At 59.9% G+C, this 57671-nt stretch carries 50 protein-coding genes; 25 read left to right on the plus strand and 25 right to left on the minus strand.

The window, feature by feature from the left end:
- Positions 1-17: 17 nt before the first annotated feature.
- The 6 genes from N5D22_RS22655 to N5D22_RS22680 all read right to left on the minus strand — a co-directional run bounded on the left by N5D22_RS22655 (position 18) and on the right by N5D22_RS22680 (position 6665).
- Complete coding sequence (locus tag N5D22_RS22655; protein WP_279658099.1) at positions 18-1205, minus strand: Gfo/Idh/MocA family oxidoreductase; 1188 nt, start codon at positions 1203-1205, stop codon at positions 18-20.
- Positions 1206-1226: 21 nt separating this feature from the next.
- Complete coding sequence (locus N5D22_RS22660) at positions 1227-2279, minus strand: sugar phosphate isomerase/epimerase (protein ID WP_279658100.1); 1053 nt, start codon at positions 2277-2279, stop codon at positions 1227-1229.
- Positions 2280-2422: 143 nt separating this feature from the next.
- Positions 2423-3496 (minus strand): sn-glycerol-3-phosphate ABC transporter ATP-binding protein UgpC, encoded by a 1074-nt coding sequence (gene ugpC, locus N5D22_RS22665; protein WP_279658101.1) that lies wholly within the window; start codon positions 3494-3496, stop codon positions 2423-2425.
- A gap of 17 nt (positions 3497-3513) precedes the next feature.
- Positions 3514-4362 (minus strand): carbohydrate ABC transporter permease, encoded by an 849-nt coding sequence (locus N5D22_RS22670; protein WP_020809465.1) that lies wholly within the window; start codon positions 4360-4362, stop codon positions 3514-3516.
- Positions 4355-5293, minus strand: coding sequence for a sugar ABC transporter permease (locus N5D22_RS22675; RefSeq protein WP_279658102.1), 939 nt, complete (start codon positions 5291-5293; stop codon positions 4355-4357). The genes N5D22_RS22670 and N5D22_RS22675 overlap by 8 nt, the downstream gene beginning before the upstream one ends.
- 70 nt (positions 5294-5363) lie before the next feature.
- Positions 5364-6665, minus strand: coding sequence for an extracellular solute-binding protein (locus tag N5D22_RS22680; protein ID WP_279658103.1), 1302 nt, complete (start codon positions 6663-6665; stop codon positions 5364-5366).
- Between the two features lie 195 nt (positions 6666-6860).
- Between N5D22_RS22680 and N5D22_RS22685 the strand changes: the two genes are divergently transcribed.
- From N5D22_RS22685 to N5D22_RS22695, 3 genes are read left to right on the plus strand one after another with little or no spacing between them, the layout of a single operon-like run.
- Positions 6861-8060: an ROK family transcriptional regulator gene (locus N5D22_RS22685; RefSeq protein WP_279658104.1), complete on the plus strand. Its 1200-nt coding sequence runs from the start codon at positions 6861-6863 to the stop codon at positions 8058-8060.
- Between the two features lie 52 nt (positions 8061-8112).
- The gene (locus tag N5D22_RS22690; protein WP_279658105.1) at positions 8113-9213 is read left to right on the plus strand and encodes a Gfo/Idh/MocA family oxidoreductase; all 1101 of its coding nucleotides are present in this window, start codon (positions 8113-8115) and stop codon (positions 9211-9213) included.
- 17 nt (positions 9214-9230) lie between these two features.
- The gene (locus N5D22_RS22695) at positions 9231-9872 is read left to right on the plus strand and encodes a ThuA domain-containing protein (protein WP_279658106.1); all 642 of its coding nucleotides are present in this window, start codon (positions 9231-9233) and stop codon (positions 9870-9872) included.
- Positions 9873-10075: 203 nt separating this feature from the next.
- On the opposite strand, the gene N5D22_RS22700 is transcribed toward N5D22_RS22695, so the two are convergent.
- Positions 10076-11434: an amidase gene (locus N5D22_RS22700; RefSeq protein ID WP_279658107.1), complete on the minus strand. Its 1359-nt coding sequence runs from the start codon at positions 11432-11434 to the stop codon at positions 10076-10078.
- A 343-nt stretch (positions 11435-11777) separates the two neighbouring features.
- Between N5D22_RS22700 and N5D22_RS22705 the strand changes: the two genes are divergently transcribed.
- From N5D22_RS22705 to N5D22_RS22715, 3 genes are all read left to right on the plus strand, one after another.
- Positions 11778-14096 carry an EAL domain-containing protein gene (locus tag N5D22_RS22705; protein ID WP_279658108.1) on the plus strand — a complete coding sequence of 773 codons (2319 nt, stop codon included), beginning with the start codon at positions 11778-11780 and terminating at the stop codon, positions 14094-14096.
- A 30-nt stretch (positions 14097-14126) separates the two neighbouring features.
- Complete coding sequence (locus tag N5D22_RS22710; protein ID WP_279658109.1) at positions 14127-15020, plus strand: amino acid ABC transporter substrate-binding protein; 894 nt, start codon at positions 14127-14129, stop codon at positions 15018-15020.
- A 72-nt stretch (positions 15021-15092) separates the two neighbouring features.
- Positions 15093-15995, plus strand: a complete 903-nt coding sequence (locus tag N5D22_RS22715) for an amino acid ABC transporter substrate-binding protein (protein WP_279658110.1) — start codon at positions 15093-15095, stop codon at positions 15993-15995.
- A 40-nt stretch (positions 15996-16035) separates the two neighbouring features.
- Here N5D22_RS22715 and minE read toward each other — a convergent pair whose 3' ends face one another.
- The 3 genes from minE to minC are packed head-to-tail and all read right to left on the minus strand — an operon-like array spanning position 16036 to position 17871.
- Positions 16036-16296, minus strand: a complete 261-nt coding sequence (gene minE, locus N5D22_RS22720; protein WP_020809474.1) for a cell division topological specificity factor MinE — start codon at positions 16294-16296, stop codon at positions 16036-16038.
- Positions 16293-17108: a septum site-determining protein MinD gene (gene minD, locus N5D22_RS22725; protein ID WP_279658111.1), complete on the minus strand. Its 816-nt coding sequence runs from the start codon at positions 17106-17108 to the stop codon at positions 16293-16295. The genes minE and minD overlap by 4 nt, the downstream gene beginning before the upstream one ends.
- Positions 17109-17142: 34 nt before the next feature.
- A complete protein-coding gene (minC, locus tag N5D22_RS22730) occupies positions 17143-17871 on the minus strand; it encodes a septum site-determining protein MinC (RefSeq protein WP_279658112.1) in 729 nt (242 codons plus the stop codon).
- A gap of 411 nt (positions 17872-18282) precedes the next feature.
- Between minC and N5D22_RS22735 the strand changes: the two genes are divergently transcribed.
- The 7 genes from N5D22_RS22735 to uxuA all read left to right on the plus strand — a co-directional run bounded on the left by N5D22_RS22735 (position 18283) and on the right by uxuA (position 25505).
- Positions 18283-18969 (plus strand): HAD family hydrolase, encoded by a 687-nt coding sequence (locus N5D22_RS22735; protein ID WP_279658113.1) that lies wholly within the window; start codon positions 18283-18285, stop codon positions 18967-18969.
- Between the two features lie 382 nt (positions 18970-19351).
- Complete coding sequence (locus N5D22_RS22740; protein ID WP_279658114.1) at positions 19352-20068, plus strand: FadR/GntR family transcriptional regulator; 717 nt, start codon at positions 19352-19354, stop codon at positions 20066-20068.
- Positions 20069-20129: 61 nt separating this feature from the next.
- On the plus strand, positions 20130-21104 hold the full coding sequence (locus N5D22_RS22745) for a sialic acid TRAP transporter substrate-binding protein SiaP (protein WP_279658115.1): 975 nt from the start codon (positions 20130-20132) through the stop codon (positions 21102-21104).
- A 73-nt stretch (positions 21105-21177) separates the two neighbouring features.
- Positions 21178-21753 (plus strand): TRAP transporter small permease, encoded by a 576-nt coding sequence (locus N5D22_RS22750; RefSeq protein ID WP_279658116.1) that lies wholly within the window; start codon positions 21178-21180, stop codon positions 21751-21753.
- Positions 21754-21756: 3 nt separating this feature from the next.
- Positions 21757-23163: a TRAP transporter large permease gene (locus N5D22_RS22755; protein WP_279658117.1), complete on the plus strand. Its 1407-nt coding sequence runs from the start codon at positions 21757-21759 to the stop codon at positions 23161-23163.
- A gap of 70 nt (positions 23164-23233) precedes the next feature.
- A complete protein-coding gene (locus N5D22_RS22760; RefSeq protein WP_279658118.1) occupies positions 23234-24280 on the plus strand; it encodes an L-idonate 5-dehydrogenase in 1047 nt (348 codons plus the stop codon).
- Positions 24281-24296: 16 nt separating this feature from the next.
- Entirely contained in the window at positions 24297-25505 is a 1209-nt protein-coding gene (uxuA, locus tag N5D22_RS22765) for a mannonate dehydratase (RefSeq protein ID WP_279658119.1), read from the plus strand.
- Between the two features lie 26 nt (positions 25506-25531).
- Here uxuA and N5D22_RS22770 read toward each other — a convergent pair whose 3' ends face one another.
- A complete protein-coding gene (locus N5D22_RS22770) occupies positions 25532-25885 on the minus strand; it encodes an antibiotic resistance protein VanZ (RefSeq protein WP_279658120.1) in 354 nt (117 codons plus the stop codon).
- Positions 25886-26127: 242 nt separating this feature from the next.
- Between N5D22_RS22770 and N5D22_RS22775 the strand changes: the two genes are divergently transcribed.
- Entirely contained in the window at positions 26128-27639 is a 1512-nt protein-coding gene (locus N5D22_RS22775) for an aldehyde dehydrogenase (NADP(+)) (protein WP_279658121.1), read from the plus strand.
- A gap of 354 nt (positions 27640-27993) precedes the next feature.
- Positions 27994-29244, plus strand: a complete 1251-nt coding sequence (gene aztD, locus N5D22_RS22780) for a zinc metallochaperone AztD (RefSeq protein WP_279658122.1) — start codon at positions 27994-27996, stop codon at positions 29242-29244.
- Between the two features lie 68 nt (positions 29245-29312).
- On the opposite strand, the gene N5D22_RS22785 is transcribed toward aztD, so the two are convergent.
- From N5D22_RS22785 to N5D22_RS22800, 4 genes are read right to left on the minus strand one after another with little or no spacing between them, the layout of a single operon-like run.
- Complete coding sequence (locus N5D22_RS22785; RefSeq protein ID WP_279658123.1) at positions 29313-30311, minus strand: TRAP transporter substrate-binding protein; 999 nt, start codon at positions 30309-30311, stop codon at positions 29313-29315.
- A 16-nt stretch (positions 30312-30327) separates the two neighbouring features.
- Entirely contained in the window at positions 30328-32160 is a 1833-nt protein-coding gene (locus N5D22_RS22790; RefSeq protein WP_279658124.1) for a TRAP transporter large permease subunit, read from the minus strand.
- 43 nt (positions 32161-32203) lie between these two features.
- A complete protein-coding gene (locus N5D22_RS22795) occupies positions 32204-33331 on the minus strand; it encodes an LLM class flavin-dependent oxidoreductase (protein ID WP_279658125.1) in 1128 nt (375 codons plus the stop codon).
- A complete protein-coding gene (locus N5D22_RS22800; RefSeq protein WP_279658126.1) occupies positions 33328-34179 on the minus strand; it encodes an ABC transporter substrate-binding protein in 852 nt (283 codons plus the stop codon). The genes N5D22_RS22795 and N5D22_RS22800 overlap by 4 nt, the downstream gene beginning before the upstream one ends.
- A 210-nt stretch (positions 34180-34389) precedes the next feature.
- On the opposite strand from N5D22_RS22800, the gene N5D22_RS22805 reads away from it, so the two are divergent.
- Together N5D22_RS22805 and N5D22_RS22810 are read left to right on the plus strand one after the other, a co-directional pair.
- Complete coding sequence (locus tag N5D22_RS22805) at positions 34390-34755, plus strand: metalloregulator ArsR/SmtB family transcription factor (protein ID WP_279658127.1); 366 nt, start codon at positions 34390-34392, stop codon at positions 34753-34755.
- A 1-nt stretch (position 34756) separates the two neighbouring features.
- Entirely contained in the window at positions 34757-35386 is a 630-nt protein-coding gene (locus tag N5D22_RS22810; protein ID WP_279658128.1) for a glutathione S-transferase N-terminal domain-containing protein, read from the plus strand.
- Here N5D22_RS22810 and N5D22_RS22815 read toward each other — a convergent pair.
- Together N5D22_RS22815 and N5D22_RS22820 are read right to left on the minus strand one after the other, a co-directional pair.
- A complete protein-coding gene (locus N5D22_RS22815) occupies positions 35383-37218 on the minus strand; it encodes an ABC transporter ATP-binding protein (RefSeq protein WP_279658129.1) in 1836 nt (611 codons plus the stop codon). The genes N5D22_RS22810 and N5D22_RS22815 overlap by 4 nt on opposite strands.
- 196 nt (positions 37219-37414) lie before the next feature.
- Entirely contained in the window at positions 37415-38611 is a 1197-nt protein-coding gene (locus N5D22_RS22820; RefSeq protein ID WP_279658130.1) for an aminotransferase class V-fold PLP-dependent enzyme, read from the minus strand.
- Between the two features lie 88 nt (positions 38612-38699).
- Between N5D22_RS22820 and N5D22_RS22825 the strand changes: the two genes are divergently transcribed.
- On the plus strand, positions 38700-39536 hold the full coding sequence (locus N5D22_RS22825; RefSeq protein WP_279658131.1) for an IclR family transcriptional regulator: 837 nt from the start codon (positions 38700-38702) through the stop codon (positions 39534-39536).
- Positions 39537-39542: 6 nt separating this feature from the next.
- Here the strand turns inward: N5D22_RS22825 and N5D22_RS22830 are convergent, their stop codons facing one another.
- From N5D22_RS22830 to N5D22_RS22850, 5 genes are all read right to left on the minus strand, one after another.
- On the minus strand, positions 39543-40037 hold the full coding sequence (locus N5D22_RS22830; RefSeq protein ID WP_080796007.1) for a RidA family protein: 495 nt from the start codon (positions 40035-40037) through the stop codon (positions 39543-39545).
- Between the two features lie 82 nt (positions 40038-40119).
- Complete coding sequence (locus tag N5D22_RS22835) at positions 40120-41343, minus strand: amidohydrolase/deacetylase family metallohydrolase (RefSeq protein WP_279658132.1); 1224 nt, start codon at positions 41341-41343, stop codon at positions 40120-40122.
- Position 41344: 1 nt separating this feature from the next.
- Positions 41345-42220: an ABC transporter permease gene (locus tag N5D22_RS22840; RefSeq protein ID WP_279658133.1), complete on the minus strand. Its 876-nt coding sequence runs from the start codon at positions 42218-42220 to the stop codon at positions 41345-41347.
- Positions 42220-43161 carry an ABC transporter permease gene (locus N5D22_RS22845; RefSeq protein ID WP_279658134.1) on the minus strand — a complete coding sequence of 314 codons (942 nt, stop codon included), beginning with the start codon at positions 43159-43161 and terminating at the stop codon, positions 42220-42222. The genes N5D22_RS22840 and N5D22_RS22845 overlap by 1 nt, the downstream gene beginning before the upstream one ends.
- A 208-nt stretch (positions 43162-43369) precedes the next feature.
- Positions 43370-44896: an ABC transporter substrate-binding protein gene (locus N5D22_RS22850; RefSeq protein ID WP_279658135.1), complete on the minus strand. Its 1527-nt coding sequence runs from the start codon at positions 44894-44896 to the stop codon at positions 43370-43372.
- 123 nt (positions 44897-45019) lie between these two features.
- On the opposite strand from N5D22_RS22850, the gene N5D22_RS22855 reads away from it, so the two are divergent.
- From N5D22_RS22855 to N5D22_RS22880, 6 genes are all read left to right on the plus strand, one after another.
- Complete coding sequence (locus N5D22_RS22855; protein WP_279658136.1) at positions 45020-45151, plus strand: hypothetical protein; 132 nt, start codon at positions 45020-45022, stop codon at positions 45149-45151.
- 258 nt (positions 45152-45409) lie between these two features.
- On the plus strand, positions 45410-46534 hold the full coding sequence (locus N5D22_RS22860; RefSeq protein ID WP_279658137.1) for a glycosyltransferase family 4 protein: 1125 nt from the start codon (positions 45410-45412) through the stop codon (positions 46532-46534).
- A gap of 54 nt (positions 46535-46588) precedes the next feature.
- Positions 46589-47653, plus strand: coding sequence for an acyltransferase (locus tag N5D22_RS22865; RefSeq protein WP_279658138.1), 1065 nt, complete (start codon positions 46589-46591; stop codon positions 47651-47653).
- 466 nt (positions 47654-48119) lie between these two features.
- A complete protein-coding gene (locus N5D22_RS22870) occupies positions 48120-49316 on the plus strand; it encodes a polysaccharide biosynthesis/export family protein (RefSeq protein ID WP_279658139.1) in 1197 nt (398 codons plus the stop codon).
- Positions 49317-49608: 292 nt separating this feature from the next.
- On the plus strand, positions 49609-50886 hold the full coding sequence (locus N5D22_RS22875) for an efflux RND transporter periplasmic adaptor subunit (protein ID WP_279658140.1): 1278 nt from the start codon (positions 49609-49611) through the stop codon (positions 50884-50886).
- Positions 50883-54023, plus strand: a complete 3141-nt coding sequence (locus N5D22_RS22880; protein ID WP_279658141.1) for an efflux RND transporter permease subunit — start codon at positions 50883-50885, stop codon at positions 54021-54023. Before N5D22_RS22875 ends, N5D22_RS22880 begins: the two co-directional genes overlap by 4 nt.
- 106 nt (positions 54024-54129) lie before the next feature.
- Here the strand turns inward: N5D22_RS22880 and N5D22_RS22885 are convergent, their stop codons facing one another.
- From N5D22_RS22885 to N5D22_RS22895, 3 genes are read right to left on the minus strand one after another with little or no spacing between them, the layout of a single operon-like run.
- The gene (locus tag N5D22_RS22885; RefSeq protein WP_279658168.1) at positions 54130-54654 is read right to left on the minus strand and encodes a flavin reductase family protein; all 525 of its coding nucleotides are present in this window, start codon (positions 54652-54654) and stop codon (positions 54130-54132) included.
- On the minus strand, positions 54654-55547 hold the full coding sequence (locus N5D22_RS22890; protein WP_279658142.1) for an aldo/keto reductase family oxidoreductase: 894 nt from the start codon (positions 55545-55547) through the stop codon (positions 54654-54656). The genes N5D22_RS22885 and N5D22_RS22890 overlap by 1 nt, the downstream gene beginning before the upstream one ends.
- Positions 55547-56704, minus strand: a complete 1158-nt coding sequence (locus N5D22_RS22895) for an LLM class flavin-dependent oxidoreductase (protein WP_003500750.1) — start codon at positions 56702-56704, stop codon at positions 55547-55549. The genes N5D22_RS22890 and N5D22_RS22895 overlap by 1 nt, the downstream gene beginning before the upstream one ends.
- A gap of 100 nt (positions 56705-56804) precedes the next feature.
- On the opposite strand from N5D22_RS22895, the gene N5D22_RS22900 reads away from it, so the two are divergent.
- Positions 56805-57509 (plus strand): GntR family transcriptional regulator, encoded by a 705-nt coding sequence (locus tag N5D22_RS22900; RefSeq protein WP_279658143.1) that lies wholly within the window; start codon positions 56805-56807, stop codon positions 57507-57509.
- Positions 57510-57671 lie beyond the last annotated feature (162 nt).

Genomic DNA, 57671 nt, shown 5'->3' on the forward strand with positions numbered 1-57671 from the left:
TACGCGGCAACCTCGTCTTACAGCTTCACCCAGCCGCCATTCTTCCTGCCGGACTCGACGCAGGCCGTGACGAAAGCGACACCTTTAACCCCGTCATCCACGGTCGGGTAAATCACCGCCTTGTCGAGCGCCGAGCCGGTGCGGCGGGCTTCAATGGCATGCGCCGCCTCGGTATAGATGGTGGCGAAGGCTTCGAGATAACCTTCAGGGTGGCCGGAGGGAATGCGGGTGACGCGTGCCGCCGCAGCCCCCGCCCCGGCGCCGCCGCGGGTGATAAGCTGCTTCGGCTCGCCAAGCTTCGTGAACCAGAGATAGTTCGGGTCGGCCTGTGTCCACTCGATGCCGGCCTTGTCGCCATAAACACGCACCTTCAGCCCGTTTTCGTGACCGACCGCAACCTGGCTGCACCAAAGCAGCCCCTTGGCGGCCTGCTTGCCGCCCTTCGGCTTGAAGCGCAGCATCACATGCGCATTGTCGTCGAGACGGCGGCCTTCGACAAAGGTGTGCACATCCGCCGCCAGCTCATCCGCTTCCAGACCGGAAATGAAGCAGCCGAGATTATAGGCATGAGTACCGATATCGCCGGTGGAGCCGCCGACGCCCGATTGCGCCGGATCGGTGCGCCAGACAGCCTGTTTCGCACCGGTCTGCTCCACCGCTTCCGTCAGCCAGTCCTGCGGATATTCCATCTGCACCAGACGGATATTGCCGAGTTCACCAGCCTCCACCAGTTCCCGCGCATGCCGCACCATGGGATAGCCGGTATAATTATGCGTCAGGATGAACAGCGCATCGGCCTTGTCGGCCACCTGCTTCAGCTTCTTGGCGTCTTCCAGGTTGGAGGTCAGCGGCTTGTCGCAGATGACATGGATGCCGCGCTCCAGAAACGCCTTAGCGGCCGGATAATGCACATGGTTGGGGGTGACGATCGCCACCGCCTCTATGCCATCCTCACGCAGCGCTTCCTTTTCGGCCATTTCCTCGAACGAACCGTAGCAACGCTCGGGATCGAGCCCCAGCTCACGGCCGGAGGCGAGGGATTTTTCCGGCGTCGAGGACAGGGCCCCCGCCACGAGATCGAAGCGATTGTCGAGCCGCGCGGCCATGCGGTGAACGCCGCCGATAAATGCACCCGAACCGCCGCCCACCATGCCAAGGCGAATCCGCCTGTTCGCCTTGTCGGTTGTCTTTCCTTCAATAGCCATAATATCTCCCCTGAAATGCTCTCAAAGCCCAAGCATACGGCGGTTGGCCGCATCGTCGGTGCCACCGGATGCGAAATCGTCAAAGGCTTTCTCCGTGACGCGGATGATATGCGCCTTGACGAATTCGGCACCTTCGAGGGCACCGTCTTCAGGATGCTTCAGCGCGCATTCCCATTCGACCACGGCCCAGCCGTCGAAATCATTGGCCGCCATTTTCGAGAAGACCGCACCGAAATCCACCTGCCCGTCACCCAATGAACGGAAGCGGCCGGCGCGGTTGACCCAGCTCTGATAACCGCCATAGACGCCCTGCCGGCCGGTCGGGTTGAACTCCGCATCCTTGACGTGGAACATCTTGATGCGGTCCTTGTAGATGTCGATATTGTCGAGATAATCGAGGCATTGCAGCACGTAATGTGAGGGATCGTAGAGCATGTTGGCACGGCTGTGGTTCTTCACCCGTTCGAGGAACATCTCGAAGGTCACGCCGTCATGCAGGTCTTCGCCCGGGTGGATTTCGTAGCAGACATCCACACCCTGCTCATCGGCATAATCGAGGATCGGCGTCCAGCGTTTCGCCAGCTCGTCAAAGGCCGTTTCCACCAGACCGGCCGGGCGCTGCGGCCATGGGTAGGCAAACGGCCAGGCGAGCGCACCGGAAAAGGTCGCATGCGCCTTGATGCCGAGATTTTTAGACGCTTTCAGCGCCAGCTTCACCTGCTCCACCGCCCATTGCTGCCGCGCCTTGGGATTGCCGCGCACTTCCGGTGCGGCAAAACCGTCGAAAGCCTCGTCATAGGCCGGGTGAACGGCAACCAGCTGGCCCTGCAGATGGGTGGAAAGCTCGGTCACCTCGACACCGTTCTGGCGCGCAATCCCGGCAAATTCGTCGCAATAATCCTTCGATTCCGCCGCTTTTCTGAGATCGATCAGCTGTCCGGCCCAGGTCGGCACCTGCACGCCGAGATAACCCTTTTCCGCCGCCCATTTGGTAATGCTGTCCCAGCTGTCGAAAGGGGCGACATCGCCGGCGAACTGGCCGAGAAAAAGACCCGGCCCCTTGATCGTTCTCATAAAATCTCCTCCCTGTATCGATACAGTTGGCGGTAAAACCGCTTTGGCTCCCAGCGCCAAGCTAACCGGTCGTAATTTTCAAACAAGCCCCAAAAGACGAGGGGCAAGAGAATTTCCGCATTTCGTTGAAAACGAGGAAGACGTTAAAGCGCGAGCCCGCTCGCCCTGTCGAACACGTGCACACGCTCGTGATGCACCGTGGCGGCAAACGGCGTATTGACCTTGACCGGCTGCTCGCCATCCACCACCGCCGTCACCTGATCGCCTGCCAGTTCGAAGACCACATGGGTCTGCGCCCCGGTCGGCTCCACCAGCAGCGTCCGGCCGGAGAGCGAGATATCGCCGCCGATGGTCGAGCCGATATGTTCCGGTCTCAAACCAATCGTCACGGGCTGGCCGCGTTTGACCTTTCGGGAGGCGGCAATGCGGATCGCAGTTCCGTCCTTCAACCGGGCGGCCGGCTGGTCGCCCTCGCCATCGACCACGCATTCGATGAGGTTCATGGCCGGTGAGCCGATGAAGGCGGCGACGAAGAGATTGGCGGGAGTCTTGTAGAGCTCGAGCGGCGTGCCCTGCTGTTCGATGCGACCGTGATTGAGCACCACGACCCGGTCCGCCAATGTCATCGCCTCGATCTGGTCATGGGTGACATAGATGGACGTCGTGCCAACTTTCTGGTGCAAAGTCTTGATTTCGCTGCGCATCTGCACGCGCAGCTTGGCATCGAGATTGGAGAGCGGCTCATCGAACAGGAAAACGGCCGGATTGCGCACCACGGCACGGCCCATGGCGACACGCTGGCGCTGGCCGCCGGAAAGCTGCGAGGGCTTGCGGTCGAGAAGCTTGCCGAGATCGAGCATGCGGGCGGCTTCCGCCACGCGCTCCTCGATGACGTTTTTCGGCTGGCCGGCAAGCTTCAGGTTGAAGCCCATGTTTTCGGCCACCGTCATATGCGGATAGAGCGCATAGGACTGGAACACCATGGCGATGTTGCGCTCGCGCGGGGTCATGCCGTTGACCACCTTGTCGCCGATGAGGATATCCCCATCGGTGATTTCCTCCAGCCCGGCGATCATGCGCAAAAGCGTGGACTTGCCGCAACCGGAAGGGCCGACCAGCGCGATGAATTCACCATCCGCTATATCAAGCGAGATGCCGTGGATGACATCGAGCGAGGCATAGGATTTGGCGATATTCTTAAGTTCGACGGAAGCCATGTTTTGCTCCTTTCAGGTCACGATTTGACGGCACCGGCCGTCAGGCCCGCGATGATGTGTTTTTGTGCGAGGAAGAAGACGATGACGGTCGGCAGGATCGTCAGCGTGATGAAGGCGAGAACGAGCTGCCATTCCGTGCCGAATTCGCCGCGATAGACCATGATGCCGAGCGGCCAGGGATATTTCGATTCCGAATTCAGCATGATCAGCGGCAGGATATAGCTGTTCCAGCTGCCAACGAAGGAAACGATGCCGACGGTCGCCACAATCGGCCGCGAAAGCGGCATGGAAATGTGCCAGAAGAACCGCAGATAACCGCAGCCATCCACGAAGGCGGCCTGAAACAGTTCCTCCGGCAGATTGCGAAAATAATTGCGGAACAGGAGAATGCTCATGCCTAGCCCGAAGGCCACCTGCGGCAGCACCACACCCCAATAGGTATCGAGCAGGCCGAGATCGCGAATGCGGATGAACAGCGGCAGGATGGCGGTGGCCGCCGGGAACATCAGCCCTAGCAGGAAATAATTCAGCAGGAAGGACGAACCGAAGAATTTCACATGCGCGAAGGTGAAGGCCGCCATGGCCGAGACGGTCAGCGTCAGGAACACCGTCAACAGCGCGATGACAAGCGAATTGAAGATTTGCAGCCAGTAACGTTTGCCGAAGAGGATATCGCCATAATTGGCCCATTGCCATTCGGCAGGAATGCCGAACGGGTTGACGCGCAGGTCTCCCAGCGTCTTGAAGCCGCCAAGTGCGGTGGTGAGCAACGGGATGAGCACGATGGCCGCAATCAGGCTCAGCGATATATAAAGATAAAGCTTGGTTTGCAGCGGCATGCGGACGGAGGTGGATGTGTCAGTCATGGCGCATGAAAATCCTTTTGTAACCGAAGGCGAGCGTCACGCAGATGATGAAAAGAACGACGCCGACCGCGCTGCCAAGCCCCACCTGCATGCGCATGACGCCGTAAGTGTAGAGGAAGGTAACCATGGTCTGCGTGGAGTTGGACGGCCCGCCGCCGGTCAGCGGCATGATCATGTCGAAAAGCTGCAATGAGCCGATAACCGCGAAGAAGACGGACAGGCGAACCGTGGAGCCGAGCATCGGCAGCGTGACATAACGGAACTTCTGCCAGCCGGACGCGCCGTCGATTTCGGCGGCTTCCAGCACATTCTTGTCGACGGACTGAAGGCCGGCGATGAACAGCATCATGTGAAAGCCGAAATATTTCCAGACGATGACGCCGAGCACGGCATAGATCGCCACATCCTTGTCTGCCAGCACGTAAGGATTGGCGAAGCCGAAGAAATTGGAAATGGCGGCGAAGAGGCCGTAATCACCGTCATAAACGAAACGCCAAATGAGACCAGCTGCGACATCCGCCAGCACATAGGGCAGGAAGAAAACCAGCCGGAAGGCAACGACGCCGGGAATGCGGTGCGCCAGCATCATCGCAAGCCAGATCGCCAGCGGGATCTGGATCAATACGGAAATCAGGATGATGAGGCCGTTATTGATCAAGGCCTGCGAGAAGGCGGCATTGCCGAACAGGACCTGAAAATTCCGCAGGCCCACAAAATCGGTCGGCGTGCCATAGCCGTTCCAGCGGTAAAGGCTGTACCATGCCGCCTCGCCCATGGGCAGGATGACGAACAGGGTAAAGAGCAGCAGGGCGGGCGGCAGGAAGACCAGAAGGGTCAGCGCCCGGTCATGCGCAACCGAACTTTGCTTGCGCTTGACCTTTGTCGCGCCGCGCGCCGGTATGGACGCAGAAGTCATGGAAATATCTGTCATCTCTATCCGCTTTCATTGAGGCAGATAAGCAGCGCCGCACATTCGCGACGCTGCCATGGAAACCGTCAGATCAGCGCAATTCGAATGCATCCTGAATCTGCTGGGCGCCCTCTTCCGCGCTCATCTGGCCGGAAACGATCTCGACGGAAACGTCATTGACGACGCGGCCGACGGCGGCGCCCAGCGTCTGGTCGAAGAAGTTCTGGTGCCAGGTGGAGCCGGCAAGCTGTTTTGCCGAATCCGCCAGCAGCGGGTTCTTGACCGCGCCGTCCGCCCCGCTCGCAACCGGCAGGATCATGCCGGCTGCCGCCATTTTCTCTTCGCTTTCCTTGCTGGTCAGGAATGTCGCGAAATCGATTGCTTCCTTGGACGCGTTTTTCGTGACCGCCCAACCATTCAGGCCGCCCAGCGTATCGGTGGCCTTGCCCGCGCCGCCCTCGACGACGGGGAAGGCGAAGCGGCCGATATTGTCGGCGGCCAGCCCCTTGCCGTCACCGGCATTTTTGCGCTGGTTGGCTTCCGTATTGTCGAAACCGAGGATCATCGCTGCCTTGCCGTCGCCGAAGACACCGAGCGCCTGTGGCCAGGTGGAGCCGAGATAACCGGGCTGGAAGGGTTCGAGCTTGCCGAACTCGGCCAGCTGCTCACCAGCCTTGATGATCGCCGGATCCATGAAACCTTCACCCTCGCCCTTGCGGGCGGCATCGAACACGGCCTGCCCGCCATTGCGCATGACGAGATAGCTCCAGTAGAAATGGATCGGCCATTTCTCACCGCCGCCGCCGGCAATCGGGACGATGCCCGCTTCCTTGATCTTCTTGACCGTGGCGCTGAAATCGTCCCAGGTCTTGATGTCCTCGGCCTTCACGCCGGCCTTGGCAAACAGCTCCTTGTTGTAAAAGAAGCTGACGAGGCTGACCTTGTAAGGCACGGCCCAGACCTTGCCATCGAAAGACAGGCCGTCGATTGCGGATGTATTATAGGCTTGGCGCAGCTTGCCGCCATCGGCGTCGAAAACCTCGGTCAAGTCCTTCAGCGCACCGGTCTTGGACTGTTCCTCAAGGACGCCGCCGCCCCAGCTGTAAAAGAAGTCAGGCACGTCGTTGGATTGCAGCAGCGTCGGCAATTTTGCCTTGAAGGCCTCATTTTCGAGGAACTGCAGCTGAACATCGACATCGGGATGCTTGGCCTCGTATTCCTTGGCAATTTCCTCCCAGACGGCCACGGCTTTCGGGTCCAGTTCCACATGCATCCATTTAACGACGGTCGCCGCCGAGGCGCTGGCCGCGCCGAACATCAGGGCTATGCTTGTCGTTGCGGCAAAGGCGATCCGCCTGCCGCTCAGGCTTGCGCCTGCGTGCCAATAGGTCATGTTCGTGATCCTCCCTGGGGTTCCTCACCATTTATTCCCCAATGCGGATTAATTCACCCCACACCCTGCCCAATGTCAAGGCGGGTTGCTGATTTTTTACCCTGATGGCTTGACACACCCCTCCCGGCAGACGTTATTTAATCCGCAATCCGATATAAATTCGTTTTAGATCGAACCCGATCGCAGCAGGACCCCATGAAGACCGCAGACCCAGAACTGATGCGCGCGATCAACAGGCTGAGCGTACTTGATAGCATCCGCCGCCACGGGCCGATCTCGCGGGTGGAAATCAGCGAAAGAACTGAGCTTTCCACCACCACCGTCTCGGCGATTACCGCCTCGCTGCTCGATGACGGGCTTATCCTCACCCGCCATATCGGCGATATCCGCACTGAAGGCGCGCGCGGCAGGCCGCGCGTGATGCTGGAGTTGAACCCGGATGCGGCCCGCGTGGTGGGCGCCAAGATCGCCGCAAGCCGCATGGTCTTCGTCGTCACCGATTTCTGCGGCAACGTGCTTTCGACGCTTGCCCTACCGATCCGTGTCGACCGTCAGCCCATCGGCGTCATCGCCGATCTGGTGGAAGACGGTGTGCGGCGCTGCGTGGTCGATGCCGGGCTGTCGCTGGAAGATGTGGACATGGTCTGCCTCGGCCTGCCCGGCGTTATCGAGCATCGCACCGGGAGAATTCGCAGCAGCCCTATATTGCGGGAGGTGAATGTCAATTTCGCCGAGGAAATGACGGCGCGGCTGAATTCGCCGACCATAATCGAAAGCGACGCCCACGCCATCACGCTCGCCCACCACTGGTTCGGCCATGCGCGTGATCTCGAAGACATGGTGCTGATTTCGCTGGAACAGACGCTCGGGCTTGGCGTGCTGCACCAGAACCAGCTTTTTCGCGGCGCCGGCGGCCTCAGCCACAATCTTGGCGACCTTGTCATCGGCCTTGCCAATGAGGGCACGGTGCGGCTGGCGAGCCAGGCGGGTGAAAACGCCATTCTGGGTTCCCGCCCGGCGGATGGGCGCTTTGCCGAGGCCATCAGGCTTGGCCGTGGCATGCAGCATGCCCATGCGCTGATTGCGGCTGAAGACCACGATCTCATCACGGCCGCCTTGCGCGCCGGCGCAGCCCTCGGCCTGACGCTTGCCAACATCGTCACGCTGTTTGCGCCGCCACGTGTCATCATTACCGGCTCCAGTCTCGAACTCGGCGAACCCTTCATCGCCAGCATCCGCGACAGCTACAACGCCGCCGTGCCGCCCTCGCTGGCCGGTGTCGCCGAGCTGGTTTTCGACGTTGCGAGCGATGAATTGTGGGCGCAGGGGGCTGCGGCCGTCGCGCTTTACGAGCTTTACGAATCGCCATGGAACACCACCGGGCCGGCGCTCTAGCCGGCAGGCTCACACCGGGGATTCGGCATTTCTGATTTACGGGAGGAATCATATGAAAAAAGTCGGTATCGGCATCATCGGCTGCGGCAATATTTCCAGCGCCTACCTCAAGGCAATGGCCTCGTTTCCCATTCTCGACATTCGTGGTCTTGCGGATATGAACGAGGAGGTCGCAAAGGCCCGCGCGGCGGAATTTGGCCTGCAGGCAAAAAGCGTCGACGCGCTTCTCTCCGACCCCTCGGTGGAGATCATCGTCAACCTGACGATCCCCAAGGCGCATGTGGAAGTGGGCCTGCGCGCGCTGGATGCCGGAAAACACGCCTATTCCGAAAAACCGCTCGGCATCAATTTCACCGAAGGCAAACGTCTTGCGGATACGGCAAAGGCAAAGGGCCTGCGCATCGGCTCGGCCCCCGACACTTTCCTCGGCGGCGGACACCAGACCGCACGCCGGCTGATCGATGAGGGCGTACTGGGCCAGCCGGTTGGCGGAACGGCCACCTTCATGTGCCCCGGCCATGAGCGCTGGCACCCCAACCCGGCCTTTTATTACGAGGTTGGCGGCGGACCGATGCTGGACATGGGTCCTTATTACATCACCGATCTCGTCAACCTGTTCGGCCCGGTCACCAAAGTAGCGGGTTTTGCCATTGCGCCGCGTAACGAGCGTCTCATCACCAGCGAGCCGAAGAACGGCGAAAAAATCCCCGTCCATGTCGCCACCCATGTCTCCGGCCTGCTGGGTTTTGAGAATGGCGCCGTGGTGCAGGTGGGCATGAGCTTCGATGTGGCGGGCCACAAACATGTGCCGCTGGAACTCTATGGCACTGAAGGCACGCTGATCGTCCCCGATCCCAACCATTTCGGCGGCGAGGTGCAATTACTGAAAAAGGGCGGCCAGTTCGAACCGCAGGCGCTGTCATCCCCCTATGCCGACGGCAATTACCGCTCGATAGGCGTCGCCGACATGGCCCATGCAATCCGCGAGAACCGCCCGCATCGCGCCAATGGCGATCTTGCCCTGCATGTGCTGGAGGTGATGGAAGCCTTCCAGACGGCATCGGACAGCGGCACCGCCGTTTCCATCACCACCAAGGCGGAGCGCCCTGCTCCACTCGAAACATCGCTGGTCGAAGGCCAGCTCGGCAAATAATCCGGAGGAGAAAATAAATGCGCGAAGCACTCATCGTCTGGGGCGGCTGGAGCGGCCATGAGCCACAGGAATGCGCCACCATCGTCAAGGACATGCTGGAGGAGGACGGTTTCAAGGTCTATGTGGAGCACTCAACCGAGGCCTTCGCCGATCCTTCGGTACATGATCTGAGCCTCGTCGTGCCCATCGTCACCATGTCGAAGATCGAGAAGGAAGAGATCAAGAACCTTACGGCCGCGGTCGAAAACGGTGTCGGCATTGCCGGTTTCCATGGCGGCGCAGCCGATAGTTTCCGCGAATGCGTCGAATACCAGTTCATGATCGGCGGTCAATGGGTTGCCCATCCCGGCAATATCATCGACTATCACGTCAACATCACCCGTCCCGACGACCCGCTGATGGAGGGGATTTCTGATTTCCCCTATACGTCGGAGCAATATTACATGCATGTCGACCCTTCGAACGAAGTACTGGCGACAACGAAATTCACCGGCGACCATGCCTGGTGGATCGACGGCGTGGTGATGCCGGTCGTCTGGAAACGCAAATACGGCAAGGGCCGCGTCTTTTATTCGGCGCTCGGCCATCAGGCCAAGGAATTTTCCGTGCCGCAGATGAAGACCATGTTCCGCCGCGGCGCCAATTGGGCGGCGCGGTGAGGCTACAGGTCGAGACGGCCAACTTCCTAACGCTTCAGAATGTCGAGGCAGCTCCCGGCCCACTCGACCTCATCCTCGGGCTTGACCCGAGGATCGACTGGCCTGCACAGGTCATGGATCCTCGAGTCAAGCCCGAGGATGACGGAGGGTGGGTTTGAAACGCTTTCACCAAACACCGAGGGCGACCAGATGTCGCCCTCTCCTCAGCCGCGAACGATCTCTTCCGCTGCCATCGCAACACCGAGAACATGGTCATCCGTGCCGTGCAGGCCAGAAAGCAGCAGGCCAACAGGCATTCCCGCCTCGCCTGTTCCGCACGAAATGGAAACGCCGCAGAGATCGAAAAAATTACCGATCTGGGTGTTGCGCAGGGTCTTCGCATTCATGGCGAAAAAGGCTTCGTCATCATCGATGAGCGGCGCGACCTTTGCGGCCACATGCGGCAATGTCGGTGACACAAGCAGCTCGTCCTTGCCGATCATGCCCATAAACGCAGCCGTCATGCGTTCGCGCGCTTCTACAATGCCAATGTAATCCGGCATGGAGATATTCGCGCCCAACCTCGTTCTTGCCACCACCCGCGGGTCCATCCGCGCGGCATCCACACCTTCCAGCCGCGCCTTGTGCAGGGCAAATGCTTCCGCCGTCACCAGCGCGCCCTTTTCCCTGATAAGATCGAACAATTGCGAAAAGATCGGGAATGCCTGCCGCCGCACTGAGGCGCCGGCATGGGAGAGCCGCTCCACCGCCTGTTCGAAAGCAGCTGCGACACCCTCCTCGATACCATCGAAAAACACCGTTTCCGGCACGACGAGCGACAGGCCGGCAAGAGGCTTACGTGCCAGATCGGCAGCAGCCCTGCCACGCATGGCGGCATCCACCCAAACGGCATCCTGCACGGTGCGGGTAAGCGGCCCGAGCGAATCGAGGCTTTTCGCCAATGGATAGACGCCGCGCATCGAATAACGGCCGCGGCTGGCCTTATACCCCACCACACCGTTGAAGGCGGCGGGAATGCGCACCGATCCGCCAGTATCCGTGCCGATTGCCACCGGCACCAGACCGGCAGCCACAACAACGCCCGCGCCGGAAGAGGAGCCGCCGGGCAAACGGTGGCCGTCCCGCGAGACTGGATTGCGCGGCGTGTCGAAATGCGGATTGATGCCGAGACCGGAAAAGGCGAACTCGCTCATATTGGTGCGGCCGACGCAGATCATGCCCGCCTGTTTCAGCGCCGTCACCACATCCGCATCGCGGGATGCGGGCGCATCATCCGACAGCACCGTCGATCCGGCCGTCGTTACCATGCCCTCGAGATCAAAGAGATCTTTCCAGGCCACCGGAATGCCGTCGAGAGCGCCGCAGGAGCGGCCGTCACGAATGCGTTTCGATGCCGCTTCCGCCTCCGCCATGGCCCGCTCTTCCGTCAATCCGACAAAAATAGCCTGATCCTCTTCCCCACGGATCGCATCCAGTGTCTCTTCCGCCAGTACACGCGGATCGAGTTGGCCGCTCTGGATGAGAATGGAAAGCTGCGCGACGTTTTTGCCCCTGTGAGCCATGATGATATTCCCTGAAATCCGACAGTGAGCACAACATGCCGTTTATCGGCTGCTTGGCAAGGCCGGTCGGGGCCCAGCGCCGCAGAGAAGTCGACTTGAGAAACGCGCAAAGGTTGTCATACTGAATTGGCGGTTTTGTTCCGGCGCATGACCGTAAGTCGGCGATTTTTTCAATCTGCGGTGCAGGAACACCGGGCTTGCACAAGCGGCGACTATAAAAAGACGGATTAATTCTTAATCGCATCTAAACTTTGTTGAATTATTTAGCAGACACCGTTGAAATGCATGTCCTATAAAATTCCATAAAACAATTATAACGCGACATCGCGGGGGACTATCGCGAATGGAAGAGACTGCCTATCGGGGGATAGATAGACAGACTGAACCCGGCCACACGCTTCGCTCAACGACGCAGCCGGAAACGGGCCGCCTTTCGCGGCGACGTTCGCTCGCCAGCAAGATAACCCTGATATTTCTGGGCGGCGTGATTTTTTCCTACAGCATCGGCGCGCTGGTCGGCTGGTATATGTTCGTTGCCGCCGCCAGCGAGCAATGGCTCAACCAGGCACGCGTCAATTCGCAGATCGCCAGCGCCACACTGCGCAGCATCTACACCTATGTCAGCGTCACCGCCGATACGGACGGGCAGGTCAACGGCATATTGACCGACAAGCCGATCGGCAACGATGAATCCATTCTCGTTACCGGATTCAATCCCAGTGACGTTCTCGCCCTCATCGGCGCGCAAACCAAAAACGCCGTCTGGCTTTTCAGGTACGACGAGGACGATTCCGGCTTCCGGCAGATCGCGGCCGCCTTCGACAACGCCACCGACGATGACGAAAAACCGCTCGCCACCGATCCCATCTTCTCAAGAGATGCCGTGGCCGCCCGTTTCGCCACCGGCTTTGCGACCATTGGCGAGTCGAACCACTATATCGGCCTGTTGCCAATCATCAGCATTGAAACGAAAAAACCGATCGGGGCGGTCGCCGTCAGCATAGGCGGTTCGGATGAGCTGTATGGTGCGCAACGCAAGCTGATCTACAATTCGCTCATTGCACTGATCGTGGTGCTGACCGTGACCGGTGTCCTTGTAACGGTGATTGCGCGGCACTTTCTGAAACCCGTTCCGGCTCTGGTGCAGGCGACGCTCCGCATCGCCCGCGAGGAAACGGATGTCGTCACACCGTTTCAGACGCGCAGGGATGAAATCGGCGATATGGCCACGGCCATCGAAACGCTGCGTGAGGCGGTTCTGGAACGCGGGCGCCTGCGGCAGATACGCGACATGGCGCAGCAACTGGAGCACATGGCTCATCACGATGCGCTGACCGGACTGCCCAACCGTGTGCTGCTTATGAAGACGCTGGAAAACCGTCTCGAACAGCTTTCCGCATCCGGCCAGCCATTTAATGTCATGCTGCTCGATCTCGACCGCTTCAAGGCCGTCAATGACACGCTGGGCCATGCCGCCGGCGATGCCTTGCTGGTGGCGGTGGCATCGCGGATTTCTTCCGTGCTCGGTGAAAACGACATGGTGAGCCGCCTCGGCGGCGACGAATTCGCGATCATACAATCGGCAAGCACTGACTGCGAGAGCAGCGCGGCGATGCTGGCCGCGCGGGTGGTGCATGCGGTCTCACGCAGCTTCAACCTCGAAGGCAGCAAAATCAGCATCGACACCAGTATCGGCATCGCCTGCGCGCCGGGCCACGGCACATCCGCCACCCAGCTTCTGCAACATGCCGATCTCGGCCTTTATCGCGCGAAATCCATGGGCTGCGGTTATTTCGTGTTTTACGAACCCGGCATGGACATGGCGGTGCAGCACAAGCATGCGCTGGAAATAGACATGAAATCCGCGCTCGAAAACCAGGAATTCGAGTTGCATTACCAGCCCGTGGTCAATCTGCAGAGCGGTCGCATCGTCGCTTATGAAGCGCTGGCCCGCTGGCGGCATAGCAAGCTCGGCCTCATCGCCCCGGACCGTTTCATCACGCTTGCCGAAGAAAACAACTTCATCAAACCCTTGGGCGAATGGGTTCTGGGGCAGGCCTGCATGGATGCCATGACCTGGCCGAAGGATATCCGGCTCGCCGTCAATCTGTCCGCCGTTCAGCTCTCCAATGACGATATCGTCCCTGTCGTTGACCGGGCGCTTGAGACGTCCGGTTTCCCGGCGGAACGGCTTGAGCTGGAGGTGACGGAAACAGCCATGCTGGAGCGTGACAGCAGCGCCCGAGCGCTGAAGCTGCTGAAGGAAAGGGGCGTGCGCCTCGCGCTTGACGATTTCGGCACCGGTTATGCCGGGCTCAGCACGCTGACCCATGTCGCCTTCGACAAGATCAAGATCGACCGGGAATTCGTCTCCGGCCTGCCGACCAATCCCATGTGTTCGGCCATCGTCAACACCGTCATCGACATGGCCGAACAGATCGGCCTGAAGGTAACCGCCGAGGGTGTTGAAAACAGGGATCAGCTCGAGGCGCTCAAGCTTTCCGGATGCGATGAAGCACAGGGCTATTATTTTGCCGAGCCCGCCCCACTGGCCCGCATCCTCAGGAATCGCACCGTTATCGCGCCGCTCGCAAAGGACGAGCCCGGCGATGCCGGCCGCTCGTCACTGGAAACCTATTGCCCACCGCAAAAAGCCATTTGAGAAACCGGCCGCCAGCCAAGAGGATATAAAATGCGCCTTTCAGTATTTTGCCTTTTCCTCACATGCTTTGCTCCCATCACGCCCCTCCAGGCCGCCGACGAAGGCGACACGCTTCAGCAGATCGCCAGAACCGCAAAAATCCGCATCGGCTACCGCGAGGCCGAACCGCCTTTTTCCTATCAATTGCCGAACGGGGAAATCACCGGCTTCTCGACCGATCTCTGTCGGGCGATCAGTGAAGATATTCGCAGGAAGCTGAAGCTCGACAGGATCGAGCTCGAATATGTCAAGGCCACGCCCGCCACCCGCTTCATCCTTGTCCGCGGCGGCCAGATCGATATCGAATGCGCAGCCACGACCAATAATAGCGAGCGCCGCAAGATCGTCGATTTCTCCTACCCCAATTTCATGACCGCGACGCAATTTCTCTCCCGCAGGCAGGACAATCTGAAAAGCCTTGCCGATCTCGCGGGACGGTCCGTCACATCCGCCTCCGGCACCGTCAATATCGAGCAGCTCAACGCCATAAACCGGGCGAAGAACCTCAATATCTCGGTGATGCCGACCAAAACCAATGAGGAGGCCTTCGAACTCGTTGTTTCCGGCAAGGCCTCGGCCTTCGTCATGGATGGCATATTGCTCGCGGCGCTGGCGGCGACATCGGAAAATCCGGACCTCTATGCACTCTCTGAGGAAACGCTGAGCGCACCCGAGCCCTATGGCCTGGTTTTCCGGCGTGACGACCCGGCGTTCAAGGCCGCTGTCAATGAAAGCCTCAGGCATATTTTCACCGGGCCGGCCATTCACGGCCTTTATGAAAAATGGTTCACCATGCCCATTCCGCCCAACGGCATGAACCTGAACCTGCCGATGGCCGCCGCCTTGAAACAAGCCTACGAACATCCGCGCGAATACCAGGACTGAAAGCGCCAAGCGTCAACCCGTATCGATTTTCATGAAAATGTTTTGATGGATTATTTTGGCTGGAGATGCGCGATGCAGAGATCGACATTATGGCTCATGCTGGTTTTTTCAAGTCTCCTGCCCGCGCATGCGGCCAGTGAAGATGCCCAACCGCCGACGCTTGAAACCATCGCCAAGACCGGCGCGATCCGGCTCGGTTATGCCGACCGCAACATCCCCTTTTCCTATCTGGGCGCCGGCCCCGAGCCTATCGGTTACAGTATCGAGCTGTGTTTGAGGGTGGCGGATTCCATCAAGAAGAAACTCGGCCTGCCGGCATTGAAGATCGATTTCGTCAAGCGCACCCCCAGCAACCGGATCATGCTTCTCAATGACGGCACGATCGACATGGAATGCGTGGCGAGCACGAATACCGAGGAGAGACGCAAGGCGGTGTGGTTTTCCTACAGCCACTTCATCACCGGCACACGTTATGTGGCGCTGAAGTCGAGCGGTCTGAACACGGTTGCCGATCTTGCCGGGCGAACGGTGGTCGTGACGACGGGGACCATCAACATCACCCAACTCAACGTCATCAATCGCAAATTGGGACTGAACATCGCCGTGCTGCAAAATGACAGCACCGAGGGTAGTTTCGACATGGTCACGGAAAACCGCGCCTCGGCCTTCGTCATGGACGATATTCTCCTGCGGTCCTTCGTGGCCGAAACCGGCAGGCCGCAGGATTATTCCATATCCAGTGAATATCTTGCTCCGCCGCAACCCTATGGCCTGATGCTCCGGCATGGCGACAGCGGCTTCCGGGATGCGGTCAACGAGGCGCTGGGACAAATCTACGCCAGCGGAGAAATCGAGAAAATCTACGACAAATGGTTCAACGCACCGATCCCGCCGAACGGCATCAACCTGAAACGCCCGCTGCCCGGTGATCTGGCCGAGGTATTTCGAAGGCCCGTCGATACGACCGCGGAATAAAAACGCCGCCGTTGGCTGGCGGCGTTTTCATGGCATGATTTTAGGCGGCGCGCAGGTCAGCACCCAATGGTATCTCGACATCGATCTCCAATATGGAGACATGCTCGTCGCGATCCATCTTCACATGCACCCGGTCATTGTCGATCTGCACATGCTTGGCGATGACGCCGAGAATTTCTTCCCTGAGGATGGCGACGAGATCGGAGCCCGAGGATGCCCTTTCGTGGGCGAGCAGCACCTGCAGGCGTTCGCGCGCAAGCGGTGCCGACTTCTGTTTGCGGAAAAGACTGAAGATGCTCATGCAGCCCTCCTTGCGAAGATCTTTGAGAAGATGCCGCGCTTCTCACCCGGGACAACCACAGGAATATCCTCGCCGGACAGGCGGCGGGCGGCGTCGAAATAGGCCATGGCAGGCGCGCAGCGGGCGTCCGCCAGCGTGACAGGCGCACCGACGTTCGAAGCCCGCAGCACATCCGTGCTTTCGGGAATGATGCCGAGCAGCGGGATGGAGAGGATTTCCAGAACGTCATCGACCTTCAGCATGTCGCCGCGCTCGGCGCGGGACGCATCGTAACGCGTCAGAAGCAGGTGCTTCTCCATGCGCTCGCCGCGTTCGGCCTTCAGCGTCTTGGAATCCAGCAGGCCGATGATGCGGTCGCTGTCGCGCACCGACGAGACTTCCGGATTGGTGACGACGACGGCCACATCCGCATGGCGCATCGCCAGCGTCGCGCCGCGCTCGATGCCGGCCGGGCTGTCGCAGATCACCCAGTCGAAATGTTTCTTCAGTTCGTTGATGACCCATTCGACGCCTTCCGGCGTCAGATTGTCCTTGTCGCGCGTCTGCGAGGCAGGCAGGAGGAACAGCGTCTCGAGACGCTTGTCGCGGATCAGCGCCTGCGTCAGCTTGGCATCGCCCTGGATGACGTTGACGAGGTCGTAAACCACCCGGCGCTCGGCACCCATGACGAGATCGAGGTTGCGCAGGCCGACATCGAAATCGACGACCACGACCTTTTCCTTGTTCTGCGCCAGCGCGGCGCCAAGCGCTGCGGTCGAGGTGGTCTTGCCGACCCCGCCCTTGCCGGAAGTTACAACGACTACCTTCCCCATATGGCTCTCCTGTTCCTGTGTTGTTTCTCTGTTATCAGCCGAGTTTTGCGGCCTTGATCGTATCGTTTTCCAGCCAGAGCTGGACGGGCTGGCCACGCAGCTTGTCATCGATGTCCTCGGCCACCTTGTAGACGCCGTCGATGGCCAGAAGCTCCGCCTCCAGCTTGCGGCAGAAGATGCGCGCCGAGACGTTGCCGAGCGAACCGGCCATGGCGCGTCCACGCAGGGCGCCGTAAATATGCACAGAACCGCCGGCGATGATTTCCGCTCCCGAGGCGACCGAACCAATGACGGTGACATCACCCTCGGGAAACATGATCGACTGGCCGGAACGCACCGGCTCATTGATGACCAGCGACTGCACAACGGCGCGAACCTCGCCCGAAATGCGCGGTTTTTCCTCCGGCAACTCGGCGGCGGCAACGACCGGCTCCACCTCGACATCGGAAGCGGGTTTACCGCCCTTCAGCGACGGCGGCATGCCCGGCTCGATCATCGAAGGGCGAACGCCCTCGATACCCATAATGCCGACATTACGTTCCGTCAGCGCCGCCAGCAGTTCCTTAAGACCCGCCTTGTCGAGCGACAGCTCCGACACATCCAGAACCACCGGCCGCGACAGGAAGAAGCCCGCCGAACGGGCGGCGAGATCATCGAGCCTTTCCAGCCATTGATCGACCGGAGCCTCAGGGGACAGGACGACTGCGAGAAAGGAGCGGCCTTTGATACGGATGGAACGCTGGTCTGTTAGCACTTTGGTCATCTTGGTAAACAAATCGTTGACAATTAGGTACCTCGAATATGGTTAACAAATGGTTAACGAAGCCCTTGAAGCGGCGGTTTCGTTAAGAAAATTCGGCCCTGAAAATTCTCATGCAAAACATCCGGAAACTGCCATTACCTGCTGATTTTGCGTATTTTCATAGCTCGTAAAAACTCATGATAGCGACCTATCCTTGCTGCAACCTGACCTTCCGCATCGCCAGATAGCGCACCGCCTCCCTGCCCGCCCTCACCCGAGTCGCCGGCAGTCTGAAGCGTCCGATTCTGGAACAGTCATCACCGCTGCTGGCCGAAAGATCGTCATTTGACCTCCCGGCGGAAAAGCGATTCCGTTATCTCCGCCGATGTTGTAGACACGAGGGCAACTCCACACGTCCAACGGAAGAATGACATGCACAGCAAAGTCCCGCCGGCCAGCCAGATGTTTTCGCGTGAATATGACGCCTTCCTGTTCGACATGGACGGAACGCTGCTCAATTCGATCGCGGTGGTGGAACGTGTCTGGCGCGAATGGGCCGTGGACAATGGCATAGAACCGAACGCCTTCCTGCAACGCATCCACGGCATGCGCGCATCGGAAGTGGTGCGCCGCGAGGCCATTCCCGGCCTCGATATCCAGGAACAGGCGGACATGCTGCTGCAAAAGGAAATGGAGGATGTCGAGGGCATTCTCCAGATTCCGCAGGCGGCGGCCTTTCTCGAAAAATTGCCGGCCGGCAAATGGGCCATCGTCACCTCCGCCGCCCGCGCGCTTGCCGAACTGCGCCTGGCGGCAGCGGGGCTCACACCGCCCCCGGTCATGATCTGCGCCGAGGATGTGGTAAACGGCAAACCGGATCCGGAAGGTTACAGGAAGGCGGCGGAAAAGCTTGGCGTCGCACCTGAAAACTGCGTCGTCTTCGAGGACGCCCCTGCCGGTATTCAGGCGGGGGAAAGCATGGGCGCAACGGTGGTGGTGATCAATGCCACCCATTCGCATCCCATCGAAACGCCGCATCATTCGATTGGTGGGTATGGTGAGCTGGATGTCGTCATTGGTGAGAATGGCGCTCTGAGGCTCGCGGGCAATAGAGGCTGAAGAAGGCTGCTTGCGTTTAAGGCCTCGGCACTATTTTCAACCTTACAGCGATAAGTCAGTCGCTTCAGACTGTCCGGCGCAACCTTTCCCCGTCATTCCAGCCTTGAGCCGGAATTCAGCCGACGCGCGTCTGCGCGGCGCGAAGAGTCTTTTTATCCCAAGGACTTGGGCTGACTGGATACCGGCTCAAGGTCGGCATGACGGAAGTGCTCAAAGCCCCGAAATAAGACAACGCCCCACCTGCTGAACCGCCTCGAACTCCTCCCCACACTTTTCCACCACCGGCCGATTGACAGTACCGCACAAATACGCCCTAATAAAATTGGTAAGACCATCTTACCGCTTGCGCGATCGGAGGAGACTTTCGCGCTGGGAGGATATCATGTTTGTGGCTCTGGAGCCGCGCCGCCTTTACCGGCTGGTCGCGGAACAAATTCGCTTGCTCATCGAAAGCGGAGAACTGACGGAAGGTCAGCGCCTGCCGGCGGAACGCGACCTTGCGGAACGTTTCGGCGTTTCCCGCCCGACGGTGCGTGAGGCGCTGATCGTCCTGGAAGTGGAAGGCCATATCCATATCCGCATGGGTTCGGGCGTCTATGTGAGCGCGGCCGGCAAGCAGGCCCAAAAAAAGTCGGCGGTGCCGGATGCGCACGGGCCGTTCGAAATCCTGCAGGCGCGCTGCATCATCGAGAGCGCGATTGCCGAAGAGGCGGCGCGGCTTGCCACGCCGGAATGCATCGCCAAGCTTGATGACATCATCGAACGCATGGCCGGCGCGCTCGACAATTCACCGCAGGCGCTCAATCTCGACCGCGCCTTCCACACCGCCATCGCCGATATCATCGGCAATTCGGCGCTGAACCGCTTTACCGGCCTGATCTATGACGAGCGCAGCCTGTCGCCCTTTTTCGAAAAGCTCGCCAGCTATTTCGAGGGTCCGCATACCTGGAACCTCGCCGTTCAGGAACACCGGGTGATCCGCGACGCCATTGCCGCCAACGACCCGGAAGGGGCCCGCGAGGCGATGCGAGAGCATCTGACGCTGTCGCAGAAGAGATTTTCCGAAAGTTTCGGGGAGGAAACGATCGGAGAAGACTAGCCGCCGCCGGAACCGGCGGCGGAAAAATGAAAATCTGGCTTTAATTCGGGAGGAGTTAAGAATGAAAATCAGATTGTCGACTTTGATGGGCGCAACGGCGGCCATCCTGCTTTCCGCCCTGGCGGCGCAGGCACAGACCACGCTGAAATGGGCGCATGTCTACGAAACCTCCGAGCCGTTCCACACGGATTCGGTCTGGGCGGCGGAAGAAATCGGCAAGCGCACCGACGGCCGCTACAAGATCGATGTCTTCCCGGCCTCGCAGCTCGGCAAGGAAGCCGATATCAACCAGGGCCTGAAGCTCGGCACGGTGGATATCATCATTTCCGGATCGAGCTTCGCGGCGCGCGACCACAAGCCGATCGGCGTCACCTATTTCCCTTATATCTTCCGCGATCCGAGCCACCTGATCGCCTATACCAAGAGCGATGTCTTCAAGAAGCTCGCCAAAGGTTACGAGGACAAGACCGGCAACCACATCGTCGCCGTCAGCTATTACGGCACCCGCCACACCACCTCGAACAAGCCGATTGAAAAATGCGCCGACATGGCCGGGCTGAAAATGCGCGTTCCCGATGTGCCGGCCTATCTGGCCATGCCGCGCGCCTGCGGCGCCAATACGACGCCGATCGCCTTTGCGGAAGTCTATCTGGCGCTTCAGAACGGCACCGTCGAGGCCCAGGAAAATCCGCTGACGACAATCGAGGCGAAGAAATTCTACGAGGTTCAGAAGAACATCGTCCTCACCGGCCACATTGTCGATCATCTCAACACGCTCGTTTCCAAAACCCGCTGGGCGAGCCTTTCGGACGAGGACAAGAAAATCTTCACCGAGGTGATGCAGGAGGCGGCGGCCCGCACGACGAAGACGATCGAAGCCCGTGAAAAGGCCCTCGTCGACGAGTTCAAGTCGAAGGGCATCACAGTTGCGGAGGTCGACAAGGCCGACTTCGAGGAAAACGTCATCGACAAGGTGAAGCTTGAGGACTTCGGCTACGAGAAAGCCGACTGGGAAGCCATCCGCGCCATCAAGTAAAGCGCGCGCCTATCCCTGCGCCAATTTCGCGGGGATAGGCTTTACCGAGACCTTCGCACTGGAGCTCCCGTCAATGACCGATCATCAGAACACGCCTATCAGCGTGGAAGAAATGGCGCATGCCTTTGAAGAGGATACCGGCCCCGTCGATCTTTCGCCCTATGCTGTGGAAGACTGGATAACGCTTGCCGTGTTCTGGGGCATGGGTCTTTGCGTCTTCCTGCAATTCTTCACCCGTTACGTGCTGAACGACAGCTTCGCCTGGACGGAGGAAATCGCCGCCAATTGCCTCGTTGTCGTCGTCTTCCTCGGTTCGGTCATGTGCGTGCGCATGTTCCGCCATATTCACGTCGACCTGATCTACCGCTTCGTGCCGAAATCCGTCGGGCGGATTCTCGAGCTGATCGTCGATCTCATCACCATCGGTTTTTTCGCCTACATCACCTGGCTGATGTGGCGTTATCTGGAAATCGTCGGCGATGAGCGCATGGTCACCGTCGACCTGCCGCGCGGTATCGTCTTCTACACCGTTTTCGCCGCTTTCGCGCTGATGTTCCTGCGTGCCCTGCACAACTTCATCAAGGACATCACCGGCAAGCAAACCGTGCGTGAAAAGGCTCAGGAAGCCGTAAGCACACAGGGAATCTAAACCATGCTTCTGCTCATCGGCTCATTTCTTCTGCTTCTCATCATCGGCACGCCGGTGGCCGTTTCCATGGCCGTCAGTTCGCTGCTCTATCTCGTCATCTACGGCGTGGCGCCCGATATCATCGCGGCCCAGCGCATGATCGCCGGCGTCGAGAGCTTTCCGCTCATCGCCGTTCCGTTCTTCATCCTTGCCGGCAATCTGATGAACATCGCCGGGGTGACAAGTCGCATCTACCGTTTTGCACTTTCGCTTGTGGGCTGGATGAAGGGTGGTTTGGCGCAGGTCAACATCATCGGCTCGGTGGTTTTTTCCGGCATGTCGGGCACGGCGCTCGCGGATGCCGCCGGCATCGGCACCATCGAGATCAAGGCCATGAAGGATCATGGCTATCCGGTTGATGCGGCCGTCGGCGTTACCGCCGCATCGGCCACGCTCGGCCCGATCTTCCCGCCGTCACTGCCCTTCGTCATCTACGGCATGATGGCCAACGCCTCGATCGGCGCCCTGTTCATGGCCGGCATCATTCCCGGCGTCGTGATGACCGTGCTGATGATGCTGACGGTCTACATTTTCGCAAAACGCAAAGGCTGGGGTTCGGACACGCCGTTTGAACTGAAGCAGCTTCTTTCCGCTTCCATGGAAGTGGTGATCGTGCTCAGCTTCCCGGTGGCGGTCTATCTGATGATCCTTGCCGGCATGTCGCTCAATGTTGCGGTCCTTATCGGCCTCGCCGTACTTGTCGCACTGGACTGGTATTACGATTTCTCCGCCGTCATGGCGCTGATGACGCCGGTGCTGCTGATCGGCGGCATGACAATGGGCTGGTTCACTCCGACCGAAGCCGCGGTCGCGGCGGTTCTCTGGTCGCTCTTCCTCGGGCTGGTGCGTTATCGCACCATGACGTTCAGGACATTGGCAAAGGCAAGCTTCGATACGATAGAGACGACCGCTTCGGTCCTCTTCATCGTCACGGCCGCCTCGATCTTCGCATGGCTGCTGACGGTCAGCCAGGCGGCCCAGCTCTTTTCCGATTTCATGTTCGCCATGACGGACAATTGGTGGACCTTCCTCATCATCGTCAACATCCTGCTCCTGGTCGTCGGCGCCTTTCTCGACACCATCGCCGCCATCAGCATTCTGGTGCCGATCCTGATGCCGGTCGCCGCCCGTTACGGCATAGATCCCGTCCATCTCGGGCTGATCGTGACGCTCAACCTGATGATCGGTCTTCTGACCCCTCCGGTCGGCATGGTGCTGTTCGTCCTGTCACGTATTTCGAAAATGTCGGTGGAGCGGACCACGCTCGCCATCCTGCCATGGATGATCCCGCTTTTCGTGGCGCTGGCGCTGATCACTTTCATACCGGCGATCACGCTGTGGCTGCCGACCCAGCTCGGCCTTATCCGCTGAAGGAACAGAGGCTGCGCGGTCAGCGCCGCGCAGCCTTTTCGATAATCCATGCATTCGAAAGGACCCAGTCATGCAGACACGCGTGGCACGCCTGTACGGCGAGAAGGACATTCGCGTCGAAACGCGGGACATGCGGGCACCGGGCCCCGGCGAAGTGCTGCTTGGCATGGCGGCGGGCGGCATCTGCGGCTCCGATCTTCATTATTATCAGGATGGCGGCTTCGGCCCGGTGCGGGTGCGCGAGCCGATCATCTGCGGACATGAGGCGTCCGGCCATGTGCGGGCGCTGGGAGAAGGCGTCAGCGGGCTTGCCATCGGCCAGCTCGTCGCTGTCAATCCGTCCCAGCCCTGCGGTCATTGTCATTTCTGCCTGAAGGGCCAGCCGATCCATTGCCTCGACATGCGCTTCATGGGCAGCGCCATGCGCCTGCCGCATGAACAGGGCATGTTCCGCGACCGGCTGGTGGTTCCCGCCAAACAATGCGCGACATTTTCAGACGCCACATCGCCCGCCGAAGCCGCCTGCACCGAGCCGCTCGCCGTCTGCCTGCATGCGGTGGCCCAGGCCGGCGACCTGAAAGGTGCAAACGTACTCGTGACGGGAGCGGGGCCCATCGGCCTGTTGACGATCGCCGCCGCCCGCCATGCCGGTGCGGCGACCATCGTCGCGACCGACCTGACCGACGCGGCGCTGGAACGCGCACCCGCCATGGGCGCGGACAGCACGATCAATGTAACAAAGAATGCCGAGGCGCTTTTGCCCTATCAGGATAATAAGGGGTATTTCGACGTCATTTTCGATTGCTCCGCCGCAGCACCCGCGCTTCGCACGGCCTTTGCCTGCGTGCGCCCACGCGGCGCCATCGTGCAGGTGGGCGTCACCGGCGACATCACCATTCCGCTCAACGCGCTGGTGGGCAAGGAAATCCTCTGGCGCGGCTCGCAACGCTTCCACGACGAATTCGCCATCGCCGCCGGGCTCATCTCCACCCGCGAGATCGATGTACGGCCGATCATTTCCCACAGCTTCCCGCTCGGCGAGGCGAAAGCCGCTTTCGAACAGGCCGGAGACCGCTCCGCCGCCTGCAAGGTGCAGCTGACATTTTCCGCAGAATGATATTTGAGGATTTGAGATGAGACATACATGGCGCTGGTTCGGCCCAGTCGACAAGGTCACGGTTCAGGATGCGGCTCAGGCGGGTGCGGAAGGCATCGTCAGCGCGCTGCATCACATCGCCACCGGCGATGTCTGGCCGGTGGATGAAATCGCCAAACGGCATGAGGCGATCAAGGCCGGCGGACTTTATTGGGATGTCGTCGAAAGCGTGCCCGTTTCCGAGGATATCAAGACCCAGACCGGTGATTGGAAAACCCATATAGCCAACTGGCAGGAAACGCTGCGCCGCCTCTCCGCATCCGGCATCCGCACCGTCTGCTATAATTTCATGCCCGTGCTGGACTGGACCCGCACCGACCTGCGCTGGGAAACAAGGCACGGCGCCAAGGCGATGCGTTTCGACCTTACCGATTTCGCCGCCTTCGACATCCACATCCTGAAACGCCCCGGGGCAAAGGCGGATTATCCCGACTGGCTGGCGGAGGAAGCGGCAAAACGCTTCGCCGGCATGCCGGACACGAAAATCGCCGCCCTCGGGCGCAACATCGGTGCGGGCCTGCCGGGCTCGGCGGATGGTTATACGCTCGCCCAGCTTCTGGAAAAGCTGCGTTCCTATCAAGGTATAAACCGCGAAAGGCTGCAGCAGAACCTGGTCGATTTTCTCTCCGAGGTGACGCCGGTTGCCGAAGCGGTCGGCATCAACATCTGCGGCCATGGCGACGACCCGCCATGGCCGCTGCTCGGCCTGCCGCGAATTCTCTCCACCGAAGCCGACTACGCCCATATGCTCTCAAAGGTCGACAGCCGCGCCAACGGCGTGACGCTGTGCACAGGTTCTCTCGGCGCGCGGGCGGATAACGACCTGCCCTTGATCGCCAGCCGTTTTGCCGATCGCATCCATTTTGTGCATCTGCGCAACGTGACGCGCGACACCGACACCGTGCCCTGCTCCTTCTTCGAGGATGAGCATCTGGAAGGCGCAACCGATATGGTCGCCGTCATCGCCGCGCTGCTTGCCGAAGAGGCGCGCCGCCGGGCGGAGGGCCGTGAAGACCATACCATTCCGATGCGACCCGATCACGGACAGGAAATCCTTGATGACCTGACGCGTGGAGCACAGCCCGGGTACCCCGCGATTGGCCGGCTGAAAGGGCTGGCTGAGCTGCGCGGCATCGAGCGCACGCTGTCGCACAGCCATTTCGGCCTCACGGGCGGGACGCGCTGAACAAGTTCTCGATTGCGGGCGTTCCGTCAGCCTGCGACGAACCGCGCCCTGAAAAGAAGGCAGGAAAGGGTGGCAAGCCCGCCGGCAATAGCCCCGGCGGCTTTCACGGCCGCATCCATCAGATGAGGATGGCGGGTGGGCGACAGGAATTGCAGCGCCTCAATGCCGAAAGCCGCCGCAATGCCCGCCACGATGATCGCCAGCCAGTAACGCGGATAGGCAAGCACAAAGGCGGCCGAGCAAAAGGCAAAGGCGGCGGCGCGGTCCAAACCCACCGTCGTCAGCGTCTGCGGACGAAAACCGATCGGGCAGATTGTAACGATCACGATCAGCAGAAGAACCGACCAGGCGACATATTTCGGAAGTCTGTTTGTCATCATGGCGTCACAATAAAGCGCCGTGCGCGTAAACGGAAGTACGTCTTTTTCGCCCCTCGCCCAATTAATCACACTTTTTGGTCAAATAGTTGAGAAACCGGCTTTCGCTCAGGCCCCACACGGGCTAAGGCAGAGGGCAACCGGGGGAGGTTCGCGGCTGATGGCCTTGGCTGTCGCCCATTGCTCCGGTGTTACGGTATCGGGTGGATTTTCCACACAGGATCAGATTTTCAGGGAAGAGCACAATGAGTTTCAAGCCGCACGGCAAACATCTGGTTGCAGGAGAATGGGTCGCAACGGAAGCGAAATTCCGCAGCGAGCCTGCACATGGCGAAGCTTTCGATTTTTCGGTCGGCACCGTCGATCTGGTGAATGCAGCCTGTGAAGCAGCCGAAGAAGCCTTCTGGAGCTACGGTTACACCACCCGCGAAGAGCGCGCCGCATTCCTCGACACCATCGCCGATGAGATCGAAGCACGCGCTGACGCCATCACCGAAATCGGCTCGTCCGAGACCGGCCTGCCCGCAGGACGCCTGCAAGGCGAACGCGGCCGCACCGTTGGCCAGCTGCGCCTCTTTGCATCGCATATCCGCAAGGGCGACTATCTCGATCGCCGGCACGACGAAGCGCTGCCGGATCGCCAGCCGCTGCCGCGCCCGGATATCCGCCTGATGCAGCGCCCGATCGGCCCCGTCGCGGTCTTCGGCGCGTCGAACTTCCCGCTCGCCTTCTCCACGGCCGGTGGTGACACCGCAGCGGCTCTGGCCGCCGGCTGCCCCGTCGTCGTCAAGGGCCATTCCGCCCATCCCGGCACCGGCGAAATCGTTGCCGAAGCCGTTCTCGCCGCCGTCAAGAAGCACAATCTGCATCCCGGCGTCTTCTCGCTGATCCAGGGCGGCCGCCGCGATGTCGGTTCCGCTCTCGTGCAGCATCCGCGCATCAAGGCGGTCGGTTTTACCGGTTCGCTCGCCGGCGGCCGCGCGCTGTTCGATCTCTGCGCCCAGCGCCCCGAGCCGATCCCCTTCTTCGGCGAACTCGGCTCGGTCAACCCGATGTTCCTGCTGCCGGAAGCCGTTTCCGCTCGCGGTGAGGCCATCGCTAAGGGCTGGGCCGGCTCGCTGACCATGGGTGCGGGCCAGTTCTGCACCAATCCCGGCATCGCCGTCATTCTCGCTTCGCAGGCGGATGCGGTTGCTGAAACTGCGCGCGCAGCACTTTCCGAAGTCGGCCCGCAGGTCATGCTGACCGACGGTATCGCCGCCGCCTATCGCGACGGCCGTGACCGTATCGCCGCCGGCAACGGCGTGCGCGACGTGCTGACCACCACCTGCGATCTGCGCAATGCAACGCCTTATCTTTACCGGGTTTCCGGCAAGGACTGGGTTGCCAACCACGCGCTTGCCGAAGAAGTCTTCGGACCGCTCGGCCTGATCGTGACGGTCGACAGCACGGAGGAAATGCTGGAAGTCGCCAAGAGCTTCGAAGGCCAGCTGACCGCGACCCTGCATCTCGACGCCGGCGATGCCGAACTCGGCCGCAAGCTGCTGCCGATCCTGGAGCGCAAGGCCGGCCGCGTTCTCGCCAACGGTTTCCCGACCGGCGTGGAAGTCTCCGAAGCCATGGTTCATGGCGGCCCTTACCCGGCTTCGACGAATTTCGGCGCAACCTCTGTTGGCACCATGTCGATCCGCCGCTTCATGCGCCCGGTTTCCTACCAGAACATCCCTTCAGACGTTCTGCCTGAGGATATCCGCTAAAAACTTGATAAAGGCAGGCGCAGCGATGCGCCTGCCTTTAGCGTCGGAACCTCCGCTTCCGTCATCCTCGGGCTTGACCCGAGGATTCGTAACTGTCGAGATGAATAGATCCTCGGGTCAAGCCCGAGGATGACCTTGCGTGTGTGGCCTGACACAGAAGCCCCCAAACTCTTCCACGCGTCAACGATACATAGTTTCCAGATTTTCAGCAGCACGACGTCCACGTCGGTTGACATGGACCCCGCGGGTAATGCTAATACGTCAATCGTAACGTAATAACATTACAAAACATCCTCGATGGCCTCGATATCGGCCCTGATCAGCATGAGGATGACAACGTCTGGAAGGAACACCATGAGATTCTCCCTTCACCAGCAATTTGGCGTGGGCGCGCTCGCCACGTGCCTGGCACTCGCCACGTCGATTGCCTCCGGCATGGCGCAGGCGGAAGAAAGCAAGGACGGCGTCAAGGAATGGCGGCTGTTCGTCGCCGATCACACCCAGCCGGTGGTGCGCGCGATCAATTTCCAAACCGGCAAGGAACTCGGACGCTACGACCTCAAAGGCTATGCGGCGCTGACTGCCAGCGCCTCCGGCAAGACTGTTTTCGCCACACAGTCAGATTCGGATATCGTGCATGTGATCAAGACCGGCATCGTCTTCTCCGACCACGGCGAGCATCGTGATCTGGAAGTGGAAGATGCGGCGCTGCTGCCCGTTACTTTCGAAGGCAAACGCCCGTTCCACGTCGTGCCGCATGATGACCATGCCATCCTGTTCTACGACCGTGGCGGCAAGGCTGAAATCATCGATGAGGCTGCCCTGCTAGACGGCAAGGCAAAGGTCCGCACCGTCGATACGACCGCCCCGCATCACGGCGTGGCAGTGACGATAGGCCGTTACGTTCTGGTGTCCGTACCCAACACGCAGATCGAAACCAAACCGGACACGCTGCCGCCCCGCATCGGGTTGCGCGTTCTTGACAGGGACGGCAAGCAGATTGGTGAACAGGCGACATGCACCGATCTGCACGGTGAGGCGACATCCGCACGGCTTGCGGCCTTTGGCTGCAAGGAAGGCATTCTCGTTGCCCGGCCGGGCGGCACGGATGGCCCGAAGCTCGAAATGCTGGCCTATCCGGAAGATTTCCCGAAAGCCTATACCGGCACGCTGCTCGGCGGCAAATCCATGCAGTTTTTCCTTGGAAACTACGGTGAGGACAAGGTCGTCCTGATCGATCCTGACAGCAAGGACGCCTTCCGCCTTGTCGAACTGCCGACCCGGCGCGTCGATTTCATCCTCGACCCCGCCAATCCGCGCAATGCCTACATTCTGACGGAAGATGGCGACCTGCATGTGCTTGACGTGCTGGAAGGCGTTATCACCCGCACGGCGAAGGTCACCGAACCCTACAGCAAGGATGGCCATTGGCGCGATCCGCGTCCGCGTCTCGCCGTTGCCGACGGGCAGGTCGTAATTTCCGATCCGCGCCATTCGCTGGTGCGCGTGGTGGATGCGGAAAGCCTTAAGGAAACCCGCACGCTTGCGGTGGAAGGCCAGCCCTATTCCATCGTTGCCGTTGGCGGCTCCGGCGCTTCGCACTGATACCGAACAAAGAAACCCCGTGCGCTCTAAGGACACACGGGGTTTCCTGATTTTGAAGGGTCGTATTATCAGGCCGACTGCACAGCCTCTATCTTCTCGATGCCGCCAACAATGCCGGCGAAATCCTGCCAGACGCCCTGCGCACCCTTGCGCCATTCGTCCAGCGCTTCCGGCTGCAGCACCTTGCCGCCCTTGGAGAGCGCAAGCTCGACGGACTTTACTTCGTCCTCGACGATCAGCTGGTTGAAATATTGCGCGCCTTCACTTGATGCTTCCAGGAGAACCTTCTTCTCTTCGTCGTCCAGCTGGTTCCAGAAGGTCGCACCGTAATAGACGACGCCTGAAGCCCAGATGTGGCCGGTTTCCGTCAGATAGGGCACGACCTCGTAAAGCTTGAAGCCGGCATAAGCGGACTTGGTGAGATCCATGGCATCAGCCACGCCGGTTGCCAGCGCATTATAGGTCTCGGTAATCGGGATACCGACCGGGGTGGTGCCGAAGGCGCTCCACAGCTTGGTATGCAGCGGGCTCTGGATGACGCGAATTTTCTTGCCTTCCAGCTGCTCCGGCCGGGTTACTGGCTCCTTGGTCAGAAGATGGCGTGCGCCGTAATTGATGAAATCGGCGGCGATGAATTGCTGGGCGGCGAGCTTCGTCTTCAGATCAGTGCCAGTCTCACCCGTCACCACCTTGCGCACGTGCTCGGCATCGCGAAACAGAAAGGGCAGATCGAGGATCTGCAGTTCCGGCACCCAGCCCGAAAGCGACGAGACTGTCGAAAGGCTCGCCTGAACCGAACCCAGACGGATATTTTCCGCCACTTCCTTTTCACCGCCCAGCGCACCGCTCTTGACGATGTTGAAACGGAAACGGCCGGGCAGCTTCGCCTCCACCAGCTCGCTGATCTTCACCCAGATTTTCGTCTCCGGCTTGTCATCGGCAAACAGCGAGGCAACCGTGAGGCTGCGGGTTCTGGCATTTGCCGTGCGCACGAAGGCAGGCGCGGCGAGTGTTGCGGCGCCGATGGCGGAGAGTTTGAGGAGATTGCGGCGATCGATAATAGTCATGATTGAAACCCCAAATTTAGAAGAAAATGGCCCAGCCGCACAGAATGGCGAGGGAAACGAGAAGCGAGACGAGATAGGGAACGACGGCCCGGAAAAGTGCTGTCGCCGGAATGCGGGTGACGCCGCTGACCACGAAGATGAGCATGCCGAGCGGCGGCGTCAGGCCATGGATCATCAGATTGACCACGAGAATGACGCCAAAATGGATGGGATCGATGCCAGCCGCCACGGCAGCGGGCAGCAGGATCGGCCCGAACAGCAGGATGGCCGCACCGATATCCAGCACCAGCCCGACCACGAGCAGGATAAGGTTGGAGAGCAGGAGCACCGCGATCTTGCTGCCGCCGAGCAACGTTACGAAGTCAGTAACGAGACCCGAGACATTATCCACCGCCAGCAGGAAGGCGAAAGGCCCCGCCGTGCCGATCAGAAGACCGATGGCCGCCGCCTCACCCGCCGACTGGCGGAAGGTCGCAAAAATGCGGCCGGCGCCCAGCCGGTAACCGAAACCGAGAAGCAGCGTGTAAAGCGCCGCAAGCGCTGCGGCCTCCGTGGTGGTGACGATGCCGATGCGGATGCCGACCACCACGATGACGCCGAGGCCAAAGGCGGGTATGGCGGCGATGGCCGAGCGCCAGCGCTCCGCACCCGTCGCGCGCGGCAAGGTATCGACACTGCGCACGCTGTAATGAATCGCCACCGCAAGGCAGATCGCCATCAGCCCGCCGGCAAAGAAGCCGCCGACCAGCAACGAGCCGACCGAAAGATTGGTGGCCGTTGCGAGGATGAGAAAGGCGATGGAGGGCGGAATGACATTGTCCAGCACCGAGGTAGCGGCAATGATCGCGCCCGCCTGCGCCGGCGGATAGCCATGCTTCACCAGTTCCGGCTGGAAGGTGGAAGCGCCGAAAGCGGCGTTGGCGACCGAGGAGCCGGATGCGCCGGAAAACAGCACGCTGGTCAACAGCGTCGTCTGCGCCAGCCCTGCCCGCCGGTGACCGACCATGGCGGCGGCGAAACGAACCAGCTGGTTGGCGACGCCCGATTCCGTCAGCAGGCTTCCGGCCAAGAGGAAGAAGGGAATGGCCAGCAGCAGGAATTTCGACATGCCCGTCACCGTCGAGGACACGATGGCCGGCTCCGGCAAGGTGCTGCCGAAGGCGATCGCCACATAGGCGGCGGCAAGGAAGGCATGGGCAAGCGGCGCGGCCAGAACCAGCCCCACGGCCGCCGTCAGCGCCAGAAACAGGCTCGGCGGCAGGCTGGTATCGATGAACAGTTCCGGCAGGCCGACATAAGAAACAACCGCGATGGCGACGGAGAGCAGAACGGCAAACGCCTTGCCTTCACCGACCCGTTGAAACGCCAGATAGACAAAGATCAGCGCGCCGCCTGCACCGAGAAAACCGAAGCGCACCCATTCCGGCAGGCCGAGTGTTGGCGACGTGCCGCCCAGCATGGCCGCAATCTCCACCCCACCGAAGGCGAGGATAAGGGCTGCGACGAAGGAAAAGGCATCGGCCAGAATTTCGGTTGCGGCATGAAAGCGCTCCGGCAGGAAGCGCACGAATACATCCAGCCGCATGGCCAGAGCGCTCTTGAGGCTGAGCGGCGCGCCGACCGCAATCATCGCCACATTGAGCCAGATGCCCAGATCTTCCGCACCGATGAAACCGGTGTGGAACAGGTACCGCAGGGTGACATTGACCAGCACCACCACCAGAAGCGTGGCAAGGATGGCCGCCGCGACCGCGCCGAGCAGCGTGTCCAGAACGGCGAGCACCCGCCCGGCCACGCGTTGCGGGCCGATACGCCTTTGTGCTGAGGTCGTTGCCGGACTTGCCGTCATGTCATTCTTCTCCACTCCCAAAGCCATGGTCAGAAGTCCACGCTCAGGAGGCCTTGGCCGAGAGATCGCGGTCGAACAAAGTCGACCAGGTGAACTGTTTTGCCGCTGACACCTCACGCGATACATCAAGACGCGGCAGAACCTTTTCGCCGAAGCGGAAGGCCTCTTCCAGCAATGGCATGCCGGAAAGGATAAAGGTATTCACGCCTGCCTTCTTATAGGCTTCCAGCGTGCGGATGACAGTATCCGGTGAACCGACAATCGCAGTTCCGGGGCCCGGACGGACAAGCCCGATACCGGCCCAGAGATTGGGCGCGATTTCGAGATCGCGCAGGTTTTCCGGTTTCTGGCCGCCATGCATCGCCGTCATGCGCTGCTGGCCGACGGAATCGGTCTTGCCGACAAAACGCTGGTTGGCGGCAATCGCAGCCGCATCCATGCGGCCGTAGAGATCGGCCGCAGCGGCCCAGGCCTCTTCATCCGTATCGCGCACGATAACATAAAGGCGGATGCCGTATTCCAGCTCACGGCCGAGTTTTTCCGCGCGTACCTTGACGAGATCGACCTTCGCGCCGATCTGGTCCGGGGTTTCACCCCAGGAGAGATAGGTCTCGACATGTTTGGCCGCAACATTGATGGCCTTGTCCGAAGAACCGCCGAACCACAAGGGCGGCGGCTCTATGCCCTGCCCCACCGGCAAAGCGAGTTTTGCACCGTCCGTCTGGAAATACCGCCCCTTGAAATCCACCGTCTCGCCGGCAAAAAGCCGGTGCCAGATCTGCAGATATTCATCCGCCATATCGTAACGTTCGTCATGCGGCATGGTCATGCCGTAAGCGCCGAGCATCTTGGCATCGCCGGAAACGACATTGATAAGCAGGCGTCCACGCGAAAACTCCTGAAGCGTCGCCGCCATCTTGGCAAGCAGCGTCGGCGCGATCAGGCCCGGATGGATGGCGACCAGCAGTTTCAGCCGTTCGGTGTAGGAGAGCAGCGCACCTGCCAGAACCCAGACATCATGCGCCCCGGTGGCAAACAGCGCGCCGGTATAACCCAGCTGATCGTAAGCCAGCGCCAGCTGCCTGTAATAACCGAGATCGACCTTGCGGGACCCTTCCGGCTGCCAGGGATAAGCGCCGTCGGGCGCGCACATATACCAGAAAACATTCATCGGTCGCCTCCCGTGCTGACCGATTGACCCGTCAAAACCGGTAAAGAAAAATGGCCGTGCCTGTAAAGCGTATCGGCCTCCTCCTGCTGTTCGGCAAGGATATTTTCAGTAGCCGGCACCACTGAAAGATCGCGCGAGCGCAACACCTTCGCCCAGGATGACGTGTCACCTTCGCTACCCGGTTCGGCGGCAAGAAGGCTTGCGGCCCGGTCTATATCCGCCATGACGGCGCGGCCGACGCGGTCCAGTTCGGTGGCAATCGCCTGCCGCGTTTCCGTCGTTATATTGTGGCGCGCAAGCGTCCAGAACAGCGAGCGGTTGGGAATGGTGGAACCGCAGCGGACCAGAAGGCTGATCTCCGCATGGGTCAGCGCCTTTTCCAGCCGTGGCGACATCGTCACCCAGGCATCAACGCGGCCTTCCACGAGGTCTTGCAGGCTGTCGCTGTCGCCGCTTTCGATGCGGGTGACATCCGCAAGCCCGAGCCCCGCCCCTTCCAGGCTGCGCGCCAGAAGATAGGTATGAAAAGAGCCGTCGATCAGCGATATGCGCTTTCCCACGAGATCAGCTGCGGAACGGATCGGGCTGTCGCGCCGCACGAGGATTGCGCCATTGGCGGGCCTTGGTGCGGAAGCGGCGATATAAACCGCCGAAAGCCCGCGCGCATCCGCTTCAATGGGCGGCGTCGAGCCGGTGCCACCGAAATGGATGTCGTCTTTTTCCAGAAGGGCCGCCGTATCGCGTCCTTCGCGATAGGGCACGAAGTGCGGATCGAATTCCCCGAAAGCACCGGGCCAGAGCCGGGCGAGCCGTAAATGCAGATTGTTGGGATGGACCCCGATTTTCATGTCGACACCTCATTTCACAATCAATCTACTTTTTTATAGAGTGTTTTCGAGGAACGGTTTGGCGATCATCGACCGGAAAGCGAAAGAGAAATCTACTAATCCTGTAGATTTTAAAATTTCGCGGCTGACTAAAAACGACCTGCATCAAGCCATTGAAATTTATCGCCATACAATTTACTTTTTTATAGTCTGAAACAGGGACCAGTAGTTGTGACGAAACCGGTTTCCAATCTGATCTGCCGCAGCGTGGTAGAAGCGAGCGAGCTTTTGAAGCTTGTCGCCAACGCCAACCGTCTGGCCATTGTCTGTTACCTCATGGAAACGGAAGCGTCCGTTTCCGCACTGGAATATGAACTTGGTATCCAGCAGCCAACGCTTTCGCAGCAGCTTGCCGAATTGCGCGACGCCGGTATCATCGAAGGCACGCGGGAAGGCAAGGCGGTGATCTATCGTGTCACCGACCCACGCATTATCCAGCTGGTTCTGACCCTGCGCGATCTTTACAAGGACCTTTCCGATGTGACGGGCAAGAAAGGCCGTCGCGCCTTGCCGCTGGATGAGGCGATGTTCGACTGACATGATCGACCTTTACACCTGGATCACGCCGAACGGCCTCAAAATCTCGGTTGCGCTGGAAGAACTCGGCCTGCCCTATCGAAGCCACGCCATCGACATCGAAAAAGGCGAGCAATTCGTGGCCGATTATATCCGCATCAATCCAGGCTCGAAAATTCCGGCAATCATCGACAATGACAACGGCACCGTCCTGACGGAATCGAATGCGATCCTCATCTATCTCGCCGAAAAGACGGGGCGGCTTCTGCCCGCCGCCGCGACCGAGCGACTGATCGTCACCGAATGGCTGATGTGGCAGGCCGCCAATTTCGGCCCGACACTCGGTTATGCCCATTATTTCCTGACGTACCATGCCGGGAAGGCTCCCTTTGCCGAGACGCGTTTTGCCGCGGATGTGGAGCGCCTCTACCGGACATTGAACGACCGTTTAACGGGGCGGGAGTATGTGGCCGGCGAGTTCTCCATCGCCGATATCGCCATCTGGCCATGGGTCTCGCGTTTCTCGCGCCACAAAATCAATCTCGATGATTTTCCGGCCGTACAGCGGTGGTATCGCCAGCTTGGACAGCGGGAAAGTTTTAAGCGCGGTTATCGCGTACCCTTCGCAACGTCGGACGTACCGGGACTTTAACAGGCGACGAGGTGGCCGGGTGAAACCTCGCGATATTCACGCGGCTTGACGACATAATCGACCGCGCGGATCGGGCTTTTCAGCTCGTCATTCGCGGCACCCCGCCGTGTGTTGCGGCGATCCGGGTCCGGCACCGGCACGGCCGCCATCAGCTTGCGGGTATAGTCATGCTGCGGATTGTCGAAGACAGCAGCGCGCGGACCGATTTCGACGATCTCGCCAAGATACATCACCGCCACCCGGTGGCTGACGCGTTCCACCACCGCCATGTCATGGGATATGAACAGGAAGGCAAGATCGAGGCTTTGCTGCAGATCCAGCATCAGGTTGATGACCTGTGCCTTGATGGAAACATCCAGCGCCGAAACGCTTTCATCCGCGACGATCACCTTGGGCTGGAGGGCGAGCGCGCGGGCGATGCAGATGCGCTGGCGCTGGCCACCGGAAAATTCATGCGGGTAACGCGAAGCCATGTCCGGTGAGAGACCGACCTTCACCAGCATGTCGGCCACCACATCCTTCGCCTCGCGCGTGCTGCCCATGCGGTGTTCCAGAAAAGGTTCGGCAATCGCCGCACCCACCGTCATGCGCGGATTGAGCGAGGCGAAAGGGTCCTGAAAGATCATCTGAACCGTCTTGCGCATGTCCCGCATGCCCGTCTTGTCGAGGGCGAGAATGTTTTCGCCGTTGACCACGACCGACCCGGCATCCGGCTCGATCAGCCGCATGATGGCGCGTCCGGTGGTCGACTTGCCGCAGCCGCTTTCGCCCACCAGCGACAATGTCTCCCCGGCCCTCAAATCGAAGGACACATTCTCCACCGCATGCACCCGGCCGCTGAGCCGCCCCATAAGGCCGGAGTGGATGTCGAAGCGCTTGGTCAGCCCCTCCACCTTGAGAACCGGCTGAGCGCTGGCATCGACGGTATCGGCCGGGCGCGCAGATTCCTGCATTTCCCCTGTCGTTGTGTTGACGATCGGAAAACGGAGCGGTCTTTCCTCGCCCTTCATAGACCCCAGAACCGGAACGGCGGACAAAAGTGCGCGCGTATAGGGATGTTTGCCGCGATGGAAGATATCGGCCGTCGCACCGACTTCGACCTGCTCGCCGCGATACATGACGACCGTGCGGTCGGCGATTTCGGCCACCACACCCATGTCATGGGTAATGAAGAGGACCGAGGTGCCCTCCTCTTCCTGCAGCGTCTTGATAAGGTCGAGAATCTGGCCCTGAATTGTCACATCGAGCGCCGTCGTCGGCTCGTCGGCGATCAGGAGCTTCGGTTTGGAGGCGAGCGCCATGGCGATCATCACGCGCTGGCGCATCCCGCCGGAAAAGCGGTGCGGATATTCATCGAAGCGTGAAGCGGCAGAGGGGATGCGGACCTTTTCGAGAAGGCGGATCGTCTCCGCCCGCGCTTCCGCTTTCGACATCGGCTGGTGGCACAACAGGGCCTCGGAAATCTGGTCGCCGATGGTGAACAGCGGATTAAGGCTGGTCATCGGCTCCTGAAAGATCATCGCAACCTCATTGCCCCGCACCCGCCGCATGGCGTCTTCGGAAAGGGACAGGAGATTGCGGCCGCCGAGCAGGATTTCGCCCTGAACCCTGCTGCTCTCCCGATCCAGCAGCCGCATGATCGAGAGTGAGGTCACGCTTTTGCCCGAGCCGCTTTCGCCGACGATCGCGACCGTCTCACCCGGCCCGACATCGAAGGAAATATCACGCACCACGGGTTTCCAGCCGCCATCCACGTGAAAGGACGTGGTGAGATTGCGGACGGAAAGCACGGCATCTTCTGCACCAAGCGGTGCTGCCTGCGGCATGGTCATGATCGTTCCCTTCTTTTTATGTTTCAACTCAAGCACGGCGTTGCGGCAAATTTCTTCTCCCCGCCGGGGAGAAGGTGGCCCGAAGGGTCGGATGAGGGGGCAACGCCAGCGATAAAACGCACCCTTGCCCCCTCATCCCGCTGCCGCGGACTTCTCCCCTCGGGGAGAAGATATACGCGGCACCCGCTCGTTCCATTTAGTCCGGCCAGCGCAGCATGCCGTCGAAACGGTGACGGCTGCGGTCTTCGAACGGTGTGGCGATCACCTCATTGGAGGCGCGCGCCTTGTCCAGTTCCTCGGCCAGACGGGAGGCAACGATGGTTTCCTGACCGGGATGCAGGTTGCAGGGGTCGAGATAGAAATAACGGTGCTCCACCTCGTGGTCGCGGACAATGATCGGTGGGCTGCCTTTGGCAAGCGCCGTCGTCAGGTCCCAGGCGGTGATATGTGCTTCCTCGGCATCGATGATGACGCGCAGCCGGTCGAGCGGGTTATTGGTCGGGTCGGGCTCGATCAGCGCGGTTACACCGGGGCGTCCGTCCAGCGTCTTTTTCCAGAGGTTGAGGTAGCCGGTTTCACGCTCGCGAATACCGGCATGGTCGCGCTTTTCCCAGGCTTCCAGCGCCGCCATGACGCCATAGATGCTTTCCTTGCCGACTTTCATGCCGCGGCCGATGCCCATATTCTGCAGGAAGGCGTTGCGCACCAGTTCCTTTTTGCCGGCGACGATGCCCGAGGTGGGGCCGCCGAGGAACTTGTGGCCGGAATAGAGCACCACATCCGCACCCGTCGCCAGAAACAGCTTCAGGTCATATTCGGAAGCCGCATCGACGATAACAGGCACGCCCTTGGCATGGGCGATCTCGACGAATTCGGAAAGATGCAGCAGGCCGTAATCCACCACATGATGCGAGACGACATAGACCGCCGCCGCCGTCTTTTCGGTGATGGCGTTTTCCATATGGAAACGGTGGGTCGATGTCGCCTGCCCGATCAGCACCACCTTGCCGCCGCCGAGGCGGATCGCCTGATCCACCGGTGCGCCATAGCTCACCACATGGCCCATCTGCACCAGAACCTCGTTCTTTTCCGGCGCGATATCAGGCAGCTTCTCGATGGCCAGCAGATTGTTGCCGGTAATGACGCCCGCCACCGCAAGGCTGATGCCCGAGGAGCAGGAGGCGGTGACGAAACCGGCCTCGCCGCCCGTCAGCCTCGATATCACCGCGCTGGCCTTGCGCTGCAGATCGTTGATCTCGACAAATTGCGGCAGGATGGCCGCCATGGCCTGAACCGCTTCCGGAACGACAATCGACGCGCCGAGCGAGGTCATGGTGCCCGAGACGTTGATGACCGGGCGAAGGCCGATCCTGCTTCTGATATCCTCGGTCATGTCTTTCTCCTGTCTTTGCGATGCGATGGGCATCGACATGTATGCCATAATAATGTAATAGCTTCTCAAAACCCATGAGGAGCCAAAATTGGACGCCCATAGACTGGACGAAATGTCTTCAACCGCCGTATCTCCCACGGAGGAAACCCCGGACGCGAAGGCCGCCAAGCGCTCGCGCGTCAGCGGCATCGACCGTGCCCTTCAGGTCATTGATTACCTTTACGAAACCGGATCTCCGGCCGGCGCTTACGCCATCGCCAAGGCGATCAAGGCGCCGCTTTCCACCGTCTATGTGATCGTCGACGATCTCGTCGAAAAGAACATGCTGGCGCGCAATGCCGATGGCAACATCTGGCTTGGCGCACGGCTTTACCACTATGGGCTCGCTTATGCCCGCTCGCTGGATTTCATGGGCGTCGCCACCCACGAAATGCACGATCTGTGCCGCCATGCGGGCGAGACCGTGCAGCTTTGCGGCCGCGATGGCGACCATATGCTGGTGCTTGCCATGGCCGATGGTCCGAGCCATTTTCAGGTCGCGTCGCGCGTCGGCACCCGTGTTCCCCTGAACTGGACGGCCTCCGGCCGCCTGCTCGTCGGTCATTTGCCGGAGACGGAGCGTGTCGAGCTTTTCCGCCGCTGCGCCCGCACCTCGCCGACCGGCCGCGCCGAAATCAACCCCGAAACCCTGTCGCAATCGGCAGGTGCGGCCTTCCATGACCGGCTGTCGATACAGGTTGCCGAATCCGATTACGCCGTCGCCTGCATCGCCTCGCCGATCTGCGACAACAGGGGCGAATGCGTTGCGACGATTTCCATCGTGCTGCCGGAGCAGAAGGTGCTGGCGGACGAGAACCATTATACCGAACAGGTCAGGGTCTCGGCGGAACGGATCGAGAAGCTGATGGGCTGGCGCAACCATTAGACGGCCTCACCCCTTGAGCGCGACGATGGCTTCGATCTCGACGGTGATATTGCCCGGCAGCGAGCCGAAACCAACGGCGGAACGGGCATGCTGCCCGGCATCGCCGAACACATCGATGAAGAGATCGGAGCAGCCGTTGATGACGCTCGGGTGATCGCGGAAATCGCTGACGGCATTGACCATGCCGAGCAGCTTGACCACCTTCTTCACCCGCGACAGATCCCCCAGCGCCTCATGCATGACAGCGAGAAGATTGATGCCGGTGAGCCGCGCATGGTTATAGGCCTCTTCCAGCCCGATTTCCGCGCCCACCTTGCCGGCGTAAAGATGGCCGTTTTCTTCCCGCGGCCCCTGCCCCGAAAGATAAAGCATGTTGCCTTCCACCACATGGGTAACGAAATTGGCAATCGGCGGCGGCGGCGGCGGCAGGGAGATGCCAAGCGCGGCGAGCCGGTCATAGGGCGAAAGGCGCCCTTCTGCATCAAGCGAAGACTGTTTCACGCGAATTCCTCATAGTGCCGGGATGTGTATCCCGTCTTGTCTGCGGAAGGCGGAGGAGGGACCTCCGCCATTCCATTCGGGTTCAGCGCCAGGAATAACCATGGCTGTGGCGCACCAGCTTGCGCGCCCTTGGAATATAACGGCTGGCAGTAATCGCCTCGGCACCGATGACCGCGTAACGCGGCTCGAACAGACGCGTCAGGCGCGCCACATCGCCATTTGAATCGGTCGCTTCCAGATCGGAATCCACGAGATCGAAAATAGTGAAGTCGGCGCGCTGCCCAACATCGAGACGGTTTTCCATATCGAGGCCGATGACGGAGGCCGGATTGCGGGTAACGGCCTCGACGACATTTTCGAAGGGCATATCAACCGACAGCAGCTTCGACATGGTCGTCGCCAGATCCCAGACCGGGAAATTCATCGAATGGCCGTGCAGGTCCGTCGAGATCGAGAAGGGCAAAAGGCCGCGTGCAATCGCCGCTTCCGCCACCTTGAAGGAGAAGGAGGCACCGCCATGGCCGATATCCAGCCGGATGCCTTCACCGGCGCAGCGCTCGGCAAGATTGAACAGATCCTCGTCTTCCATGATGCTGGAACCCGACTTGCCGTTGAAACAATGCGTCACGACATCGCCGGGGCCGAGAATCTCCAGCACCTCGTCATAAAGCGCCGGCGGTTCGCCCACATGCACCATCATCGGTACTTTCAGGATCTTGGCGATCTTCTTGCCGAGCTTGACCGGCGTTACACCCCAGGAGCCGGTGATGACATGACTCGCCCGAACCTTGATGCCGACGATATGTTCGCTGTTTTCGGCGTAACATTCGAGGATACGATCGAGGTCAATATCCTTGATGTCGCGCAGCTCCGGCACGCGGTTGCAGGCAACTAGGCCGATGGAGCCGAGATTGAGGAAGGCCTTGATGCGTTCCCTCGAGGGCTCGATAATATATTCCCGAAAACCGTGGAAATTCGCCTCACCCGCCGAACCGGCATCCACCAGCGTCGTCACACCGCGCTCGGCCCCGCATTCGGAGGGGCGGATGGAGATATCGGTGCCGCCGTGCCAGATATGCACGTGCAGATCGACCCAGCCGGGCGAGATGAAGGCGCCCTTGGCATCGATGCGCTGCGCATCAACAGGCGCTTGAATGGCTGGCCCGACCGCGGCGATCTTGCCGTCGCCGCCGATCAGAATATCGGTCGAAGCCTGTGGCGCACCCTTTCCGAAACCGACGGGTTTGACATTGGTGAGAAGAATGGGAGCTTGAAGAGGCGTTTTCGCCTGTTCACCGGACGACATATTACAAATCCCTTCGCAGTCTTGGGTCGAGCATGTCCCGCAGCCCGTCACCGACCATTTGCAGCGACAGCACGGAAAGAATGATGGCAAAGCCTGGGAAATAGGTCATCCAGTCCGCCTGGCCGATATATTGGCGGCCGGCGGAGATCATGGTTCCCCAGGTGGGAATTTCAGGGCTCACACCGAGCCCCAGAAACGACAGGCCGGCCTCGGCCAGCATGGCGCTGGCGAAGAGGAAGGTGCATTGCACGAGGATCGGCGAGACGAGATTGCGCAGCACGTGCCGGGTCATGATGTGGAAGGTGGAAATGCCGAGCGCCTTCGCCGCCTCCACATAGGGCAACTCACGGATCACCAGCGTCGAGGCGCGCACGATGCGGGCAAGGCGCGGCGAATAAACGACGGCGAGCGCGATGATGACAGTCGTCAGCGACGGGCCGAGCGCCGCCACCAGCGCAATCGCCAGCAGAATATCCGGAAAGGCCATCATGGCGTCGATCAGCCGCGCAATCGGCGTATCCAGCTTCTGGAAGAAACCGGCGAGCAGGCCAAGCGTAATGCCGATAAGCGCCGAGAGCGCCACCACGGCGGCCCCGACCAGAAGCGACAGTCTTCCGGCATAGATGGTGCGGGAAAAGACGTCACGGCCGAACTCGTCGGTGCCGAACCAATAGAGTTCACTCGGCGGTTTCAGGCGATTCACGATCGACAGTTTCGACGGCGAATAGGGTGCGATCATCGGCGCGAAAACGGCAAGCAGCACGAAGACGAGCAGTACGATAAGACCGGCGGCAACCGTCTTGCGCTTCAGAAGACGCCGAATGAACAGGATGGTCGGGTTGCGCGCAGGCTGGGCGGTGGAAACAATATCGGCCATCAGTAACGAACCCTCGGATCGACCAGCAGATAGAGCATGTCGATTGCAAAATTGATGAGCACGTAGAGCCCGGCGATGACGAGAAGCGCGCCCTGGATGACCGGATAATCGCGCCGGAGAACGGCCGAGACGACGAGATTGCCGACGCCCGGCAGGCCGAAGACGGTTTCCGTCACCACTGCGCCGGAAATCAGCACGGCGGCGGTGAGTCCGAGCACGGTGAGGATGGGGATAAGCGCATTCTTCAACGCATGTTCCATAACCACCCGGCGCTCCTTGACGCCCTTGGCTCGGGCCGTGCGAACATAATCGTCACCGAGAACATCCAGCATCGAGGCGCGGGTGAAGCGCAGGATGAGGGCCGAGGAGACGAGGCCGAGCGCGATGGCCGGCAGGGTCAGGTGATACATGCGTTCAAGGAAGCTTGCACCCGGTCCGCCGTAACCCGACACTGGAAACATATCGAGCCTGACGGCGAAGACCTGCATGAGGATGAGGCCGAGCCAGAAACTCGGGATGCTCGCCGCCAGCATCGCCACCGTGGTCGCGGCCTGATCCACGAAGGAACCGCGCCGGTAAGCGGCATAGATGCCAATCGGAAGGGCAATGATGCTGGCGATCAGCAGCGAAAAGATCGTCAGGAAGAAGGTTGGTTCCGCCCGATCCAGCAGGGCCGATCCAACAGGCATGTTGAGAAAGATCGACTGGCCAAGATCGCCCCTCAGCAACTGGCCGATATAATAGAGATATTGTACGCCGAGCGACTGATCGAGGCCGAGCCGGGTGCGCAGTTCCGCAATATCCTGCGCCGAGGCATCCGGCCCCAGCATCACGGCAGCCGGATCGCCGGGCGTGACGCGCAGGATGACGAAAACGATGGTGACGACGAGGAACATCACCACGATCATTCCGGCAAGTCTCTGGAAAATATACCGTATCACGTACAAAAGCTCCAAAGCGCGTGATTGCCGCCATCAGGCGACGGTTGAACCGAGTTATCTGGAAGCCGACCGCTCATTTCCGTCATGCGGGACTAGATTCCGCATCCAGCCACCGCGCGTCCGCGTGGTGAGAGAAACTCCCGCGATCAACGGCTTGATCGCACCGGACCCCGGCCAAAGGCCGGGGTGACGGCGTGCGGCGCCAGTCTTACTTCGTAACCGAGGCGTTCCAGAAATACGGCCAGGGAGCCGGATCGACGCCTTCCAGCTTGTTGGACTTGGCGGCAACGGCGTTGAAGTCACCGATCTTGAGGAGCGGCAGTTCGGCATAGATCGTCTTCTGCACCTCGGCCCAGAGCGCGATACGCTTGTCCGGATCGGCTTCGGAGGTGAAGGCGTCAACTACCGCCTTGCGTGCCGGCGTATCCCACCAGCCCGGCGAACTGGTGGACAGCGCACCCATCAGCGCCGGTTCCGGCAGGAAGGGGCTGTGACTGATGTAGATATCCCAGAGCTTCGGGTCTGCGCGCCGCTGCGTCAGCGTCGCCCAGTCCACCACCTGCATATCCACCTTGAAACCGGCGAGCTTCAGATATTCCGCCGCCACCTGCGCCATCTTGTAATGGAACTCATACTGGCGACTGGTGAGGATGCGCAGCGGCTCGCCATTATAACCGGCCGCCTTCAGCTTCTCGGCGGCGGCTTCCGGGTTACCGATATTATAATTGCCCTCGACGCCGTCTTCCGTATGCCAGGAGAAATTGCCGGGGTAATAAGCGCCGTCGAGCGCGTAGAAATCCGTGCTGCCGAAAGCGGCCGCCAGCATGTCCTCCATATTCAGTGCTTCGGTCACCGCCTTGCGGACCTCCAGCTTGGAAGACAGTCCCTCCTTGGTGTTGAACACGAAGACCGGATAACCGAAGGGCTTCAGCATCAACGGCTGCGAGGCGGAAGACGATTTCACCTTGTCGAAAGATTCCACCGGAATGGAATCGACATAGTCATACTGGCCGGAAACGGCGGCCTCGACGCGGGTATTCGGATCGGGAACCGGAACGAAGCGGATTTCATCGAGATATTGACGGCGGGCGCCGCCATAACCGTCGCTTTCGCCATCGCGGGACTTGTAGGCGTCAAAGCGCACCAGCTGAATGTATTGATCCGCCTTGCGTTCCTTCAGCATGTAAGGGCCAGTACCGACAAATTCGGCCATCGGCTCCGCCTGTTTTTCCGCCGGAAGAATGATGGCCGCTGAGTTGTTGAAGGCAAGCAGCGAGGTCAGCGGCGCATAGGGCTGCTTGAGGGTGATCGTCACCGTTCCGGCGTCCGGAGCCGAAATATTGTCGATGAAACCGGCCGCCTGTTTTCCGCGAGAGGCGATCTTCATCCAGCGGCCGAGCGAAGCGACGACATCTTCAGAGGTCATGTCGCTGCCGTCATGGAACTTGATACCCTGGCGCAGCTTGATCGTGTAGGTTTTGCCGTCCGCACTGATCTCGGGCAGGCTTTCGGCCAGAAGCGGCGTCACCTTCCAGCCCTTGTCGAAGGTGTAGAGCGTTTCGAAAATATGTTGCGTGACAATGCCGACCAGATCGGCGGTCGAGGCCATCGGGTCGAGTGTCGGCGGCTCGCCGATCGTCGCGACATTGATGACACCGCCCTTTTCCGCGGCCATCGTCACGCCCGGCGCCAGCATCAGGGCGGCGGTGGCAAGAAATGCAAGTTTACGTCTCATGGTCAAGCTCCCAGCTCTTCGTTCCAATTTTATTATTCCATTATTATGCTATATACATCTTTATAACAGAATATCTTGATAAGACGCCTTGTCAATGACCTTGCCGGCCAATGATGGGTTTCCATGATCGGCGAAACGCAAGACAGGTCTTTGCGAAAGAAGACGGCGTCGTTTAAGGCAATGAAAAAACGGGAGTTTCGCAAAAAAGCGGCGCGCCGTAATACCAATCTTTTCCGGCTGGAAGAGCGGGAATGACGACTGGCGTTTGACTGTAAAGGAAGAAAGGGAATCAAGAAGGTTGGATATTTCGCATTTGCGAACAAAGTGCTATTAAAGAGCGGACTAACGCTAGGCCACCACAGACATACCCGCATATTCTTATTAATCGTTACGCTATTTGACGCCGCCAGCCGTATTTTCAAGGGCTGCAGACAGACCTGATATTTTATACCGCCAAACTTCATTCCACGGCGGAACATTAATTTTTATTACGTTGAAATTATTGAGGAAATTATGAAGACGGCAATCGTGCATGACTGGCTCACCGACAGAGGTGGGGCCGAAAAAGTGCTTCACAACCTTCTTGAAATTTATCCTCACGCGGATCTGTACTGCCTTGTCGATTTCATGAGCGAGCGCGACCGGGGATTTCTCGGCGGACGCCCCGTCAACACCTCCTTCATCCAGAAGCTGCCTTTCGCCCGGAAAAAATACCGCTCCTATCTGCCGCTGATGCCGCTCGCCATCGAACAGTTCGATCTGAGCGGCTACGATCTGGTGATTTCCTCGAGTTATGCGGTCGCCAAGGGCGTCATCACCGGCCCGGGCCAGTTTCACGTGTCCTATATCCATAGCCCCATCCGCTACGCCTGGGACCTCCAGCACCAGTATCTCAAGGAAACCAGACTGACGCGCGGCTTTACCTCCTGGATCGCCCGCGCCATTCTTCACTATATCCGCATGTGGGACATCCGCACCGCCAATGGCGTCGACCTGATGACGGTCAACTCCAAGTTCATCCGCAACCGGGTGCGCAAATGTTACGGCCGCGATTCCACCGTGATCTATCCGCCGGTGGATACGTCCCATCTTTCCCCTTCCGACCGCAAGGGCGACTATTTCGTTACCGCATCGCGGCTGGTGCCCTACAAGAAAGTGCACCTGATCGTGGAGGCTTTTGCAAAGATGCCCGACAGGCGGCTGGTCGTTATCGGCGATGGGCCGGACATGAAGCGCATCCGGGAAATCGCCACGCCAAATATCGAAATCCTCGGTTTCGTCGGCAATGAAGAGCTTCACAAATACATGGCCGAAGCCAGGGCCTTTGTCTTTGCGGCCGAGGATGATTTCGGCATCGTGCCCGTCGAATCACAGGCGCTCGGCACCCCCGTCATCGCCTATGGCAAGGGCGGCGTGCTGGAAACCGTCGTTCCTCTCGGCGCCTCCAACCATCCGACCGGCCTTTATTTCGGTGAGCAGACACCGGAAGCGATCTGCGCCGCCGTGCAGGAATTCGTCGACAATTCCGACCGCTTCGACAAGAACGCCTGCATCAACAACGCCGCCCGTTTCTCACGCGAGCGCTTCCTGCGAGAATTCGCGGACACCGTGAATTTCGCACTGGCCGAGCGGGCGTAATTGAGGAACGTCTCAACCAACATCCGCCCATGAAAACTTCGATTGAGTGCTTGCATGAAACCTAAAAAGCCGCGTGACAATAGTTATGATGTCGCCAAAGGTCTGTGTATAATCCTCGTTGTTTTCGGCCATGCGGAAAGAGGACTAAATGGTTCCGGCGCACCGCCGCACTTCAGCCTTATGGGCTTCATCGACTATGCAATTTACACCTTCCATATGCCGTTTTTTTTCTTCGTGTCGGGGCTGTTCTTTTCCGGACAAGAAACAGTACCCAAGGATTTTTTCGCCAAGCTTGGGAAAAATATCGCTTATCCCTATCTATTCTGGTCAGTCCTGCATGGCAGCCTGATGGTCGTGATGGGGCGTTTGAGTCTTACAAACACGACCATCGATTTTACCAGGGTCCTGGAAATCCTGTGGAGCCCGATCAGCCCCTTCTGGTTTCTTTACTCCCTGTTTTTCTGCCAACTTGCCTCTCATCTATTCGTTTGGGTACCCGCCCTCGTCCGTGCAGCACTCGCGCTTATTCTGTTCTTCTTCTTTTATCTGCACAGCCAACAGGTCCCATGGGACATTGCCTATGGGTTCATCTATTTCACGCTCGGCATCGTCGCCAAACAATACGGCTTTCAGCAGAGGCGATACACGATACGCTCATTTCTCGCACTTCTGACAGCCTTTGCGGTTTTCACCTACTTCTCGTGGCAGATTGAAATCCCCGAACGATTTCCTTTCTTGTCGGCCATGCTTGGCATAGGCCTGACAATCGCAATTTCTCAGGCGCTGGCCATTCGCGAAAACGCGATTTCATCGATGTTCAGGGCACTCGGCCAGTTATCCGTCGGAATTTATGTGATGCATATCATCGCCATCGGCTTTGGCCGGGCGGTCGCGGTGAAGTTGCTTCACGTAACGGACATAGCTAGCCTGCTGGCAATCACGACGATCATCGGCGTTGCCCTGCCCGCCATTGTTCAGATGGCCGCAATACGCTTTGGGATACATGAATGGGTGGCTCTGCCCGCTTCGGCATATCGCCGATATAGTGCCAGTACCCCGCATAGCAGTCGAAGGCCCGACGACGAGCGTGGAGGCGAACCCCGCAATTCCGGAATTTAAGAACGGCTTGACGTCGCTGGAACGCTTCTTCTTTCAGAAGATTCTACATTGAAATGAGGAAAAATAATTTTGCAAAACAATTGATTAGGCTTCACGTCAATCAGGCGCAAAAGAAACCGTGCAAGCGTGACAAAACTGCACTAGCGCAATGCGGCAATCGAAGAGATTATGGCGGTCGACTGAATATTGAAGCGCAACAATACTGATACCATCAGAGGATACGAACATCGTGCCTCGCCAGGAATTTTTCAGCACAGTTGAGCGGTGATGAACTTGAAGTATCGTCTGAAATTGGGCATATGCCTGATTGAAAACGTAGACATTTCCGAATGCGATTCCGCTGAAGGGATGTAATACCGGTTTGGACTTCCTTTACCGGTGTCATTTATGAAGTGCTTATTTTTAAAAACCTATACGATGTCCGGATTATTTCTGCTTTTCGGACGGCATTTATTTTGAGGACCAAATGCGTTTATTGAATGTTTCGATTCTGCTTGCCTCTGCAGCTCTGGCGGGTTGCACGGTTACGGCGGCCTCCGGTCCCGATGCAGCCTCGATCGAATCTAACGCTTCCGTGAAATTCGCGTCCAAGGACAAGCAGAAAACCGCAGGTGTCGACTACGCGCTGCTCGACATCAACAGCTCCGTTCTCAACTACGTCGGCGACACCACGACCACCACCCTGCTCGGCAGTTTCGGCGGCGGCAAGGGCGGCGTTCCGGCGCTGCCGATGGGTGTCGGCGACGTGGTGCAGGTGGCGATCTTTGAAAGCCAGGCCGGCGGCCTGTTCATTCCGAACGACGCGGGCAGCCGTCCCGGCAACTTCATCAGCCTGCCGAACCAGACGGTGGACCGCGAAGGCAATATCAGTGTGCCCTATGCGGGCAAGATTCGCGCCACCGGCCGCAACGTCGAGGATGTGCAGAGCGAAATCGAGGAACGGCTCGCCAACCGCGCCATCGAACCGCAGGTTCTCATCACCAAGATTTCCAGCCGCTCCGCACAGGCCTCCGTGCTGGGCGATGTCAAGGAGCCGACAAAGGTTCAGCTTTCGGAAGCGGGCGATCGGGTTCTCGACGTCATCTCCTATGCGAAGGGCCTCAGCGCCCCCAATATCGAATCCTATGTCACGCTGATCCGCCGCGGCAAGACCGCCCGCGTCAATTATAACCACCTCGTCAGCACGCCGTCCGAAAACATCTATGTGGTTCCGGGCGACACGATCATGGTGGAACGTGAGCGCCGCACCTACCTTGCCTTCGGTGCCTCCGGTCTCAACGGGCGGTTCGAGTTCGAGGATGCCGATCTCAAGCTTTCGGACGCACTCGGCAAAGCGGGCGGATTGCTCGATTCCCGCGCTGACCCGGCTCAGGTCTATATCTATCGTATCGTCAAGCGCGATCTTCTCGTGAAGCTCGGCATCGATACGTCGAAGTTCCCCGGACAGGACGTTCCGGTCATCTTCCGCGCCAATCTGCGCGATCCGTCGACCTTCTTCGCCGCCACCAAGTTCCCGATGCAGGATCGCGACATCATCTATGTCACCAACTCGCAGGCCACCGAACTTTACAAGTTCCTGGATCTCGTCGGCTCCGTTCCGGCAACGACCGGCAATGTCGCCGAAGACGTACTTGCGACCCGCAACGCCATCAGGGCGTTCTGATCGTCGGCCTCTCACCGCCGAACCAAAGGCGCCCCGGAAACGAGGCGGCTTTTCTTTGACCGGAACCAGCGCCGAACGGGAACATGGTCAGGCATGGCCTGCCGTATGAACTATACGCCGTCCGCTCCCCCCCTGAAAGACAAGGCATATAGCGGCGGTCATTGTCGCCGCCATTACAAAAGTTTAAGGTGATTTCGCAGCGCATTGGGTGTCTTGTGGGAGAAAGCTGCTCCCAAGGCTTACCGCACATGTTCGGGAAACATGTATCGCTCTCATTACGCGGAATCGTCAGATGAAACGTTTCTGGACCGCCCTCAGCGTTCTTGCCATCGCAGCCGCCGGCGCCTGGTATTTCAAGGATCGCCTGCCGCTCGATCAAGTCCCCTATCTCAAGCAATTTGCCAGCGTGTCTCCCAGGGCCGACGCCGAAACGGCGGCGCAGCCCTCCCAAAGCGGCCAACCAGCCCGGCAGCAGGGACAAAGACAGGGCGGAGGGCGACGCAATGGCGGGCCACCCACCGTCAGCACCATCGCCGTCGCCAAGGCGACGCTGCCGATGGATGCAACGGCGACGGGCTGGGCGGTTGCGGCCGACATCACCAATATCGCGCCGCTTCAGGCCGGCCTCGTCATGGAAATCGAGGCGAAGGACGGTCAGCATATCAAGGCGGGCGACCTTATCCTCAAGATGGATGACCGCATCGCCCGCGCCGCTGTCGACAAGGACAAGGCCAATATCGCCGCCGATCAGGCAACGCTGGAGCAGACGGAGGCGGCCTTCCAGCGCGCCGCCAATCTCGTCAAGCAGAGCGCCGAATCCCAGCAGGTGCTTGATCAGGCAAGGGCGGCGCGGGATAGCGCCAGCGCCAAGATCGACGCCGACAAGGCAACGCTTGCCTCCGACGAGGTGACGCTCGAACATATGGAAATCCGCGCCCCGTTCGATGGGCGGCTCGGTGATATCAGCGTCAGTCCCGGCGCCTATCTCAGCGCCGGCGTCAATATCGTGACCATCACCAAATACGATCCGATTTCGGTCAGTTTCCGGCTTTCACAGCGCTATCTGCCGCAATTGCGCGAAGGCGTGGCGAAGGATACCGCAGTCGATGTCGACCCCGCGGCGACGGGGGGCGAACCGATGAGCGGCGTGCTGCGGTTCTACGACAATACGGTGGACCAGACCTCCGGCACGATATTGGCCAAGGCGGAATTCAAGAACGATCGCGGTCTTTTATGGCCCGGCCAGTCCGTCAATGTCACGGCGCACTTCGTTTCGGACGATGAAATGATCGTCGTGCCGACGGTTGCCGTGCGGCCGGGGCCGAAGGGCAATTTTGTCTATACCGTCGATGGCGAGCATCATGCCCATATGACGCCGGTGGAGGTCGCCCGCTCGAATGGCGATCTTACCGCCATCACAAGCGGCCTCAATGGCGGCGAACATATCATCGTCGAGGGTCAATCCGAGCTTGCCGACGGCCAGTTCGTGGTCGAGCAATTTTCCGACAAAGGCGGCGCGGCCGGCAATCTGGCCGCCAATATTCCGCAGGAACAGGTTGGCGGCCAATGATCCCGAATTTCTGCATCAACCGGCCCGTCGCCACCACGCTTCTCGCCATCGGCCTGGTGCTGGCCGGGCTTGCCGGCTTCCGCCTGCTGCCCGTCGCCGCCCTGCCGAAGGTGGATTTCCCGACGATCAACGTTTCCTCGTCGCTGTCAGGCGCTTCGCCGCAAACCATGGCCACATCGGTTACCACACCGCTGGTCAAGCAGTTCGAGACCATTCCCGGCGTCAGCGAAATCAGCGCCACCAATACGCTCGGCAACAGCTCGATCGTACTGCAGTTCGATCTCAACCGCGATATCGATGCAGCGGCAGCCGATGTGCAGGCCGCGATTTCGCGCGCACAGCGGCAATTGCCGAGCAACATGACGACGACGCCAAGCTATCGCAAGACCAACCCGGCTGATGCGCCGGTGCTGCTGCTGGCCGTCAACAGCAAGGAAATGCCGACCAGCAAGGTGGATGAAATCGCCGAGAACATCATCTCGCCGCTTCTTTCCACCATATCGGGCGTCGCGCAGGTGAGCATCTATGGCGCGCAGACCTATGCCGTGCGTATCGGCCTCGATCCGACACAGCTTCAGGCAAGGGGGCTCGGCGTCGACACCGTCACCACCGCCATCGCCCAGGCGAATAATCAGGTTCCCGTCGGAGCGTTGCAGAACGACAATCAGCGCCTGACTATCGAGGCCGATACCCAGCGCACCGATGCGGCCGCCTTCCGCTCGCTGGTCGTCTCGACGAACAATGGCGCGCCCATCCATCTCGGCGATATCGCCAATGTCACAGACAGCATCGACAACACCAATGCCGGCAGCTGGTTCGACGGTGAACAGGCCATCGTTCTCGCCGTCCAGCGTCAGCCGGACGCCAATACGGTCGATGTGGTTGATGCCATCAAGGCCAAGCTGCCGGCGCTTCACCAGCAATTGCCGCCTTCGGTCAATATCAACGTCATGAATGACGCCTCGACCGCCATCAAGGACGCGATTTCGGACGTGCAGTTCACGCTGTTCCTCACAATCGGACTGGTGGTTGCGGTCATTTATCTCTTCACCGGGCACCTGACGGCGACCATCATTCCGGGCCTTGCCGTGCCCCTGTCGCTCATCACCGCCTTCGGCATGATGTATGTTCTGGGCTACAGCATCGACAATATCTCGCTGCTCGGCCTGACGCTTTCGGTGGGGCTGGTGGTGGACGACGCCATCGTCATGCTGGAAAACATCCTGCGTCTGCATGAAAAGGGCCTGCCCATGCGGGAAGCAGCCCTTCAGGGCGCGGCGGAGGTCAGCGGCACCATTCTTTCCATGTCCGTGTCGCTGGTGGCCGTCTTCATCCCCATCCTGTTGATGGGCGGCGTCATCGGCAGGCTCTTCAACGAGTTCGGCATGGTCGTCACGCTCGCGATCATGGCCTCGGCGCTGGTCTCGCTGACGGTGACGCCGATGCTCGCTTCACGACTCTCCGGCCATTCCTCCAGACCACCGGCGATCATTCGCTGGTTCGATGCGGGTTTCGAACGGACGCTGCGCGGCTATGGCCGCGCCGTCGGCTGGTGCCTTTCCCATCGCCGCATCGTTTTGGCGTCATTTCTCGCCTCGGTCGCGGCATCGCTCTATCTCTTCGAAACCCTGCCTTCCAGCTTCTTTCCCCAGGAAGATATCGGCCGTCTTTCGGTCTCCACACAGGCGCGTGAGGATATTTCCTATACGGCGATGCGCGATCTCCAGGCTCAGGTCGCCGATCAGATCCGCAAGAATCCGGCCGTGGTGCATGTCACCTCCATTGTCGGCGGCAATTCCCGCAATCCGCTGAACAACGGCTCGATGTTCGTGGAGCTGAAGCCCAAGGAAGAGCGCGCGCCGCTCAGCCAGGTGCTGGCGGAACTGGGGCAGGCCACATCGAAAGTGGCCGGCATCCGCACCTATATCAACCCGCAACAGAGCCTGCGTTTCGGCGGGCGCAGCTCCGCCAGCCAATACCAGCTCGTCGTTCAGGGCCTGAATGCCGACACGACCAATGAATGGTCGAACAAACTGATGGAAGCGATGCGCCGCGACCACACCTTTACCTCCGTCACCTCGGACGCCCAGAACGGCGCGATCGCCGCAACGATTTCCGTCGACCCGGAAAAGGCCGCCGCCTTCGGCATCACCAATGACCAGTTGCGCAAGACGCTGGAAATGTCCTTCGGCGGTTATACGGCGGCACAGATCCAGTCGACCGGCGACAGCTACGACGTCATCGTGGAATTCGACAGTTCGAAGCCGTGGAATGATGATTTCCTCAGCGACATCAACATTCTTTCGGCTAAATCCGGCGTTCTGGTTCCGCTTTCAAACTTCGCCACCCTCACCCGTACACAGGCGCCCGTCACCATCAACCAGACGGGCCAGCTCGTCTCCACGACGATCTCATTCAACCTGCCTGACGGCGTGGCGCTGTCCGATGCCACAAGCCGGATCGATCAGATCAAGAGCACGATAGGCCTGCCGCAGGATGTCTTCACCAGCTATGGCGGCACGGCGGCGATCTTCCAGCAGAGCCAGGGCAATACCGGCATTCTCATTCTGGCGGCGGTGCTGACCATCTATGTGGTGCTCGGCGTGCTTTACGAGAGCTTCATCCACCCGCTGACCATCCTGTCCGGCCTGCCGGCAGCGGCTTTCGGCGCGCTGGTGGCGCTGAAGGTGATGGGCATGGATTTTTCGATCATTGCGCTCATCGGCCTGCTGATGCTGATCGGCATCGTCAAGAAAAACGCGATCATGATGATCGATGTCGCGGTGGAACTGATACGCGAAAAGGCGGAACCGCCCACCGTCGCCATTCACGAGGCCTGCGTGCGCCGGTTCCGGCCGATCATGATGACGACCTTCTGCGCGCTGCTGGGCGCGCTTCCCATCGCACTCGGCTCGGGCGCAAGTTCGGAACTGCGCCAGCCGCTCGGCATCGCCGTGGTCGGCGGTCTCATCGTCTCGCAATTGCTGACGCTGTTCATCACGCCTGTCATTTTCGTTGAAATGGACCGGTTCGGCAACTACCTCACCGGGCTGTTTTCGCGGCGCAAGACAGCGGAAAAACACGCCGAACCGCAAAAACCTGAAGGAACGGGTGAACCGGATTCCGTTGCCGCTTGATGCAGATGTTCGAGGCGCTCCAGCGCCTCGAACAAACTCGCTGCGACCCTGCGGCTTGAATGACCGCGATCTCCGTCAGAGAATGCGAAAATCCACGCGAGGCTTATTATTGCCGGGAAAACCGGCCAAAGGCTCCGCCCGAAAAGCACAGCGGGTCGCCATCGCGATGGGCGGCGCGCAGTACTTCGCCAACGATGATGGTGTGGTCGCCCGCATCGTGGGCCGCCGCCTGCCGGCATTCGAAACGGGCGAGCGTGCCGGGAATGACCGGCACGCCTTCGCCGTTCAATTCCCAGTCCAGATCATCAAAGGCGCGACCGTTGCGGGTGAAGCGGGCGCTCAGCACGTCCTGATCGGCGCTCAGCACATGGATGGCGAAATGCGTGGCGCCGCTGAAGGCCTGATAACGCGACGAGCTTTTTGCCGGCGACCACAGCACCAGCGGCGGGTCGAGCGACACGGACGCGAAGCTGTTGACCGTCATGCCGATCGGGCCTTCCGGCGTCGTGGCCGTCACGACAGTCACACCTGTCGTGAAAGCGCCGAGTGCGTTGCGAAAGCTGCGGCTGTTTTCGCCGCCGGGAACGAATACATGCTCATTAGGCATCTTGATTGCCTCTGCCACTGTCATCACGGCACCTCTTTTCCAATCGCAAGGGTGTAGAGTTCGAACCAGGTCTGGCGGTCCATCGTCACGTTGAGGGCATCTGCCGCCGTTCTGATGCGCTCGATATTGTTGGTGCCGAGTACCGGCACGATCCTGGCCGGGTGACGCAGAAGCCAGGCGATCGCCACTGCCGTGGCATCCACGCCCTGTTCCTTGCCGATGCGCTGCAGGGCGGCCATGGTTCCTCCATGGGCGCCCGAGAATAGCGAACCGCCACCAAGCGGCGACCACGCCATTGGTGAAACGCGCTTTTCCTGCAGGAAAGCGAGATCGCCATTGGTGAAACAATCCGTCGCGAGAAGGCTCACTTCGATCTGGTTGGTCACGAGCCGGTTGCTCATGGCCGATTGCAGCAGGGAGAAATCCCACGGGCGGAAGTTGGAGACGCCAACGGCCTTGACCTTGCCGGACGCCACCAGCGCATCGAGCGCCTTGCCGGTTTCTTCCGCATCGATCAAGGGATCGGGACGATGAATGAGCAGCAGATCGACGTGATCGGTTCCCATATCGCGAAGCGACGCCTCGACCGAAGCATTGATGTGGCCAGCCGTGGTATCGTAATGTTTGACGCGGGCGGCGGAGTGACGGCCTGCCGGTGCGACAATGCCGCATTTGGTGACGATTTCTATTCTGTCGCGCAGCCCGGGCGCAGCCTTCAGGCCAGCGCCGAGAATGGCTTCCGCCGTGTACCCGCCGTAAATATCGGCCTGATCCATGGTGGTGATGCCCTGCGCGAGGCAGGCCTCGATCTTGGCCTGCACATGGGCGGGCGAGGTATCGGCATCATCACCGATACGCCACATGCCGTAAACGATGCGGCTGAGTTCGAGTTTGTCGGAAAGAGCGATGCGTTCCATCAGTGGCGTTCCCCGTTGCCGAGCGGCGTGGCCGGCGTTTCAGAAGGCACCCGGCCATAGGCATGCGGCAGGGAGCAGGTTTTCATCTGCGGCAGAACCTTGGTGCCGAAGTGCTCCGCCTCATCGAGATGCGGATAACCGGAAAGGATGAAGGCGCGAATGCCCATCTTCTGGTACTCCTCCAGCGCCGAAAGCACCTTGTCGGTGGAACCGACCAGGGCCGCACCGCAGCCCGAACGCGCCCGGCCGATGCCGGTCCACAGATTGGGTTCGACATAGCCGAACTTGTCGGCGAGTTCACGGGCGCGCGCCTGATGCGACACGCCGAGCGAGCCGCTGTCATGCGCGCGATTGCGGATCAGTTGCCCATATTCGTCATCGAGCTTCGAGACAAGATGTTCGGCATATTCGCGCGCTTCCTGTTCGGTATCGCGCACCACCATGTGGACGCGCAGGCCGTAATCCAGCGTGCGGCCATGGGCGGCGGCGCGTTCATTTGCGGCGCGCATGCGGTCTGCAAGCTGGTCCTTCGTTTCCGGCCACATCAGATAGACGTCGCATTGCGCACCGCAGAGTTCCAGCGCATCCGGCGAGTAGCCACCGAAATAAAGGAGCGGTCCGCCATTCTGCTGATAGGGTCTTGCCGGCTCGGTGGAGACGCCCTTGAACTGGTAGATTTCACCGTCATGATCGATGGTGTCGCGCGTCCAGGCCTGACGGAGAATCTCAACGACCTCATGGCTGCGCTTGTAACGAAACGCGCTGTCGGCCACTTCGCCGGGAAAATCGGAACTGATGACATTGAGAGTCAGCCGGCCCTTCAGCATGTGGTCGAGCGTCGCCACCGTGCGCGCCAGCATGATCGGCTGCATTTCGCCGCAGCGGATAGCCGCCAGGAAATTGATGCGGTCGCTGATCGGTGCGCAGCCGGCCACAAAACTTAGCGTATCCTGCCCGACCTGATAGGATGAGGGGCAGAGAATATTGCGAAAGCCGAGTTCCTCGGCCTTTTTGACGATGTCGGAGCAATGGTCGAAACTGGAACGCAGGCTGCCGTCAGGCACGCCAAGATAGGCGTAGTCATCGGAACACAAAGCGGAAAACCAGGAGACCTCGGCAGCATCGAGATCAGCGGATGTAACGGGTACGACGGTCATGCAATTCCTCCTCAGGGCCGCTCTCGTTTTTCTTGCATAACATCAAGAAATATGTAAATCAATGATGTATCAATTTTTGTTTCGGGGGAGGAAACGGTATATGAAACACACTGGTGGCAGCCTGCCAATGTATATGCAGATCGCCGAAATGCTGGTGCGCGAGGTAGCGGCGGGCCGGTTGATCGATGGCGAGAAGCTGGCGCCGGAGCGCGACATGGCGGCTGATCTCGGTATCGCCGTTGGCACGTTGCGAAAGGCGCTTGCCGAATTGCAGGAACGCGGCCTGCTGGAGCGCGTGCAGGGCTCGGGCAATTACATTCGCGCTGTCAGCGATCCGCAGAGCGTCTATGCCTTCTTCCGGCTTGAACTGATCGAGGGCGGCGGCCTGCCGACGGCGGAGGTTCTGGATGTGGCGCGCCTTGCCAAGCCCGCCGCCCTGCCCGCCTTCGGCACATCGGCCGAAGGACACAGGATCCGCCGCCTCCGACGTATCGCCGGCAAACCGGCGGCCATCGAGGAAATCTGGCTTGATGGTTCTTACGTCGACACCATCGCCATCGAGAACATGTCGGAATCCCTTTATCTCTATTACCGCACCCGCCTCAACCTCTGGATATCGAAGGCGGAGGATCGCATCGACCTCGGTGAAGTACCGGAATGGACGCCCGAGGTCTTCGGTCAGAAATCAGGCGCGCTGGTGCCGCGGGTGCTGCGTCTCAGCCAGGCGCAGGATGGCGCGGTGGCTGAAGTTTCATGGACCTGGTTCGACCATACCGTTGCCCGATATGTTTCTCGCATACGTTGAGATCGCGCAAAATTCGCCTGATCCAGATCGATGGCGAAATTTGACGGGAGCCAAGCAAGCAGCGACCTGCCTTGCAGGCAGTTTCGCGGTTATATTTCTTTGAATCAAGGACTTAATAGTTTTTGATTTCTGTCAGAAATAAAATTGATACACTATTGATTT

The organism is Agrobacterium sp. GD03872 (genome assembly GCF_029840625.1).
GTDB classification, from domain to species: Bacteria; Pseudomonadota; Alphaproteobacteria; order Rhizobiales; family Rhizobiaceae; genus Agrobacterium; species Agrobacterium fabrum_A.

Coding starts and splice junctions, on each gene's coding strand:
- N5D22_RS22685 (WP_279658104.1), top strand. CDS start 6,861: ATGAAGACCGCAGACCCAGAACTGATGCGCGCGATCAACAGGCTGAGC.
- N5D22_RS22900 (WP_279658143.1), top strand. CDS start 56,805: ATGAAACACACTGGTGGCAGCCTGCCAATGTATATGCAGATCGCCGAA.
- N5D22_RS22890 (WP_279658142.1), bottom strand. CDS start 55,547: ATGGAACGCATCGCTCTTTCCGACAAACTCGAACTCAGCCGCATCGTT.
- N5D22_RS22775 (WP_279658121.1), top strand. CDS start 26,128: ATGAGTTTCAAGCCGCACGGCAAACATCTGGTTGCAGGAGAATGGGTC.
- N5D22_RS22680 (WP_279658103.1), bottom strand. CDS start 6,665: ATGACCTATTGGCACGCAGGCGCAAGCCTGAGCGGCAGGCGGATCGCC.
- N5D22_RS22855 (WP_279658136.1), top strand. CDS start 45,020: ATGATCGGCGAAACGCAAGACAGGTCTTTGCGAAAGAAGACGGCGTCG.
- N5D22_RS22820 (WP_279658130.1), bottom strand. CDS start 38,611: ATGACCGAGGATATCAGAAGCAGGATCGGCCTTCGCCCGGTCATCAAC.
- N5D22_RS22875 (WP_279658140.1), top strand. CDS start 49,609: ATGAAACGTTTCTGGACCGCCCTCAGCGTTCTTGCCATCGCAGCCGCC.
- N5D22_RS22860 (WP_279658137.1), top strand. CDS start 45,410: ATGAAGACGGCAATCGTGCATGACTGGCTCACCGACAGAGGTGGGGCC.
- N5D22_RS22885 (WP_279658168.1), bottom strand. CDS start 54,654: ATGACAGTGGCAGAGGCAATCAAGATGCCTAATGAGCATGTATTCGTT.
- N5D22_RS22870 (WP_279658139.1), top strand. CDS start 48,120: ATGCGTTTATTGAATGTTTCGATTCTGCTTGCCTCTGCAGCTCTGGCG.
- N5D22_RS22760 (WP_279658118.1), top strand. CDS start 23,234: ATGCAGACACGCGTGGCACGCCTGTACGGCGAGAAGGACATTCGCGTC.
- N5D22_RS22850 (WP_279658135.1), bottom strand. CDS start 44,896: ATGAGACGTAAACTTGCATTTCTTGCCACCGCCGCCCTGATGCTGGCG.
- N5D22_RS22755 (WP_279658117.1), top strand. CDS start 21,757: ATGCTTCTGCTCATCGGCTCATTTCTTCTGCTTCTCATCATCGGCACG.
- N5D22_RS22660 (WP_279658100.1), bottom strand. CDS start 2,279: ATGAGAACGATCAAGGGGCCGGGTCTTTTTCTCGGCCAGTTCGCCGGC.
- N5D22_RS22840 (WP_279658133.1), bottom strand. CDS start 42,220: ATGGCCGATATTGTTTCCACCGCCCAGCCTGCGCGCAACCCGACCATC.
- uxuA (WP_279658119.1), top strand. CDS start 24,297: ATGAGACATACATGGCGCTGGTTCGGCCCAGTCGACAAGGTCACGGTT.
- N5D22_RS22880 (WP_279658141.1), top strand. CDS start 50,883: ATGATCCCGAATTTCTGCATCAACCGGCCCGTCGCCACCACGCTTCTC.
- N5D22_RS22675 (WP_279658102.1), bottom strand. CDS start 5,293: ATGACAGATATTTCCATGACTTCTGCGTCCATACCGGCGCGCGGCGCG.
- N5D22_RS22740 (WP_279658114.1), top strand. CDS start 19,352: ATGTTTGTGGCTCTGGAGCCGCGCCGCCTTTACCGGCTGGTCGCGGAA.
- N5D22_RS22745 (WP_279658115.1), top strand. CDS start 20,130: ATGAAAATCAGATTGTCGACTTTGATGGGCGCAACGGCGGCCATCCTG.
- N5D22_RS22710 (WP_279658109.1), top strand. CDS start 14,127: ATGCGCCTTTCAGTATTTTGCCTTTTCCTCACATGCTTTGCTCCCATC.
- N5D22_RS22895 (WP_003500750.1), bottom strand. CDS start 56,704: ATGACCGTCGTACCCGTTACATCCGCTGATCTCGATGCTGCCGAGGTC.
- aztD (WP_279658122.1), top strand. CDS start 27,994: ATGAGATTCTCCCTTCACCAGCAATTTGGCGTGGGCGCGCTCGCCACG.
- N5D22_RS22770 (WP_279658120.1), bottom strand. CDS start 25,885: ATGATGACAAACAGACTTCCGAAATATGTCGCCTGGTCGGTTCTTCTG.
- minD (WP_279658111.1), bottom strand. CDS start 17,108: ATGGGGAAGGTAGTCGTTGTAACTTCCGGCAAGGGCGGGGTCGGCAAG.
- N5D22_RS22700 (WP_279658107.1), bottom strand. CDS start 11,434: ATGGCTCACAGGGGCAAAAACGTCGCGCAGCTTTCCATTCTCATCCAG.
- N5D22_RS22655 (WP_279658099.1), bottom strand. CDS start 1,205: ATGGCTATTGAAGGAAAGACAACCGACAAGGCGAACAGGCGGATTCGC.
- N5D22_RS22785 (WP_279658123.1), bottom strand. CDS start 30,311: ATGACTATTATCGATCGCCGCAATCTCCTCAAACTCTCCGCCATCGGC.
- N5D22_RS22815 (WP_279658129.1), bottom strand. CDS start 37,218: ATGACCATGCCGCAGGCAGCACCGCTTGGTGCAGAAGATGCCGTGCTT.
- minC (WP_279658112.1), bottom strand. CDS start 17,871: ATGACCAAAGTGCTAACAGACCAGCGTTCCATCCGTATCAAAGGCCGC.
- ugpC (WP_279658101.1), bottom strand. CDS start 3,496: ATGGCTTCCGTCGAACTTAAGAATATCGCCAAATCCTATGCCTCGCTC.
- N5D22_RS22690 (WP_279658105.1), top strand. CDS start 8,113: ATGAAAAAAGTCGGTATCGGCATCATCGGCTGCGGCAATATTTCCAGC.
- minE (WP_020809474.1), bottom strand. CDS start 16,296: ATGAGCATCTTCAGTCTTTTCCGCAAACAGAAGTCGGCACCGCTTGCG.
- N5D22_RS22835 (WP_279658132.1), bottom strand. CDS start 41,343: ATGTCGTCCGGTGAACAGGCGAAAACGCCTCTTCAAGCTCCCATTCTT.
- N5D22_RS22670 (WP_020809465.1), bottom strand. CDS start 4,362: ATGACTGACACATCCACCTCCGTCCGCATGCCGCTGCAAACCAAGCTT.
- N5D22_RS22800 (WP_279658126.1), bottom strand. CDS start 34,179: ATGAAAATCGGGGTCCATCCCAACAATCTGCATTTACGGCTCGCCCGG.
- N5D22_RS22795 (WP_279658125.1), bottom strand. CDS start 33,331: ATGAATGTTTTCTGGTATATGTGCGCGCCCGACGGCGCTTATCCCTGG.
- N5D22_RS22715 (WP_279658110.1), top strand. CDS start 15,093: ATGCAGAGATCGACATTATGGCTCATGCTGGTTTTTTCAAGTCTCCTG.
- N5D22_RS22705 (WP_279658108.1), top strand. CDS start 11,778: ATGGAAGAGACTGCCTATCGGGGGATAGATAGACAGACTGAACCCGGC.
- N5D22_RS22750 (WP_279658116.1), top strand. CDS start 21,178: ATGACCGATCATCAGAACACGCCTATCAGCGTGGAAGAAATGGCGCAT.
- N5D22_RS22865 (WP_279658138.1), top strand. CDS start 46,589: ATGAAACCTAAAAAGCCGCGTGACAATAGTTATGATGTCGCCAAAGGT.
- N5D22_RS22810 (WP_279658128.1), top strand. CDS start 34,757: ATGATCGACCTTTACACCTGGATCACGCCGAACGGCCTCAAAATCTCG.
- N5D22_RS22790 (WP_279658124.1), bottom strand. CDS start 32,160: ATGACGGCAAGTCCGGCAACGACCTCAGCACAAAGGCGTATCGGCCCG.
- N5D22_RS22735 (WP_279658113.1), top strand. CDS start 18,283: ATGCACAGCAAAGTCCCGCCGGCCAGCCAGATGTTTTCGCGTGAATAT.
- N5D22_RS22695 (WP_279658106.1), top strand. CDS start 9,231: ATGCGCGAAGCACTCATCGTCTGGGGCGGCTGGAGCGGCCATGAGCCA.